This is a genomic window from Baekduia sp. Peel2402 (assembly GCF_052567285.1).
Map to the genome: position 1 here is coordinate 5,092,303 of NZ_CP199582.1, position 57,436 is coordinate 5,149,738.

Annotated in this window: 52 protein-coding genes (2 of these 52 running past the window's edge); 41 read left to right on the top strand and 11 right to left on the bottom strand. The window is 70.9% G+C overall.

Annotation, left to right across the window (positions count from 1 at the left end):
- Window positions 1–469 carry the 5' end (the start) of an HD-GYP domain-containing protein gene (locus ACT01A_RS24830; protein ID WP_445149795.1) on the bottom strand. 503 nt of this gene lie to the left of the window's left edge, so only the first 469 of its 972 coding nucleotides appear in the window; it begins with the start codon at window positions 467–469; the stop codon falls past the left edge of the window.
- Between the two features lie 164 nt (window positions 470–633).
- Here ACT01A_RS24830 and ACT01A_RS24835 point away from each other — a divergent pair, with 164 nt between their 5' ends.
- The 6 genes from ACT01A_RS24835 (at window position 634) to ACT01A_RS24860 (ending at window position 8,442) form a co-directional block, all read left to right on the top strand.
- A complete protein-coding gene (locus tag ACT01A_RS24835; protein WP_445152865.1) occupies window positions 634–1,593 on the top strand; it encodes a ribose-phosphate diphosphokinase in 960 nt (319 codons plus the stop codon).
- A gap of 34 nt (window positions 1,594–1,627) precedes the next feature.
- Window positions 1,628–2,455: an aldo/keto reductase gene (locus ACT01A_RS24840; RefSeq protein WP_445149796.1), complete on the top strand. Its 828-nt coding sequence runs from the start codon at window positions 1,628–1,630 to the stop codon at window positions 2,453–2,455.
- Between the two features lie 34 nt (window positions 2,456–2,489).
- The gene (locus ACT01A_RS24845) at window positions 2,490–4,037 is read left to right on the top strand and encodes a PucR family transcriptional regulator (RefSeq protein WP_445149797.1); all 1,548 of its coding nucleotides are present in this window, start codon (window positions 2,490–2,492) and stop codon (window positions 4,035–4,037) included.
- 82 nt (window positions 4,038–4,119) lie between these two features.
- The gene (gene mmsA, locus ACT01A_RS24850) at window positions 4,120–5,604 is read left to right on the top strand and encodes a CoA-acylating methylmalonate-semialdehyde dehydrogenase (protein WP_445149798.1); all 1,485 of its coding nucleotides are present in this window, start codon (window positions 4,120–4,122) and stop codon (window positions 5,602–5,604) included.
- Window positions 5,601–6,992: an aminotransferase class III-fold pyridoxal phosphate-dependent enzyme gene (locus tag ACT01A_RS24855; protein ID WP_445149799.1), complete on the top strand. Its 1,392-nt coding sequence runs from the start codon at window positions 5,601–5,603 to the stop codon at window positions 6,990–6,992. Before mmsA ends, ACT01A_RS24855 begins: the two co-directional genes overlap by 4 nt.
- A 4-nt stretch (window positions 6,993–6,996) precedes the next feature.
- Window positions 6,997–8,442, top strand: a complete 1,446-nt coding sequence (locus ACT01A_RS24860; protein WP_445149800.1) for an aminobutyraldehyde dehydrogenase — start codon at window positions 6,997–6,999, stop codon at window positions 8,440–8,442.
- A 3-nt stretch (window positions 8,443–8,445) separates the two neighbouring features.
- Here ACT01A_RS24860 and ACT01A_RS24865 read toward each other — a convergent pair whose 3' ends face one another.
- Window positions 8,446–9,198, bottom strand: a complete 753-nt coding sequence (locus ACT01A_RS24865) for a hypothetical protein (protein ID WP_445149801.1) — start codon at window positions 9,196–9,198, stop codon at window positions 8,446–8,448.
- Window positions 9,199–9,216: 18 nt separating this feature from the next.
- Window positions 9,217–9,729, bottom strand: coding sequence for a GNAT family N-acetyltransferase (locus tag ACT01A_RS24870; RefSeq protein ID WP_445149802.1), 513 nt, complete (start codon window positions 9,727–9,729; stop codon window positions 9,217–9,219).
- Window positions 9,730–9,754: 25 nt separating this feature from the next.
- Here ACT01A_RS24870 and ACT01A_RS24875 point away from each other — a divergent pair, with 25 nt between their 5' ends.
- Window positions 9,755–12,043, top strand: coding sequence for a sensor domain-containing protein (locus tag ACT01A_RS24875; RefSeq protein WP_445149803.1), 2,289 nt, complete (start codon window positions 9,755–9,757; stop codon window positions 12,041–12,043).
- On the opposite strand, the gene ACT01A_RS24880 is transcribed toward ACT01A_RS24875, so the two are convergent.
- A complete protein-coding gene (locus ACT01A_RS24880) occupies window positions 12,040–13,068 on the bottom strand; it encodes a dipeptidase (protein WP_445149804.1) in 1,029 nt (342 codons plus the stop codon). The two genes, ACT01A_RS24875 and ACT01A_RS24880, sit on opposite strands and share 4 nt — an antisense overlap.
- Window positions 13,069–13,115: 47 nt before the next feature.
- Between ACT01A_RS24880 and ACT01A_RS24885 the strand changes: the two genes are divergently transcribed.
- The 14 genes from ACT01A_RS24885 to ACT01A_RS24950 all read left to right on the top strand — a co-directional run bounded on the left by ACT01A_RS24885 (window position 13,116) and on the right by ACT01A_RS24950 (window position 27,266).
- Window positions 13,116–13,403 (top strand): metal-sensitive transcriptional regulator, encoded by a 288-nt coding sequence (locus ACT01A_RS24885; protein WP_445149805.1) that lies wholly within the window; start codon window positions 13,116–13,118, stop codon window positions 13,401–13,403.
- Between the two features lie 858 nt (window positions 13,404–14,261).
- Window positions 14,262–14,993 (top strand): helix-turn-helix domain-containing protein, encoded by a 732-nt coding sequence (locus ACT01A_RS24890; RefSeq protein WP_445149806.1) that lies wholly within the window; start codon window positions 14,262–14,264, stop codon window positions 14,991–14,993.
- An 11-nt stretch (window positions 14,994–15,004) separates the two neighbouring features.
- On the top strand, window positions 15,005–16,345 hold the full coding sequence (locus ACT01A_RS24895) for an alpha/beta fold hydrolase (protein WP_445149807.1): 1,341 nt from the start codon (window positions 15,005–15,007) through the stop codon (window positions 16,343–16,345).
- A gap of 117 nt (window positions 16,346–16,462) precedes the next feature.
- On the top strand, window positions 16,463–17,254 hold the full coding sequence (locus ACT01A_RS24900; RefSeq protein WP_445149808.1) for a hypothetical protein: 792 nt from the start codon (window positions 16,463–16,465) through the stop codon (window positions 17,252–17,254).
- Window positions 17,255–17,479: 225 nt separating this feature from the next.
- Window positions 17,480–18,829: a trigger factor gene (gene tig, locus ACT01A_RS24905; RefSeq protein WP_445149809.1), complete on the top strand. Its 1,350-nt coding sequence runs from the start codon at window positions 17,480–17,482 to the stop codon at window positions 18,827–18,829.
- Between the two features lie 118 nt (window positions 18,830–18,947).
- On the top strand, window positions 18,948–19,754 hold the full coding sequence (locus ACT01A_RS24910; RefSeq protein ID WP_445149810.1) for a carboxypeptidase-like regulatory domain-containing protein: 807 nt from the start codon (window positions 18,948–18,950) through the stop codon (window positions 19,752–19,754).
- A gap of 13 nt (window positions 19,755–19,767) precedes the next feature.
- Complete coding sequence (locus ACT01A_RS24915) at window positions 19,768–21,069, top strand: hypothetical protein (RefSeq protein ID WP_445149811.1); 1,302 nt, start codon at window positions 19,768–19,770, stop codon at window positions 21,067–21,069.
- A complete protein-coding gene (locus ACT01A_RS24920; protein ID WP_445149812.1) occupies window positions 21,066–22,466 on the top strand; it encodes a hypothetical protein in 1,401 nt (466 codons plus the stop codon). Before ACT01A_RS24915 ends, ACT01A_RS24920 begins: the two co-directional genes overlap by 4 nt.
- Before the next feature lie 162 nt (window positions 22,467–22,628).
- Entirely contained in the window at window positions 22,629–23,213 is a 585-nt protein-coding gene (gene clpP / locus ACT01A_RS24925) for an ATP-dependent Clp endopeptidase proteolytic subunit ClpP (RefSeq protein ID WP_445149813.1), read from the top strand.
- Between the two features lie 44 nt (window positions 23,214–23,257).
- Window positions 23,258–24,529: an ATP-dependent Clp protease ATP-binding subunit ClpX gene (gene clpX, locus ACT01A_RS24930; RefSeq protein WP_445149814.1), complete on the top strand. Its 1,272-nt coding sequence runs from the start codon at window positions 23,258–23,260 to the stop codon at window positions 24,527–24,529.
- Window positions 24,530–24,615: 86 nt separating this feature from the next.
- A complete protein-coding gene (gene nudC / locus ACT01A_RS24935) occupies window positions 24,616–25,404 on the top strand; it encodes an NAD(+) diphosphatase (RefSeq protein ID WP_445149815.1) in 789 nt (262 codons plus the stop codon).
- Window positions 25,405–25,423: 19 nt separating this feature from the next.
- Entirely contained in the window at window positions 25,424–25,879 is a 456-nt protein-coding gene (locus ACT01A_RS24940) for a hypothetical protein (RefSeq protein ID WP_445149816.1), read from the top strand.
- A gap of 11 nt (window positions 25,880–25,890) precedes the next feature.
- On the top strand, window positions 25,891–26,151 hold the full coding sequence (locus ACT01A_RS24945) for a hypothetical protein (RefSeq protein WP_445149817.1): 261 nt from the start codon (window positions 25,891–25,893) through the stop codon (window positions 26,149–26,151).
- Window positions 26,152–26,183: 32 nt separating this feature from the next.
- Complete coding sequence (locus tag ACT01A_RS24950) at window positions 26,184–27,266, top strand: hypothetical protein (RefSeq protein ID WP_445149818.1); 1,083 nt, start codon at window positions 26,184–26,186, stop codon at window positions 27,264–27,266.
- Between the two features lie 3 nt (window positions 27,267–27,269).
- On the opposite strand, the gene ACT01A_RS24955 is transcribed toward ACT01A_RS24950, so the two are convergent.
- Window positions 27,270–28,097: a class I SAM-dependent methyltransferase gene (locus tag ACT01A_RS24955; protein ID WP_445149819.1), complete on the bottom strand. Its 828-nt coding sequence runs from the start codon at window positions 28,095–28,097 to the stop codon at window positions 27,270–27,272.
- A 27-nt stretch (window positions 28,098–28,124) separates the two neighbouring features.
- A complete protein-coding gene (locus ACT01A_RS24960) occupies window positions 28,125–28,901 on the bottom strand; it encodes a class I SAM-dependent methyltransferase (protein ID WP_445149820.1) in 777 nt (258 codons plus the stop codon).
- Between the two features lie 16 nt (window positions 28,902–28,917).
- Here ACT01A_RS24960 and ACT01A_RS24965 point away from each other — a divergent pair, with 16 nt between their 5' ends.
- From ACT01A_RS24965 to ACT01A_RS24995, 7 genes are all read left to right on the top strand, one after another.
- Window positions 28,918–31,449 (top strand): valine--tRNA ligase, encoded by a 2,532-nt coding sequence (locus ACT01A_RS24965; RefSeq protein ID WP_445149821.1) that lies wholly within the window; start codon window positions 28,918–28,920, stop codon window positions 31,447–31,449.
- Complete coding sequence (locus tag ACT01A_RS24970; RefSeq protein WP_445149822.1) at window positions 31,450–32,700, top strand: bifunctional folylpolyglutamate synthase/dihydrofolate synthase; 1,251 nt, start codon at window positions 31,450–31,452, stop codon at window positions 32,698–32,700.
- Between the two features lie 132 nt (window positions 32,701–32,832).
- Window positions 32,833–33,372, top strand: coding sequence for a zinc ribbon domain-containing protein (locus tag ACT01A_RS24975; protein WP_445149823.1), 540 nt, complete (start codon window positions 32,833–32,835; stop codon window positions 33,370–33,372).
- 59 nt (window positions 33,373–33,431) lie between these two features.
- Complete coding sequence (gene ndk, locus ACT01A_RS24980) at window positions 33,432–33,836, top strand: nucleoside-diphosphate kinase (protein WP_445149824.1); 405 nt, start codon at window positions 33,432–33,434, stop codon at window positions 33,834–33,836.
- A 4-nt stretch (window positions 33,837–33,840) separates the two neighbouring features.
- Window positions 33,841–34,458 carry a Maf family protein gene (locus ACT01A_RS24985; protein ID WP_445149825.1) on the top strand — a complete coding sequence of 206 codons (618 nt, stop codon included), beginning with the start codon at window positions 33,841–33,843 and terminating at the stop codon, window positions 34,456–34,458.
- Between the two features lie 8 nt (window positions 34,459–34,466).
- Window positions 34,467–35,717 carry a hypothetical protein gene (locus tag ACT01A_RS24990; RefSeq protein ID WP_445149826.1) on the top strand — a complete coding sequence of 417 codons (1,251 nt, stop codon included), beginning with the start codon at window positions 34,467–34,469 and terminating at the stop codon, window positions 35,715–35,717.
- 53 nt (window positions 35,718–35,770) lie between these two features.
- Entirely contained in the window at window positions 35,771–36,907 is a 1,137-nt protein-coding gene (locus ACT01A_RS24995; protein ID WP_445149827.1) for a hypothetical protein, read from the top strand.
- 11 nt (window positions 36,908–36,918) lie between these two features.
- Here the strand turns inward: ACT01A_RS24995 and ACT01A_RS25000 are convergent, their stop codons facing one another.
- Window positions 36,919–37,638 (bottom strand): hypothetical protein, encoded by a 720-nt coding sequence (locus tag ACT01A_RS25000; RefSeq protein ID WP_445149828.1) that lies wholly within the window; start codon window positions 37,636–37,638, stop codon window positions 36,919–36,921.
- Window positions 37,639–37,846: 208 nt separating this feature from the next.
- Here ACT01A_RS25000 and ACT01A_RS25005 point away from each other — a divergent pair, with 208 nt between their 5' ends.
- From ACT01A_RS25005 to rpmA, 10 genes are all read left to right on the top strand, one after another.
- Complete coding sequence (locus ACT01A_RS25005; protein WP_445149829.1) at window positions 37,847–41,056, top strand: M14 family zinc carboxypeptidase; 3,210 nt, start codon at window positions 37,847–37,849, stop codon at window positions 41,054–41,056.
- Between the two features lie 61 nt (window positions 41,057–41,117).
- On the top strand, window positions 41,118–43,085 hold the full coding sequence (locus ACT01A_RS25010) for an FG-GAP-like repeat-containing protein (RefSeq protein ID WP_445149830.1): 1,968 nt from the start codon (window positions 41,118–41,120) through the stop codon (window positions 43,083–43,085).
- 187 nt (window positions 43,086–43,272) lie between these two features.
- Window positions 43,273–44,322, top strand: a complete 1,050-nt coding sequence (locus ACT01A_RS25015) for a rod shape-determining protein (RefSeq protein WP_324909653.1) — start codon at window positions 43,273–43,275, stop codon at window positions 44,320–44,322.
- 49 nt (window positions 44,323–44,371) lie between these two features.
- Window positions 44,372–45,262, top strand: a complete 891-nt coding sequence (gene mreC / locus ACT01A_RS25020) for a rod shape-determining protein MreC (protein ID WP_445149831.1) — start codon at window positions 44,372–44,374, stop codon at window positions 45,260–45,262.
- A complete protein-coding gene (mreD, locus tag ACT01A_RS25025) occupies window positions 45,262–45,828 on the top strand; it encodes a rod shape-determining protein MreD (protein WP_445149832.1) in 567 nt (188 codons plus the stop codon). The genes mreC and mreD overlap by 1 nt, the downstream gene beginning before the upstream one ends.
- Complete coding sequence (locus ACT01A_RS25030) at window positions 45,828–47,876, top strand: penicillin-binding transpeptidase domain-containing protein (protein ID WP_445149833.1); 2,049 nt, start codon at window positions 45,828–45,830, stop codon at window positions 47,874–47,876. Before mreD ends, ACT01A_RS25030 begins: the two co-directional genes overlap by 1 nt.
- Window positions 47,873–49,078 (top strand): rod shape-determining protein RodA, encoded by a 1,206-nt coding sequence (gene rodA / locus ACT01A_RS25035; protein ID WP_445149834.1) that lies wholly within the window; start codon window positions 47,873–47,875, stop codon window positions 49,076–49,078. The genes ACT01A_RS25030 and rodA overlap by 4 nt, the downstream gene beginning before the upstream one ends.
- A 21-nt stretch (window positions 49,079–49,099) precedes the next feature.
- Window positions 49,100–51,046, top strand: a complete 1,947-nt coding sequence (locus tag ACT01A_RS25040; protein WP_445149835.1) for an Rne/Rng family ribonuclease — start codon at window positions 49,100–49,102, stop codon at window positions 51,044–51,046.
- A 2-nt stretch (window positions 51,047–51,048) separates the two neighbouring features.
- Window positions 51,049–51,354 carry a 50S ribosomal protein L21 gene (gene rplU, locus ACT01A_RS25045; protein ID WP_445149836.1) on the top strand — a complete coding sequence of 102 codons (306 nt, stop codon included), beginning with the start codon at window positions 51,049–51,051 and terminating at the stop codon, window positions 51,352–51,354.
- A 10-nt stretch (window positions 51,355–51,364) separates the two neighbouring features.
- A complete protein-coding gene (rpmA, locus tag ACT01A_RS25050; RefSeq protein WP_445149837.1) occupies window positions 51,365–51,631 on the top strand; it encodes a 50S ribosomal protein L27 in 267 nt (88 codons plus the stop codon).
- Between the two features lie 152 nt (window positions 51,632–51,783).
- Here rpmA and ACT01A_RS25055 read toward each other — a convergent pair whose 3' ends face one another.
- Window positions 51,784–52,209, bottom strand: coding sequence for a hypothetical protein (locus ACT01A_RS25055; RefSeq protein ID WP_445149838.1), 426 nt, complete (start codon window positions 52,207–52,209; stop codon window positions 51,784–51,786).
- A gap of 430 nt (window positions 52,210–52,639) precedes the next feature.
- Here ACT01A_RS25055 and ACT01A_RS25060 point away from each other — a divergent pair, with 430 nt between their 5' ends.
- The 3 genes from ACT01A_RS25060 (at window position 52,640) to ACT01A_RS25070 (ending at window position 54,686) form a co-directional block, all read left to right on the top strand.
- Window positions 52,640–53,032 (top strand): hypothetical protein, encoded by a 393-nt coding sequence (locus ACT01A_RS25060; protein WP_445149839.1) that lies wholly within the window; start codon window positions 52,640–52,642, stop codon window positions 53,030–53,032.
- Between the two features lie 4 nt (window positions 53,033–53,036).
- Complete coding sequence (locus tag ACT01A_RS25065) at window positions 53,037–53,693, top strand: hypothetical protein (protein ID WP_445149840.1); 657 nt, start codon at window positions 53,037–53,039, stop codon at window positions 53,691–53,693.
- Between the two features lie 243 nt (window positions 53,694–53,936).
- Window positions 53,937–54,686: a hypothetical protein gene (locus ACT01A_RS25070; RefSeq protein ID WP_445149841.1), complete on the top strand. Its 750-nt coding sequence runs from the start codon at window positions 53,937–53,939 to the stop codon at window positions 54,684–54,686.
- A 4-nt stretch (window positions 54,687–54,690) separates the two neighbouring features.
- On the opposite strand, the gene ACT01A_RS25075 is transcribed toward ACT01A_RS25070, so the two are convergent.
- The 3 genes from ACT01A_RS25075 to ACT01A_RS25085 form a co-directional block, all read right to left on the bottom strand.
- Window positions 54,691–55,254, bottom strand: coding sequence for a hypothetical protein (locus ACT01A_RS25075; protein ID WP_445149842.1), 564 nt, complete (start codon window positions 55,252–55,254; stop codon window positions 54,691–54,693).
- Window positions 55,255–55,285: 31 nt separating this feature from the next.
- Entirely contained in the window at window positions 55,286–57,334 is a 2,049-nt protein-coding gene (locus ACT01A_RS25080; RefSeq protein WP_445149843.1) for a hypothetical protein, read from the bottom strand.
- A gap of 99 nt (window positions 57,335–57,433) precedes the next feature.
- On the bottom strand, window positions 57,434–57,436 hold the final stretch of the coding sequence (locus ACT01A_RS25085; RefSeq protein WP_445149844.1) for an STAS domain-containing protein. It continues 351 nt past the right edge of the window; only the last 3 of its 354 coding nucleotides appear in the window; its start codon lies off the right edge, out of view; its stop codon occupies window positions 57,434–57,436.

The following is a 57,436-nucleotide window of genomic DNA, read 5'->3' on the forward strand; positions in this document are numbered from 1 at the left end:
GGCCGGTGTAGCCGTCGCGCAGGCCGAGCAGCGTGGCCAGCGAACCGACCGAGGCCTCCAGCGTCTCGGCCAGGCGGCGTTCGGCCTCGGCGGCGCGCAGCGCCTCGGTCGCGAGCGTGGCGAGGTCGTCGAGCGTCTCGTGCAGGACGCGGCCGCGGCGCATCCCCGGCCGCAGCAGGGTCAGCGTGCCCCAGGCGATGGCGCCCTCGCCGAGCAGGAGCAGGGCGGAGGCGCTGTCGCGCGCGACGACGAGGCCGCCGCGGTCGAGCAGCGCGCGGTCGGGGACCGACAGCTCGCCGAGCATGTCGACGTCGCCGGCTGCGGCCAGCAGCTCGTGATCTTCGGCGGCCGCTGCGGAGCGCGTGATCGCGACGGCCGCCGAAGTGGTCGTCCGGCAAGCCTGGTGGGCCACGTGCGTCAGCAGCGGATGCGTCGTCGGCTGCGTCGCGGGAAGCTGAAGGCGGGCCATGTGACGGTTCAGCGTTGCCCGTCTCATTGGATCGAAAACGGCACATGGACGACCTGACCAGCCTTTGCGCAGAAAAACTGCACGAAGTTGCACCGAAAGGGCGCTGAGTGGTCCGCAGGCCGCCCCTGGAACAATCGCCGGTACCCGTGACGACCCACCTTCCCCTGGACTACGACAAGCGCCTCATGCTCTTCGCGGGGCGCAGCTCAACCGCGCTGGCCGGCTCGATCGCCGACCTGCTGGGGGTGGAGGCCGGGCCGGTCGACCTCCAGACCTACGCCAGCGGCGAGATGTACTGCCGCTACGAGGAATCGGTGCGCGGCGCCGACGTGTTCCTGATCCAGTCGCTGGCGTCTACGCGCGACGGGACGCTGTCGCTCAACGACGCGCTGATGGAGCTGGTGCTCCTGGTCGACGCGGCCGTCGGCGCGTCGGCGCACCGCGTGATCGCGGTGATCCCGTGGTTCGGCTACTCGCGCCAGGACATGAAGTCGCGGCTGCGCGAGCCGATCAGCGCACGGGCGGTCGCGCGGATGCTGGAGTCGGTCGGCGTCGACCGCGTCCTGACCGTCGACCTGCACACCGGCCAGGCACAGGGCTTCTTCCGCGTGCCGGTCGACCACATGACCGCCATGCACGCGCTGGCTGACGCGGCGCGCGAGGGGCTGCCGTCCGACGCGGTCGTGGTCGCGCCCGACGCCGGTCGCGTGAAGCTGGCCAAGAAGTTCTCCACCTTGTTGGGCGCCGAGCTGGCGATCCTCGATCCGGAAGCCGACAACCCGAAGCACCGCGTGATCGGCGAGGTTTCGGGGCGCTGCGCGATCGTCGTGGACGACATCCTCGACACGGGCCGGACGCTGGGCGCCGCGGTGCGGGCGCTGCGGGATGGGGAGGCGCGGGCGATCCGCGCGGTCGCGATGCACCCGGTGTTGAGCCCGGGGACGCTGGACGCGGTGGCCGAGCTGGGGCTCGACGAGCTGTTGGTGACCGACACGGTGCCCTTGCCAGCCGGCGCGCCGCCGATCGTGCGGGTGGTCTCGTGCGCGGACCTGCTGGCCGACACGATCCACCGGATCTTCACCGACGACTCGGTCGCCGAGGCGTTTGGCGGGGACAACATCTAGGGGTTGCTCAGCCGACGTCCTAGGGTGGCGTGTCATGAGCGCGATCCCTTCCGTCGACCTCGGCGGCGACGTCACCATCCCGCAGCTCGGTTTCGGCGTCTTCCAGATCCCGGACGATGACACCGAGCGGGCGGTCACCCAGGCGCTGGAGCTCGGCTACCGCCACATCGACACCGCCGCGATCTACCGCAACGAGAAGGGCGTGGGGCGGGCGCTGGCGGCGTCGGGGTTGGCGCGCGACGAGGTGTTCGTGACCACCAAGCTGTGGAACGACGCCCAGGGGCGCGAGAGCGCGCCGGGCGCTCTGGCCGACAGCCTGTCGCGTCTGGGGCTGGAGTACGTCGACCTGTACCTGATCCACTGGCCGTCGGCCAAGCAGGGGTTGTACGTCGAGACGTGGGAGGCGCTGCTGGAGCTCCAGCAGGAGGGGCTCTCTCGCGCGGTCGGGGTCTCGAACTTCCAGATCCCGCACCTGGAGGCGATCATCGAGGCGACCGGCGTGTCGCCGTCGATCAACCAGGTCGAGCTGCACCCGTGGCTGGCGCAGGGCGAGCTGCGCGCGTTCCACGCGCAGGCGCAGATCGCCACGGAGGCCTGGTCGCCGCTGGCGCAGGGCGGGTCGTTCCTGAGCGACACGACGCTCGCCGGGATCGCGGGCGCACACGGCAAGTCGGTCGCGCAGGTGATCCTGCGCTGGCACGTGCAGCTCGGCAACGTGGCGATCCCGAAGTCGGCGACGCCGTCGCGGATCGCCGAGAACGCGCAGGTCTTCGACTTCGAGCTGAGCGCGGGCGAGATGGACGCGATCGCGGGGCTGGACCGCGGCGAGCGCGTCGGGCCGGACCCGGATCGGTTCGGCTGACCCTTTGGGTGGAGCGGCTGCCAGACTGGACGTTGTGTCGGGTCCGGCCGCTCCACCGCGCATCACCGTCGCCGCCGCGCTGGAGCTGCCGGCGCTGCGCCGCGGGCTGCCGGAGGTCGTCGCGGGCGCGAGCGGGCTGGACCGGCCGATCCGCTGGGTGCACGCGGGCGAGGTCCCGAACATGGCGTCGCTGCTGCGCGGCGGCGAGCTGCTGCTGACGACCGGGATGGGGATCGGCCCGCGCGCGGCCGACCAGCGCCGGTTCGTGGCCGAGCTGGCGGCGCGGGAGGTCGCGGCGTTGGTCATCGAGTTGGGCCATACGTATGCGCAGAAGCTGCCGGGGGCTTTGGTGGCCGCGGCCGAGCGGGCGGCGCTGCCGCTGGTCGAGCTGCACGCTGCGGTCCCGTTCGTGGCGGTAACCGAGGCGATCCACACCGAGATCGTCAACCACCACTACGACTTGCTCCGCCGCGCCGAGGAGCTGCAGTCGGCGTTCACGGAGCTGATGCTCGGTGGTGGCGGGATCCCGGGCGTGCTCGCACTACTGGCCGAGGCGGTGGGCAACCCGGTGGTCTTGGAAGCGGGGGACGGGCGGCTGTTGTTCCATGCGACCGGGCCGTCGGGCGTCGATCCCGTCGCGGCGTGGTCGCAGGCTGGTGGAGATGTTGGGGTTGTTGCCTCGGTGGCGGGCGGCGGGCGCGTGGTCATCCTGCCGGTGGATGGTCCCTTGGATGCTTCTTTTGCCGTGTTGGCCGCGGAGCGCTGCGCCGGGATCGTCGCGCTGGCGCTGCTGCGGACGCGGCAGGAGGAGGAGCTGCTGGCGCGCGGGCGCGGGGACCTGCTCGGCGAGCTGGCGGCGGGGCGGATCTCGGCGGCCGAGGCGGCGGCGCGGGCGCGGGCGATGGGCTTCGTCGATCGCGACGCGGTGGCGCTGCTGCCGGTCGTGGCGCGGCGGGGTGGCGACGGCCGTAGCGGCGGGGCGTGGACCGAGGTCCTGCGCGAGGTCGAGCAGGGCGTGGCGGGTCTGGGCCGTCCGGCGTTGATCGGCGTCGACGCGGGCGGCGAGGTGTTGTTGGTGGTCCTCGGGCTGCGGGCGGGCGACGTGCGCGGTGGGGTGGCCGATCGGGTGGCGGAGGTGCTGGGTACCGGCACGGTCGTCGCGGTGGGCGCCGCGGCTCAGGGTTGGGACGCGGTCGCCGCCGGGCTGCGCGACGCGGCCGACAGCGGCGCGGCGGCGGCGCGGGTCGCACCGCGGCTGTGGCACGACGCGACCGCGATGGGACTCGATCGCCTGCTGTGGCGCTGGCGCGACCGCGCCGAGCTGGCCGAGTACGTCGCGGCGACGCTCGGGCCGGTGATCGCCCATGACGCTCGGCGCAAGCACGCGCTGCTGCCGACGCTGGAGGCGCTGTGCGCTAACGGCGGGCGCAAGGCCGAGACGGCGCGGGCGCTGCACCTCAACCGCCAGGCGCTCTACGACCGGCTCAAGCGCCTGGAGGACGTGCTCGGCCGGAAGTTGTCTGATCCGCGGGTGTTGCTGGACTTCCAGGTCGCGATCGAGGCCCGGCGGCAGGTCGAGTAGACGTTCTGTCTGTTCGCGGGGCGCAGCTTGGGACGGGGCGCCTATTGCGCGATCCCGGGGGTGACCGGGAGCCTGTGGGTCGATGACCTCGACCGCTGTCCCCACCTCCACCGACGTCCGCACGCTGGCCAACTACATCGGCGGCGCGTGGGCGCCCGCTGCGGGCTCCGATGTGCTCGAGGACCGCGACCCGGCGACGGGCGAGCTGCTCGCCGTCGTGCCGCTGTCGACGGCCGCCGACGTTGATGCCGCGGTGCAGGCCGCGCGTGCCGCCCTGCCGGGCTGGCGTCGCACGTCGCCGCTGGTCCGCGCCCGCGCCGTGATGGCGCTGCGCGACGTCCTGAACGAGCACCGCGCCGAGCTGGCCGAGCTGGTCGCGCGCGACATGGGCAAGACGCTGGACGACGCGTCGGCCGAGGTGGGGCGCGGGATCGAGTCCTGCGAGGCGGCGATCGGGATGCCGCACCTCTTGAAGGGCGAGAACCTGGAGGGCGTGGCGACCGGCGTCGACGTCGAGCTCGTCCGCCAGCCGGTCGGCGTCGTGGCGGCGATCACCCCCTTCAACTTCCCGGCGATGATCCCGCTGTGGTTCCTGCCCTACGCGGTGGCGGCGGGCAATGCCTTCATCTTGAAGCCGTCCGAGCAGGATCCGCTGGCGGGCGAGCGGATCGTCGAGTTGGCCAATGGGTTGGGCGTGTTCCCGAAGGGGTTGATCAACCTGGTGCACGGCGCGCACGACGTCGTCAACGGGCTGCTCGACCACCCGGGCGTGGCCGCGATCTCGTTCGTGGGGTCGGCGAAGACGGCGCGCTACGTGGCGACGCGCGGTGCCGAGAACGGCAAGCGCGTCCAGGCGCTGGGCGGCGCGAAGAACTCCATGGTGGTCATGCCCGACGCCGACCCCAAGTTGATGGTCGACGGCGTGATGGGCTCGGCCTTCGGCGCCGCGGGGCAGCGCTGCCTGGCGGGGTCCCTGGCGGTCCTCGTGGGCACGGCCGCCGAGCAGGACGCGTCGCGCGACCGGATCGTGGCGGCGGCGAGCGCGCTGCGGGTCGGCGCGGGCCTTGATCCCGAGACCGACGTCTGCCCGGTCGTCTCGCCGGCGCAGCGCGAGCGGCTGGTGGCGGACATCGGAGCGGCCGAGGCCGACGGCGCGCGGGTCGTCCTGGACGGCCGCGGCGACGCGGGGCCGGGCGGCTGCTCGCTGGGGCCGACGATCCTCGACGACGCGCCCGAGGGGCACAAGGTCATCACCGACGAGCTGTTCGGGCCGGTGCTGACGCTGGTGCGCGCGTCGGATCTTGACGAGGCCATTGCCTTCGTCAACTCCTCGCGGTACGGCAACGCGTCCGTGATCTTCACCGAGTCCGGCGGCGCGGCGCGCGCCTATCGGTACGGCGTCGAGGCCGGCATGGTGGGCGTCAACGTCGGTGTGGCGGCGCCGGTCGCCTGGTTCCCGTTCTCCGGCTGGAAGGACTCCATCGACGGAGACCTCCACGCCAACGGCCGCGACGCGGTCGAGTTCTACACCCGCAAGAAGGTGGTCACCTCACGATGGGCGGCATGACGCACGACGAGCTCCAGCAGGCGGCTTCTGAGCACCTGCTGCTGCACTTCTCCAAGCAGAGCGTGGAGGACCTATTGGTGTTGGAGCGTGGCGAAGGGCCGTACGTCTTCGACACCAAGGGCAACAAGTACGTCGACGCGTTGTCGTCCTTGTTCTGCGCGCAGCTCGGCTACTCGTTCGGCGAGGAGATGGCGGCCGCCGCAGCGGCGCAGCTGACCACGCTGGCGTTCAACACCAACTGGGGCACGGCGCACCCGGCGTCGATCGAGCTGGCGGCGCGGCTGGCGTCCGTCGCGCCGGGCGACCTCAATCGCGTGTTCTTCACGAGCGGCGGGTCGGAGTCGGTCGAGGCCGCGTGGAAGATCGTGCGCGAGCACTACATCGCGATCGGGCAGCCGCAGCGCCGCAAGGCGATCGCGCGTGACATTGCCTACCACGGGGTGACCCTGGGGGCGTTGTCGTTCACCGGCGTGGCGCGGTTTAAAGAGCCGTTCGCGCCGGCGCCGATCGACGTCACGCACGTGTCCAACACCAACTTGTTCCGCGGCGGGCCGGACGGCGGACCGGTCGTCGACGAGGACGCGTTCACGGCGTCGTTGTTGAAGGAGATGGAGGACGCGATCGTGGCCGCGGGGCCCGACGAGGTCGCGCTGATCATCGCCGAGCCGATCCAGAACGCGGGCGGCGCGCTGAAGGCACCGCGCGGCTACTGGCAGGGCCTGCGGGCGTTGGCGGACAAGTACGGGATCTTGTTGATGGCCGACGAGGTCATCGCCGGGTGCGGGCGCATGGGCGAGTGGGTGGCGTCCGGCCGCGAGGGCATCACGGTCGACCTGGTGTCCTTGGCCAAGGGCCTGACCAGCGCGTACGGGTCGATGGGTGCGGTGCTCGCGCGTGACGCGGTGATCGACCCGATCGTCGAGGCCGGCGCGGTACTGCGGCACGGCATCACGTTCGGCGGGCATCCGCTGGCGGCGGCCATGGCGCTCAAGAACATGGACATCTTCGAGCGAGAGGGCGTGCTGGAGAACGTGCGCGCCTTGACGCCGGTTCTGGCCGACAAGCTGGCCGTCTTGAAGGACCTGCCGATCGTCGGCGACGTCCGCGGCGACGGGTTCTTCTGGGCGATGGAGCTGGTCAAGGACGATGAGAACACGCGCTTTGACCAGGGCGAGCGCGACAAGCTGCTGCGGGGCTTCTTGCCCGGGCGGCTGCGTGAGGCGGGGCTGATCGCGCGCGCCGACGACCGCGGCGACGCCGTCCTGCAGATCGCGCCGCCGCTGATCAGCGACGTCGAGGTGCTGGACGACATCGTGGCGCGGTTGAACGACGTGTTGAGCGACGCGGGCGTCCACATGGGCGTCGGCACGACGGCTGGAGTGGCCTGATCCAATGAGCACCGTGTCGATTCCCGAGTTCAAGAACCTGGTCGGCGGCGAGCTGGTCGAGGGCGTTGAAGGCGCGACGCGCGAGGTCCTGAACCCCGCGACGGGCGAGGTCATCGCGCGCGTGCCGGAGGGCGGCGCGGCTGACGTCGAGCGGGCGGTCGCGGCGGCGCGCGAGGCGCGGATCGGCTTTCGCGACACGATTCCGGCGAAGCGCCAAGAGCTCTTGTTGGCGATGGCGGATGTCTTGGACGCGCACGCCGAGGAGTTGGCGGCGCTGGAGATCGCCAACGTCGGCAAGCCCAACTCGCTGGCGGCTGAGGAGATGCCGATCTGCTCTGACGAGCTGCGCTTCTTCGCGGGCGCGGCGCGGACGATGCAGGGCCAGGCGACCGGAGAGTACGGCGAGGGCTACACGTCGTTCGTGCGCCGGGAGCCGCTCGGGATCGTCGGGCAGATCGCGCCGTGGAACTACCCGTTGATGATGGCGATCTGGAAGATCGCGCCGGCGCTGGCGGCAGGCAATGTCGTTGTGTTGAAGCCGTCGGAGCTGACGCCGATCTCGACGCTGCGCTACGCCGAGCTGGTCGCGGAGGTGCTGCCGCCGGGCGTCTTGAACGTGGTGACGGGCGACGGGCCGGGAGTGGGGCAGCACATCGTCGAGCACCCGGAGATCTCGCTCGTCTCGCTGACCGGCTCCGTCGGCACCGGCAAGAACATCGCGCGCACCGCGGCGGACACGCTCAAGCGCGTGCACTTGGAGCTCGGCGGCAAGGCGCCGGTCGTCGTCTTCGCCGACGCGGACGTCAAGGCCGTCGCGGAGTCGCTGCGGGTGGCGTCGTTCTTGAACAGCGGCCAGGACTGCACCGCGGCGTCACGCGTCCTCGCCGTGCCGGAGATCTACGACGCGCTCGTCGAGGAACTGGCCGCCGCCGCCTCGTCTTTGGTCGTCGGCGACCCCGCCGAGGGCGAACAGGTCGAGATGGGCCCCGTGATCAGCGCGCGCCAGCAGGAGCGCATCTTGGGGTTCTTGGACCGCGCGACGTCGTCCGGCGCTGAGCTGGTCACCGGCGGCTCTGCCGGGCGCGACGCCGGCTTCTTCGTCGACCCCACCATCATCACCAACGTGGGGCAGAAGTCCGAGGTCGTCCAGTCCGAGATATTCGGCCCCGTCGTCACCGTCCAGCGCCTCGACTCCGCCGACCAGGCGATCGAGTACGCCAACGACGTCCCCTACGGCCTCGCCGCCTCCGTCTGGACCCGCGACGTCGCCCAGGCCATGAACGCCATCCGCCAGCTCGACTTCGGCTGCGTCTGGGTCAACGACCACCTTCCCTTCCTCTCCGAGATGCCCCACGGAGGCTTCAAGGAGTCCGGCTACGGCAAGGACCTCTCCATCTATGCGCTCGAGGACTACACCCGCATCAAGCACGGGATGATCAAGCTGAGCTAGGCATCAGCCCTCCGGCCAGTCCCAGCTGTCGTCATCAAACAGGATGACTGGCTGCGTTTGCATCTCCGGAAGCAATGTGAGCGCTTGTTGGGCGATATCGGGATCGTCTGTGACGACCACGGCAATCACCTCGGTTCCGTCAGCCATAGGACGTCTGATCTCGACGCGTGTCATTCCCTTCGGAGCGCGCGCTCGCACTAATAGCTTGATCGCGTCGTAGGCCGCGTTGCCGAGCACACCCGTTGCGATGTCAGTGAGGACGAGTGCGATTGTCGCGATCTCGACGGCCGCGCTGAACTGGAACAGAAGCGCCGAATCGGTTGGGACGACGGCGTCGAGAAGAACCCGCGCATCTTCGAGTTGGTCCTGTGTCCACGCCGCGGGATCTGCCGCGAGTGTCACGGAGGCTTCCCGGGCTGGGTCCGACCGCACCAGGCTGCTGCTCATGCTGAATGAGAACCCGCCCGGACCGCCTTCTGCCGCCACGGCGTCTTGGACTTCTTGCCAGTCGCCGAGTTCGATCTCGACAGTCACGTCGATTGCCGTCTCCCCGTTGGGGAGTGAGACGACCTCTGCATCGATTACGCGACCGTCGAGACGATGGGTAGGATCGTGGTTGAACTGCACTGGCATGCGCCCGGACTTAAAGTGTTCAGCCAGCTGGTGTAGGACCTGAGGCGCAAACATGTAGTCCGAGTAGCGAGACGACGGACGCGTCAGCTCGAAGCGCGTTGTGATCGTCGTGTAAGGGGGCACGTCGTCAGTGTGGAGGCGTTACCGGATGCTCAAAAAATCGGTCGTGACCTCCACGGTCCCGGCGCCCGCCGGGTGGTGCGTGGTCGGTCCGAGGCGCTCGAAGAGCTTGAGCATGGCGACGTTGTCGGCCAGGACGAGGCCGGTGAAGGTCGTGATCCCGACGGCGCGGGCGCGCGCCGCGAGGGCGTCGAGGAGTAGGGAGCCGAGGCCGCGGTGCTGCCAGGCGTCGGCGATGGCGAGGGCGATCTCGGCGTGGGTTGGGTCGTCCGTGGAGCGGACGAAGCGGGCGATGGCGATGCCGTGGCCGGTCTTCGGATCCGCGGCGCCGAGGGCTTCGTGGTTGATGTGGTCGACGTCGGTGAGGTACTTCAGCGTCGTGCCGTTCAGCGTCGGCGGTGTGCCGAGGAAGCGGCGGTAAGCGCTGGCCGGTGAGAGGTGCTCGAGGCCGCGTTTGAGCTCGTCGCCGTCGTCGGTTGTCAGCGGGCGGATGACCACGGGAGTGCCGTCGGGGAGGTGGGCTTCAGAACGCAAGGGGTACGACCGACTACCAGATCTGGTGGATCCTGTCCGCGCACCGGAGCACGACTCCGGCCAGTTGCACGCCGCCCAGACGCGCTTTCGCATCGCCTTCGAGGAGGCGGGCGTCGGCATGGCGATCATCGGGCTCGACGGCAAGCTGCACAAGGTCAACCGCGAGTTGGCGGCTCTGCTGCGGACGTCGGAGGACGCCCTGCTGGCGGGCCGTGGCATGGTCGACGTCTCGCACCCGGACGACGTCGCCGCACGCAGCGACGACTTCGCGCGCCTGAGCGCCGGGGAGACCGACCGCTACAAGCGGGACCGCCGCTACCTGCGCGGCGACGGCACCACGCTGTGGGGCGCGACCACGATCTCGCTCGTCCGTGACGCCGACGGCACGCCGCTGTACGCGATCGGCCAGCTCGAGGACATCACCGCGCGCCGCGCCGCCGAGGAGGCCGTACGCCGCCGCGCCGCCCAGCAGACCGCGCTCGCCCGTCTTTCCCAGCGCGCGATCACCGAGCAGGACTTCGACGCGCTCGCCCGCGCGACCGTCACGACGATCACCGAGGAGCTCGGCGTCTCGCTCGTCGGCCTCGCGGCGCTCGAATCAGACGGCAGCGGCCTCGTGCTGGTCTCCGGCACCGGCGCCGGGCTCGCAGGTCCGGGCGACGTCATCACCGCACCGCTCGACGGCCGGCACGCGATGCACACCGTCGCGCAACTCGGCCCGGTCGTCGTGGACGACACCGCCTCCGAGACCCGCTTCGACGTCCGCGATCTCGTCGCCGCCGGGATCGCCTCGTCGGTCACGGTGCCGGTCGCGGGCGAAGGCGACGCGCTCTACGGCGTCCTCGGCATCCACTCCACCGAGCAGCGCGCGTTTGACTCCGATGACCTCGCGTTCCTGCAGTCGGTCGCCAACGTCCTGACCGGCGCGCTGCGCCGCCTCGCCGCTGAGCGCTCGGTCCGCCATCAGGCGCTGCACGACCCGCTCACCCAGCTGCCCAACCGCGCGCTGCTGCTCGACCGCCTGCGCCTCGCGCTCGCCCGCCACCGCCGGCGCGCCGAGGGCTGGGTCGCGATGCTCTACGTCGACCTCGACGACTTCAAGGGCGTCAACGACTCGCTCGGTCACGGCGCTGGCGACACGCTGCTGCGCTCGCTCGCGCCGCGGCTGTCCGAGGCGCTGCGCCCGTCCGACACGCTCGCGCGGCTCGGCGGCGACGAGTTCGCCGTCCTCTGCGAAGGCCTCGACGAGGTCACCGAGTCGGTTGCGATCGCCGAGCGCCTGCTCGAGGTCGTCTCGATGCCGGTCGACGTCGCAGGCGTGGAGCTGCGCCCGACCGCGTCGATCGGGATCGCGCTCGCCGGCCCGGGCGTGCTGCTGGACGGGGAGGACCTCGTCCGCGACGGCGGCGTCGCGATGTACCGCGCCAAGCGCAGCGGTCGCGGCCACTACGAGATCTTCGACGACCACATGCGCGCCGAGACCGTCGAGCGCGTCGCGCTCACCAACGACCTGCGGCGCGCGATCGACGAGGGCGGCCTGCGCCTTGTCTACCAGCCGATGGTGCGCTTCGAGGAGCGTCGCGCGACGTCGTTCGAGGCGCTTGTGCGCTGGACGCATCCCGAACGCGGCGAGATCCCGCCCGGTCGGTTCATCCCGCTCGCCGAGCAGCACGGGCTGATCGAGCCGTTGGGCCGCTGGGTGTTGAACGAGGCGTTGGATCAGCTGCGGCGCTGGCGTGACGCCGGCCTCGCGCTGGGCGACATGTCCATGTCGGTCAACGTGTCGCGCGTGCAGCTGTCGCGGCCGGGTCTGGCCGAGCAGGTCTTCGCTGCGCTGGACGAGCGCGACCTGGCCGCCGAGCAGCTCGTGCTCGAGGTCACCGAGTCGGCGGTGATGGACGATCCGGACGTCGCCAACGCGACGCTCGACGCGCTCACCGCTGGCGGCGTGCGGATCGCGCTGGACGACTTCGGCGTCGGCCAGTCGTCGCTGGCGTGTCTGCGCGACCTGCCGTTAGACGTGCTCAAGCTCGACCGCGGGTTCATCACGTCCTTGGCGTCGTCGCGCCAGGCGGCGGCGATCGTCCGCGCGGTCTGCGACATGGCGCGGACGCTGGGCTTCACGATCGTCGCCGAGGGCGTCGAGACCGAGATGCAGGCCCAGGTCGTGGAGTCGCTGGGCTGCGACGTCGGCCAGGGCTTCCTGTACTCGCACGGCGTGCGGCCCGAAGAGGTCCCGGACGCGGTCGAGACGTTGGACTTCCGCTTGACGACGGCCTCGACGGCGCGTCTGACGGCTGAAGTGCCGTACTAGGCCCAGGCGGCCGCGAGCACGCGGCGCCAGTTGGACCAGGCGATCTTGTTGATGTCCTCGGGTGTGAAGCCGTCGTCGGCCAGCGCTTCGAGGAGGCCGGGCAGGCCCGCGGCGTCGCCGATCGGGTCGGGGATGACGCCGCCGTCGAAGTCGCTGCCGAAGCCGACGTGGTCGACGCCGATGCGGTCGGCGACATGTCGCACATGGGCGACGACGGTGCTCAGGGGCGTGTTGGGGTCCATGGTCCCGTCGGCGCGCAGGAAGTCCACGATGTAGGGGATGCCGACGATGCCGCCGCTCGACCCAATGGCATCGAGTTGGTCGTCCGTGAGGTTGCGCGAGGCGGGCGCGACGGCGTGGGCACCGCAGTGGGTGGCGATCACCGGGCGGCCGGTCAGCTCCGCCACGTCCCAGAAGCCGCGGGCGTTGAGGTGCGACACGTCGACGGCGATCTTCAAGGCCTCGCACTTGGTCACCAGCGCGCGGCCCGCGGGCGTGAGGCCCTCGCCGGTGTCGGGGGTCGACGGGAAGCGGAACGGGACGCCGTGGCCGAAGCGGTTGGGGCGCGACCAGACCGGGCCGATCGAGCGCAGGCCCATCGCGTGCCAGGTGTCGAGGGCTTCGAGGGTCGTGTCGATCGGCTCGGCACCTTCGAGGTGCATGACCGCTGCGGGCGGCCCGGAGCCGTCGGCGGCGGCGTCGAGGTCGTCGATCGAGCGTGCGATCCGGATGTCGCCCGCGTGCTCGAGGGCGATGAGGCGGCCGGCGTAGGTCGTCGCCTCGGCCGCGGCGGCGGGGTGGGGGACTTCAGGGTCCAGCGGCACGTCATAACCGCCGCCAGGGTTGGGCGCGAAGTCCAAGTTGGTGTCCTCGCCATGGCAGAAGATCGCCCACATCGAGGCGACCAGCCCGCCGGCCGCAGCGCGCGGCAGGTCGAAGTGCCCGCCCTCGCGACCGGTGACGATCCCGGCGTGGTCGCGGTGCGTGAGCGCATCGTGGTGGCCGTCGAAGATCGGCTGAGGCACGGGCGGGACCCTATCGGTGGGGTACCCCCGGGCGGTATCGTGATCGTATGGCCGACACCCGCGGATACACCGCCTCCAAGGATCAGCTGTTGAAGCGCCTGCGGCGCGTGGAGGGCCAGGTGCGCGGCATCGAGGGCATGGTCGAGGAGGACCGCTACTGCATCGACGTGCTCACGCAGATCAGCGCCGTGCAGGCGGCGCTGGACAAAGTGGCGCTGGGGCTGCTGGACCAGCACGCGGCGCATTGCGTGATGGGGGCGGAGGATGGTGCGCAGCGCCAGGAGCGGACGGATGAGCTGATGGCGGCGGTGGGGCGGTTGATGCGGCGGGGGTGAGGGCTTTGCTGCGGGCGTTGGTGGCGCCCAGTGCGGGGCGTTGAGGGCGGTGCGGGGCGTGGTTTGTCGGCACCGAAGGGCGTGAGGCCGTTGAGGCGTGGCCGCCGCTAGCGGTGTGGATGGTCGCCTCGGGCGAATCCGGCGGCGGGGATTTACAGCGCATCAAGACATGAATGCGGGCCTCATGGGGCGTTCGTCGGCCCTGGGGTTTGAGGGTTCGGGCCCGAAGGGCGTGCGTTTGGGGGTTCGGGTCGTTTTAGCGTCGTATATCGACGCTCAATCGACCCGGATCCCGGTTTCGGGGTGCGGGTCGCTCCGAGCTGGCATATGCAGCTTTCAGCGACCCGGATCCCGGATTTCGAGGTGCGGGTCGCTTGAGCCGGACATATTCCGGTTGCAGCGACCCGGATCTCCGAAACCCTGGTCCCTCGAACCCCGGCGGTCGAGGGACCGCCGTGGGAGGCCGAGTCTGATGTCTTGATGCGCTTTTCCGCCCCGGCGGTGGCGGCACCACACGCGACGATCCACACCCCAAGCGGTCGCCACGCCACAACGGCCTCACGCCCTTCGGTGCCGACAGACCCCGCCCCGCAACACCGACCAGCGCCCCGCACTGGACGCCAGCCAGCCAGCCAGCCACCACCAACCAACCCTCAGATCTGCGGCGGATCACTCGGCGGTGGCCCCGGAGGCCCCGGCTCCGGATCCGGCGCCCCCGGAGGCGGCGTAGGCGCAGGCGGGGCCGGCGTGGGCGGTGCAGGTGGCATCTCGACCATCGCTTCTGGCTACCCGCTCAGCGCCCATCCGCACGCCAGTTGCGTTTAGTCCGAACCCCGCCAGGGCAGCCAGCGGCGGGCAGTGGCCGCCCGCGATCTCGTACGCCTGCTCGATGCCGATCCCGAATTGGGAGACGGTCTCGCGGTCGACGAGCGCGACCGGGCGCGTCATCAGCTCGTCGCGGAGGTGTTGCGGGTTGGTCCGGGACGCTGGGACGCGGCAGGGGCCGTCGACCCCGGGACGTCGCCGCTGGGGCTGCTGATCCTCGACGGCCTCCTGTTGCGTGATCTCGACCTCGGCCGGCGCGCGTCGACCGAGGTGCTCGGCACCGGCGACATCCTGCGCCCGTGGGACGCCGACGCCGCCACCGGCGAGCTGCCGTTCGCGGCCCGCTGGATGGTCCTGGAGCCGCTGCGCCTGGCGATCCTCGACCAGCGCTTCCTGGCCACCTCGCTGCGCTACCCGTCGATCGTCGACGCGCTCTTCGCCCGTGCAACGCGCCGCAACCGTGGTCTCGCGACGCGCCTGGTCATCAACCAGCTCGTCCGCCTCGAGGATCGCCTGCTGCTCGCGCTCTGGACATTGGCCGACCGCTGGGGCCGCGTCACCCCCGACGGCGTCCTCATCCCCATGGGGTTGACCCACTCCGCGCTGGCCCGCCTCGTCGGCGCCCGGCGCCCGTCCGTGACCTCCGCGCTGGGCGACCTCGGTCGCGAGCGTCTGCTGGAACGCACCGAGGACGGCTGGCTGCTGCGCGGCGACCCCGCGCACCTGGTCGACCCGGTCACGGAGCGCCTGCTCTCACCGGCGTAAGCTCCTCCGCCATGGAGGAGGGCGACGTCCAGTGGGCGCAGAACGGCGACGTCAGCCTGGCGTTCCGGGTGCTCGGCGACGGGCCGGTGGACCTCGTCTTCCTCGGCGGGATCGCGTCGCACATCGAGGTGATGCTGGAGGAGCCCGGGCTGCGGCGGTGGTGGGAGCGGCTCGGGTCGATCGCGCGCGTGATCCTGATGGACCGCCGCGGGCTCGGGCTCAGCGACCGGCTCGAGCACGGGCGACAGCTCACGCTCGAGGAGGAGGTCGCCGACCTCGACGCGGTGCTCGACGCCGCCGGTGCGGACCGCGTCGTCGTCCAGGCCTACGCCGCGGGCGGGCCGCTGGCCGTGCAGTACGCAGCGCGCCGGCCCGACCGGACGCTCGCGCTCGTCCTCTACGCCTCGATCATGGTCACCGAGCGCGACGCGCAGGCCGACTGGGCCGACACGCCCGAGGAGCGCGTCGAGCGGATCGCGCGGCTCGGCGAGCGCTGGGGCAGCGGGACCAACATCGAGAACTTGGCCCCGTCGGTCGCCGACGACGCCCGCATGCGCACGTGGATGGGCCGTCTGGAGCGCCAGTCCGCCACGCCCTCGGGCTTCCTGCGAGTCGCGGCCAACCTCCAGGGCGTCGACGTCCGGCCGCTGCTGCCCGGGCTGCGCGTCCCCACGCTGATCCTGCACCGTACCGGCGACCGGCTGATCGACATCGGCCACTCGCGCCTGGCCGCGGCCGGGATCCCGGGCGCTCGGCTGGTCGAGCTGCCCGGCGTCGACTCGCTGCCGATGGTCGGCGACCACGAGGCGCTGCTCGGCGAGATCGAGGAGTTCCTGACCGGCTCGCGCACCGCCACGTCCGGCCTGCAACGGCGGTTGATGACGATCCTCTTCACCGACATCGTCGACGCGACCGGCCACGCCGCGCGGATGGGCGACGCCCGCTTTCGCGACCTCCTCAGCGCCCATGACAACGCGATCCGCCGGGAGGTGGAGCGCTATGGCGGGCGCGAGGTGAAGACGCTCGGCGACGGCTACATCGCCGCCTTCGAAGGTCCGCCGTCCGACGCGCTGCGCTGCGCGCGCACGGCCGTCGGCGCCGTCCGCGCGCTCGGGATCCAGATCCGCGCCGGGCTGCACACGGGCGAGTGCGAGCTGATCGGCGGCGACGTCGGCGGCATGGCCGTGCACATCGCCGCGCGCGTCTGCGACATGGCCGGACCGGACGAGATCCTCACCTCTGGCACCGTCTACGGCACGGTCGTCGGGTCCGGCCTGGACTTCGAGATGCGCGGCGCGCACGAGCTGCGCGGCATCCCGGGGCCGTGGCCGATCTTCGCGCTACTTCGCTAATCGCTGAACGACACGAGTCGTTGCAAGGTGAGCAATCGCGGACACCGCACCGCAACCTTGGGCTGTCGGCCCAGTTGGTTCCTCAGACAGGAAACCAGACAGGGAGGGTTCCACCCCATGTTCCGCAAGCTCCGTTCCCGGACCGGCCTCGTGCTGTCGTCCGCGGTGATCATCGGCCTGCTCGCCTCGTCCTTCGCGATGGCGTCCGGTGAAGGCAAGACGCTGCTCCTCGGCAAGCGCAACCCCGGCGCCAACGGCTCGCAGGCGCTGTCCTCCGAGACGCAGATCATCGCCAACACCGGCGGCTACGGCACCCGCCAGTCCAACAAGTCCGACAACGGCGGCGGCGCCATCTACGGCTGCCGCTCCAAGCTCGGCGGCACCGAGAAGGGCAACGAGCCCTGCGTCCGCGGCTCCAACCTGGCCGACGGCCGCGCGTTCGAGTTCTCGTCCAACGGCGGCACCGAGGTCGGCCGCATCGAGTCGGGCAACACCAAGGCCGCGCCGTTCACCACGAACGCGACCGGCGTCGCCACGGGCCTGAACGCCGACCAGGTCGACGGCAAGTCCGCCGATGAGATCCAGAAAGCCGCGACCGACGCCGCCCACACCGACGCCGTCGCGACGGCGCAGGGCCTGACCTCGTTCGCGGCGGTCGCCGCTGACGGCACGCTCGGCGGCAAGCGCGGGGCGACGGCTGCGGCCGACGCCACGGGCGACGGCCGCTACACGGTCACGTTCGCCAACGACATCTCGGCGTGCGCGATCCAGGGGACCGAGCAGGTCATCGACAACTCCGGCGCCGTGGCGACGGAGCTGGGCGCCGACAAGAAGACGGTCTCGGTCGTCACCCGCGCCGCGGACGGCACGGTGGCCGACCGCCCGTTCCACCTCACCGTCAGCTGCTAGCGGCGACGGACGAGTAATGCGACCAGGTCCGCGAGGCCGCCGTAGAGGTGGCCGAGCGGGCCTGTGTACGCCCACGCGCGTGCGCGCGTAGGCAGCGGGAGGCGGCGGGCGGGCATGACCGACGACGGTACCCGCCGGGGGCGCGCGAGGGAGCCGCCAGGCGAGCTCGCGCACGGGAAGGCGAGCCTCCTGGGCGAGCCTTCCCCCGCTACTCTCCGAAGCCACATGGCCGCAGCAACCAACGTCAAGACCACCCTCGAAGAGCTTCCGGAGTCGCGCGTCCGCGTCTCGGCGGAGGTTTCGGCCGAGGAGGTCAAGCGGCGCGTCAACGAGGCGGCCGGCAAGCTCGGGCGCGACCTGCGCATGCCGGGCTTCCGCAAGGGCAAGGTCCCCGCGCCGGTCGTCATCCAGCGCATCGGCCGCGACGCGGTCCTGGACGACGCGATCCGCGCGGCGCTGCCGCAGTGGTACGTCGAGGCGATCGACGAGTCCGGGATCAAGCCGGTCGGCGATCCCGACCTCGAGCTGGGCGAGCCGCCCGCCGAGGGTCAGCCGCTGACGTTCACGGTCGAGATCGGCGTGCGCCCGATCGCGACGATCGGCGACATCTCCAAGCTCGACGTCGAGAAGCGCGAGCCTGAGGTCGACGACGCGGCGGTCGACGAGCAGATCGAGCAGCTGCGCGAGCGCAGCGCCCGCCTCGACACGGTCGAGAAGCAGTCTGAGAACGGCGACTTCGTCGTCATCGACTTCAAGGGCTCGATCGAGGGCGAAGACGGCGAGCGCGACTACTTCGCTGGCGGCGAGGGCCGCGACCAGCTGCTGGAGATCGGCTCGGGTCAGTTCATCCCGGGCTTCGAGGAGCAGCTCGTCGGGCTCAACGCCGGCGACGAGAAGGTCGTCGAGGTCACGTTCCCCGAGGACTACGGCTCCGCGCCGCACCTGGCCGGCAAGCCCGCGCAGTTCGAGGTGAAGGTCAACGAGATCAAGGCCAAGCAGCTCCCCGAGCTGGACGACGACTTCGCCACCGAGGCCGGCGGCTTCGACACGATCGACGAGCTGCGCGAGGACATCGCGTCGCGGATGCGCGAGGCCGACGAGCAGAAGCTCGAGGCGGAGTTCCGCGAGGCCGCGCTCGACAAGGTCGTCGAGGGCGCGACGCTGGAGATCCCGCCGTCGCTGATCGACGCCCGCGCCAAGGAGCTGTGGGACCAGATGCTGCACTCGCTCTCGCACCGCGGGATCAACAAGGAGGCCTACCTCCGGATCGCGCAGAAGACCGAGGACGAGCTGCTCGAGGAGGCCAAGCCCGACGCCGAGCAGGCGCTGCGGCGCGAGGCCGTCCTGGCCGCCGTCATCGAGGCCGAAGACCTCAAGCCGTCTGACGGCGACATCCTGGACGCGCTCCAGGACGCCGCGATTCAGCAGGGCACGACGCCCGAGAAGCTGCGCAAGCGCCTGGAGTCGCAGGGTCGCCTGGACGAGCTGGTCGAAGACCTGGCTCAGCGCCAGGCCGTGGACCTGCTGGCCGAGCGCGCGGGCGGCACGCCTGCGGCGACGGCCGACGCCGAGTAGGCGCCGTCCGCAGGAAACACCAGCGTTTGGTGTGCCGCCGTCGGTGGACCCGGCCTTTGGGCTAGGGTTCACCGAACGGTGAAGAGCGTCGCGGCGGTGGCTGGTACGGTCCCGCGCGATGTCCCGCTTCAAAACGCTCATCGCTGTCGCAGTCACGTTGCTCCTGCTCGCTCTTCTGGCGGGCATGGCGCTCGCCGCGGGAGAGGCGCCGGCGCCGGCGCCCTACGGGTACGCGCCGGGCGATCCGTGCTCGTTCTCGGTCTGCCGGTTCGTCGCCTCCGGGCGCGTGACCGACGCGGCGTCTGGCGCGCCGTTGGCGGACGCCAAGGTCACGCTCCAGCAGCGGACCGGCGACGGCGCATGGGGCCCGGCGGGCGACGTGCGGCCGACCGGCAACCCGCTGACCACGGAGGCGACGGGCCGCTTCACGTGGCTCGTGCGCGGTGGGACCGCCGATCAGGTTCGCGTGGTCGTTGTGCGCGACGGCTACGTCTCCGCCACGAGCGCGGCTCGGGCACTGCGGGCCGACGGTGCGCTGGACGTCGCGCTAAGCCCGGTGCCGGTCCCAGCGCCCGTGGTCGTGGAGGACCCCGCGCCGGCGCCGCCGCCCCTGCCGGGGACGCCCGCTCCTCCGGTCGGCGGGGCCGGGACGCCGGTGGCGCCCGCCACGCCCGCGGCCGTAAAGGGCTGCGCGTCCAAGAAGGGCACCGCCAAGGCCGCGTGCCTGCGGGCCGAGAAGCTCGCCAAGGCGCTGAAGGCGTGCCGGACCCAGAAGGGCTCCAAGCGCACGACCTGTGAGAAGCGCGCCCGCGCGCTCTCGGCCTGCGATGCCAAGACCGGCGAGAAGCGGTCCGCGTGCCGCAAGAAGGCCCTGGCGATCGGTCAGAAGCCCATCAAGGCCACCAAGAAGTCCCACCGCCGCTGAGCGGGGATCGCGGATGCGGCGACGGCTCGCGCTCGGCTTGCTGGTGGCGCTCGTCGCGGCGGCCGCGCCCGCCGCTGCGCGCGCCGAGCTGGGCATCAGCGACGCCGGGCCGGGGATCTTCACCGACTGGCGCTTCACGGACCTCGGCGTCCGGCACGTCCGGCTCGTCGTCCCGTGGGACGTCGCGCTCAATGGTTCGGAGCGCACCGACCGCTACCTGCGCGCGGCGCAGGCGGCAGGCGTCGACGTCCACGTCGCCTTCGAGCACAGCGCCGTCGACCGCTGCCCGAGCGCGCCGTGCGCGCTGCCGACCGCCGCCGCCTACCGCGAAGCGTTCGCGGCGTTCCGCGCGCGATGGCCGTTGGTGCGCGGGTTCACCACGTGGAACGAGGCGTCGCACCCGACGCAGCCGACGGCCCGTGCGCCCGCGCGCGTTGCCGAGTACCTGCGGGTGCTCATCGACGGCTGCCCGGGCTGCGAGCTGGTCGGGCCTGACGTCCTGGACGCCGACCCCGGCGTCACGGCGTGGCTGGCGGCGTTCCGCGCGGCCGCAGGCGCGCAAACCGGCATCTGGGGCCTGCACGACTACGGCGACCCCAACGGCACCGCGACGATCGGGATCGACGCCTTCGTCGCTGCGGCGGCCGGCGCGCCGGTGTGGCTGACCGAGATCGGCGGGATCGTGCGGTTTCGGACCGACGACGGCGTCGAGACGATGGGCTACGACGAGGCGCGCGCGGCGCGGGCGATCGGCTTCGCGCTGGCGCTGGTCGACGCGTACACCGGACCGGTCACGCGCGCGTACCTGCACAGCTTCACCGGCGGTGGCCGGATGGACACCGGCCTGGTCGGCCCCGACGGCGCGACGCGCCCCGGCTACGACGTCGTCCTGAACTGGCTGCGCGCGCACGAGGTCCCGCCGCTGCCGCGCCCGCCGGGCCAGGAGAAGGCGAAGGCGCCGATCTGGGACCTGCGCGGCGGCGTCGACCCGAAGACGGGGCAGACGACCGGCGACGGCGCCGCGCTGATCGGCGCCTCCCGCGCGCCGAAGCGGCTCGTGCTGCGCTCGCCGCGGGCCCGGAGGGTTGGCCGGCGCGGCGCGCGGTTGCTGCTGTCGTGCGCCGCGGGCGCGCCGCGCTGCCGCGGGCACGTCCTCGCGCGCGGCTGCCGGCCCGCCGCGTTCTCGATCGCGCCCGGCCGCCGCGCCACGCTGCTGCTGCACTGCGCACGGCCGGTGCGCCGCGGGGAGAAGTTGGCGTTGACGGTCACGCAGGCGGGCGTGAAGACGTGGCACGCGAAGGTGGCGGTGCGATGAGCGTGGCGGCGCCGGCGCGGAGCGAGGCCGCTCGGCGGGCGGCGGCGCGCTGGCGAGGCTTGGCGCCCGAGCGAGTGGAAGCGGTGCTCGCGCGCGTGCCGCTCGCGGCGTGGACGGTCGTCCTCGCCGGGGTGCTGCGCCTCGTCTACGGCGCGCCAGTCGCGGGCTATGACGCATGGTGGTCGCTGGCCTGGGGCCGCGAGCTGGCGCACGGCGTGTTGCCGAACCTCGAAGGAGCATGGGCGCCGACGCCGCATCCGCTGGCGATCGCCGTCGCCGCGCCGGTCTCAGCGCTCGGTGACGCCGCGCCCGACGCGCTCGGGTGGATCAGCCTGCTCGCGCTGGCGGCGGTCGCGACCACCGCGGCGCTGCTCGGCGGGCGGCTCTTCGGACCGCTGGCGGGCGCGCTCGCGGCGGCGATCCTCGTCACGCGGCCGCTGCTGGTGGGCGCGGCGCTGGAGGGCTCGGCGGACGTGCCGTTCCTGGCGCTCGTGCTCGGCGCGGGCGCGGCGTTGGCGGCGGGCCGCGACCGGCGCGCGCTCGTCCTGCTCCTTGCCGCCGGGCTCCTGCGGCCGGAGGCGTGGGCGCTGGCGCTCGCCCTCGCCGCGTGGCGACGCACGCCGCTCACGTTCGTGTTCGCCCTCGCCGCGCCGGTCGCCTGGCTGCTCTTCGACCTCGCCTGCACCGGCGACCCGCTGCACTCGCTGCACGGCACCCGGGAGCTCGCCGATGGCCTCGGCCGCCCGCAGTCGCTGGCCACCGCGCTGCGCGTCGCGCCCGACTACCTCACGGTCGTGCTCGGCGACGGCGTCGCGCTGCTGGGCGGCGCCGCCGCGATCGGCGCGGTCTGGCTGGCGCCGCGCCGTGCCGCCCTGCCGCTCGCGACCCTCGGCGCGGGCCTCGCCGGCTTCTTGGTCCTTGGCATCACGGGCCTGCCGCTGCTGTACCGCTACACGCTGCTGCCGGCCGCGGCGCTCGCGCTGCTCGCCGCCTACGGCACCCAGCAGGCGCTGCGCACGCGACGCACGCTCCCGCTCGCGCTGATCGGCCTCACCGTGATCGCCGCCGCGCTCGTCACCGCCCGTGCGCCGATCGAGCGCCACGCGTCGCACGCCCGGCAAGCACGCGCCGAGCAGCGCGACCTGATCACGCTCCTGCACGCGACCGACGACGCCATCGCCCGCTGCGGTGTCCACGTCACCCGCCAGCGCGCGGCGCCCCAGGTCGCCTTCACGACCGGCCACGCCCCGCGCGGCGCCGGCGGCGTCCTGCTCGTCCCGAACCCCGGCTCGGCCGCCTTCGCGGACCGCCTTGCGCCCACGGACGACGCCGGCCTCCCACCAGCCGCACGCCCCCTGGACGCTCGCGGCGCCTGGACCGCCCTGTCCACCTGTTGAGCATGCACCCCGGACGCCCCTCGGACACGTGTCTGCATGCCTCAAGAGCGGGCGTCCAGAGCCGACCCGGAAGGCCAGGGAGTGCTCCAGCGTGGGTGCTAGCCTCCACGGACCTGCGTGGCAGGATTTTCCCCCGCTGAGAGAGAACGAGCACGAGGTCACATGAGTCCACTGGTTCCGATGGTCGTCGAGCAGACGTCGCGTGGCGAGCGCGCGTTCGACATCTACTCCCGTCTGCTTAACGAGCGCATCGTGTTCCTCGGCACGCCCGTCGACGATCAGATCGCCAATCTGATCGTGGCTCAGCTCCTGCACTTGGAGTCCGAGGATCCCGACAAGGACATCTCGCTGTACATCAACTCCCCGGGCGGGAGCGTGTACGCGGGTCTGGCGATCTACGACACGATGCAGTTCATCAAGCCCGACGTGCAGACGATCTGCGTCGGCATCGCGATGTCCATGGGCGCGCTGCTGCTGTGCGGTGGCGCCAAGGGCAAGCGGATGGCGCTCCCGAACGCCAAGATCCTGATCCACCAGGTGAGCTCTGGCTTCCAGGGCCAGGCGACGGACATCGAGATCCACGCCAAGGAGATCATCGACATCCGGCAGCGCTTGGACCACATCATCGCCAAGCACACGGAGCAGACGTACGACAAGGTGCGTACCGACACCGAGCGCGACTACTTCATGTCCAGCGACGAGGCCGTGACCTACGGCATCATCGACAGGGTCATCTCCGAGCACTAGGCTCGGCAGGTCCCTCACCAGATAGAGCGAAGAGGCGGATGTAGATGGCGCGCCCCACGGATTCGAACGAACAGCTTCTCTGCAGCTTCTGCGGCAAGTCGCAGCGGCAGGTCAAGAAGCTGATCGCCGGGCCCGGCGTCTACATCTGCGACGAGTGCATCGATCTCTGCAACGAGATCATCGACGAGGAGCTCACCGCTCCGCCGTCGTTTGATCTGGAGAACCTGCCCAAGCCGCGCGAGATCTACTCCGTGCTCGACGAGTACGTCGTCGGGCAGGAGGAGGCCAAGCGCACGCTGTCCGTAGCGGTCTACAACCACTACAAGCGCGTGCAGATGATGCAGTCGGCCGACAGCGACATCGAGCTGCAGAAGTCCAACATCCTGCTGCTCGGTCCGACGGGCTGCGGCAAGACGCTGCTGGCCCAGACGCTGGCGCGCATCCTCAACGTCCCGTTCGCGATCGCCGACGCCACGGCGCTGACCGAGGCCGGCTACGTCGGCGAGGACGTCGAGAACATCCTCCTGAAGCTGATCCAGGCCGCGGATTACGACGTCAAGAAGGCCGAGACCGGGATCATCTACATCGACGAGGTCGACAAGATCGCCCGCAAGGCCGACAACCCGTCGATCACGCGCGACGTGTCCGGCGAGGGCGTCCAGCAGGCGCTGCTGAAGATCCTCGAGGGGACGACGGCGTCGGTGCCGCCGCAGGGTGGCCGCAAGCACCCCCACCAGGAGTTCCTGTCGATCGACACGACGAACATCCTGTTCATCTGCGGTGGCGCGTTCGCGAACCTCGACCAGGTCATCGAGCGCCGCATCGGCCGCCAGGGCATCGGCTTCGGCGCCGAGATCCACCAGAAGGCCGACATCGACAAGGGCGAGGTCTTCCAGGAGTGCCTGCCCGAGGACCTCGTCAACTACGGGCTGATCCCGGAGTTCATCGGCCGCCTGCCGGTCATGAGCGCCGTGCACCAGCTCTCGCGCGAGGACCTCATCACGATCTTGACCGAGCCGCGCAACGCGCTCGTCAAGCAGTTCCAGCGCTTCTTCCAGTTCGACGGCATCGAGTTGGTGTTCTCGGATGACGCGCTGACCAGCGTCGCCGCCCTTGCGCTGGAGCGCGAGACCGGTGCCCGCGGCCTGCGGTCGATCATCGAGGAGACGCTGCTCGACGTGCAGTTCGAGCTGCCGTCGCGCCGCGACGTCAAGAAGTGCGTCGTGACCAAGGAGACGATCGAGAAGGGCATCACGCCGACGCTCGTCACCGAGGCCGTCGAGGACGACGCCGCGCCCGCGGCCGAGTCGGCGTAGTTCCCGCCTCCTCGTCACCGGATCCCATCGCCTTCGGCGGCGGTGCGCTCGATCGCGCCGGCGCCCGTCGCACGGACGCGGAGTGGTTGAGCGCCGCCCGCGCCGATCCCGCCGCGCGCGCGATCGTCGTCGGCCGCGCGGGCGCGCTGGCTGAGCCGGTCGCTTTGGAGGACGGCGAGCACGACGACGCGATCTTCCTCGGCGTGCAGGAGGGCGGCGCGCCGCTGTTCGCCGTCGAGCGCGAGGGCGTCGAGCTGAAGGGGCTGCGCGACCTGGCGGTCTCCCTGCCCGCCGCGCAGCTCGGCGCGGTCGCCTACGCCAGCGGGGTGGCCAACTGGGCGCGGGCGACGCGCTTCTGCGGCATCTGCGGGACCGCGACGCGCGCGGGGGAGGGCGGCCACGTGCGGATCTGCGAGAACGGTCACCACCACCATCCGCGCACCGACCCCGTGGTCATCATGTTGGTCGGCGACGGCGATCGCGTGCTGATGGGCCGCCAGGCGTCCTGGCCGGCCGGGCGCTACAGCGCGCTGGCGGGCTTCGTCGAGCCGGGCGAGCCACTGGAGGCCGCCGTCGCCCGCGAGATCGCGGAGGAGTCCGGGATCCGCGTGCGCGACGTCCGCTACGTGGCCTCCCAGCCGTGGCCGTTCCCGGTCTCGCTGATGCTCGGCTTTCACGCGACCTACGAGTCCGGCGAGCCGCACGCGCTCGACGGCGAGCTCGAAGACGTCCGCTGGTTCACCCGCGACGAGGTCACCACCGCCGCCTCCGGCGACGACACCTGGATCGACGGCCCCGACGTCGACGGCCTCCTGCTGCCGCCAGCGACCGCGATCGCGCGCCTCCTGATCGACCGCTGGCTGGCCGAGGGCTGAGCCGGGTACGACGCGCGCCGTGCGCCACGGCCGCCGCGTCCCGCTCCTCACGCTGAGCCTCCTGATCGCCGTTGCCGTTCTGGCTGGCTGCGGCGGCAGCACCGACGACGCGCCGGTCCGCTATCCGCCCGTGCAGACCGTCTCGGCGCAGGCGGACCCGATGCCGGCCTGGGTCCCGGCCCGCTATGTCGCCGACGTCGAGCCGACGCCGGACCTGCCGGGCGCCTGCCACGTCCTGGTGCGCGGGGCCGAGCTCACCGAGGTCCCGCCCGGCCGCTGCGCCACCGCCGTGGCCGTCGCCGCGACCTTCAGCCGCCGCTTCGGCACCACCGCGATCTGCGACCAGGACTCCTGCCCGCCGAAAACCCACGTGGTCCTGGGCTGGCGCTGTCGGCTGACCGACTTCTTCGACGACGCCTACACGATCACGTGCCGCCGCCACGGCGCGAGGATCGCCTTCGGCGGCGGCGGGTAGCCTCGGGGAAGATGCCCCGACTGCCCGGCCGCAAGGCCGTTCCCTGGATGCTCCTGCTCGAGTCCGCGATGGTGCTGCGCGCGCACTGGGGCCGGCTCGACGACCACGATCGCCGCGCGCTGAACCAGATCGTGCGCAAGTCGCACGGCAACCCGACCAACCTAACCAAGAACGATCGCAGCGAGCTGCTGCGGATCATGGGGCGGCTGGACCTGCTCACCGCGGGCCGCAAGATGCTGCCGTTCCGCGGGTTCGTGCGCCCGGGGCGCTAGAAGGCGGTCGCGGCGCGGCCTAAGATCCGCGCGTGTCAGACTGCCTCTTCGTGATCATCGGCGCCGGCGCGTCTTACGACAGCACGTCGCCGGAGAACGTAGCGTCCGGCGGAGCAGGGTACGCCCAGGGCGTCGATCCGTTGGTGTCCTCACGAAACCTGCGGCCGCCGCTCGTCAAGGACCTGTTCGACCCGTGCTTCGCCGGGATCCTGAACAAGTACCCGATCGCCCAGATGGCGGCTAGCGACATTCGCCGGCGGACCGAGTCGGCCGTCGCGATCGAGGACTTCCTCCGCGAGCGCTATCGCGACTCCACACATGATCTGGACCGTCGCAAGTTTCACGCGGTGCATTGGTACCTGCAGGACCTGCTCTGGTGCGTGAGCAACTTCTACACCTCGCACCCGGACAACTACGACCGGCTGATCACCGGCTGCCTACGACTGCCGCGCGTCGTGTTCATCACCCTCAACTACGACACGCTTCTTGACGACCGGCTGCGCAAGGTTGAGCCGATCGAGTACCTGAAGGACTACATGGCGACCCATCGGACATGGGGGCTGATCAAGCTTCATGGCTCGGTTGACTGGGGCATTGAACTCGCGAGAGAGCACCAGCGTGCATCCGCCATCGCCAACCCACCGGCCGACCTCAGAACGGTAGGCGGGATCGTCCTGCGTCACGGCGTGGCAACGATCCAGGACGTGCGAAAGATGCCGGATTCGCTCAATGAGAACGGGTCCTACCTCTATCCAGCGCTGTCCGTGCCGGTTGGCACACGCGATTCGTTCTCCTGTCCGGATGAGCACGTGGCTGCGCTTCAGGTCGCGCTAGCGGAGCAGTCTGGCCTGGACGTGCTGATGCTCGGCTACAGCGCGCTCGACGAGGAGGTCCTCGATCTCCTGAGGGCAAGCGGGAAACGTCTGCGCTCCCTGTGCGTCGTCAACAAGGATCGCGCCACGGCGCACGCGGCGTCCGACCGCGTCACGGACCTGCTCGGCGGGCCGATCGCGGAGTGGATCTACGAGCGTTCCTTTGCCGACTTCGTCAGCACCGACGATCTGGACACGTACCTTTACAGGAGCCTGCCGAGCTGGCGCGCCCGCTACCCCTAGCGCTCAGCGCGCGGCGGTCAGCGTCGTGCGGTCGTGGCGCGCCACGACGAGCAGGTAGGCCGCGGGCAGCCTCACCGTGCCATCGGTCGCGCGGTTCCACTCGGCCATCAGGCCGATGAAGCGGTCGCGCAGCTCGGTATAGCGGGCGGCGGGAAGGGCGGCGCGGGCGGCGATCAGCGCGCCGAAGCTGGACTCCTGCCAGGCCACGGCGCGCTCGAGGGACTCGAACTGCCAGGTGATTGAGCCGCGAGTGACGGAGAGCCCTTTGGAGTGCGGCGCGAGGCGGTGGCGAACGGTCGTCTCGATGCCCCAGTCGATCGGGCGGTCGGTGCCCATCGGGACCGGCAGGTACTCGCCCATCAGCGCGGTGATCTGGCCGGTGAAGCCATCAGGCGTCCACGCCGTCAACCCGACGACGCCGCCCGGGCGGGTCACGCGAAAGGCCTCGGCGATCGCGATCTCCGGCCGCGGCGCGAACATCAGGCCGAACGCGGAGGTCGTCGCGTCGAACGTCGCGTCGGGATAGGGGAGCGCCTCGGCGTCGGCCTCCTCCCAGCGGATGTCCAGCCCCAAGGACGCGGTGCGCTCGCGACCGAGCGCCAGCAGCTTGGGCGCGAAGTCGGTCGCGGTGACGCGCGCGCCGGTGCCCGCCGCGACGATCGCCACGTTGCCGTTGCCGGCCGCGACGTCCAGCACGTGGTCGCCGACGCCGATGTCGCAGGCGGCGACCAGCTTCTCGGCGACCGGCACGAAGCGCTTAGCGACCTCCGGGTAGTCGCCGAGCGCCCAGAACTCCTTCATGCGGTCCTTGAGCTGTGCGACGTCGTCCATCCCTGCTCAATCCTGACCGATTTCGCCTCAGCGAGCGATGGCGATGATGTTCAGGCGCACGTAGTCGTGGACCGGATCTGGCTCCATCGCGGTGGCGACATCGTCCACAAAGGCGTCGCGCAGCGCCTCGGGCAGATGCTCGACGTGCGACCCGAGCGACACGGTGCGCAGGTACCCGCGCAGGTCCTCGACGTGCTGCGGCGAGTCGCTCAGCCACACGCGCTCGACCTCGAACCCGGCGCTTTGCAGGCGGTCCGTGGTCTCCTCGGGCCCGGCGTAGTTCCATGGCGACGGCCAGCCGGCGAAGGCCTCCGCGTACGGCCCGCGGGCCGTGACCTCCTCGACCGCACGCACGACCGTCGCGATGTTCCCGCGCCCGCCGCACTGGGCGACGAAGCGCCCGCCCTCGCGCAGCGCGCCGCGTACGCGCGCGAACAACGCGTCGTGGTCCTTGATCCAATGGAAGGTGGCAGACGAGATCGCGGCGTCGGCCGGAGGGGAGACGCTCAACGCGAGCAGGTCCTGCTGGATGAACGACGCGCGCGGGTCGTCTCCGAGCCGTCGCGCCGCCTCTTCGACCATCCGCGCGGAACCGTCGATCCCCACCACCGCGCCGGACGGTCCCAGCCGCTCCAGCAGCTGCGCCGTCACGCGGCCCGTGCCGCAGCCGAGGTCCAGGACGCGCTCGTCGCCGCGCAAAGGTAGCCGGTCGAGGATCACCGCGCCCCAGGCCTGATGTGGCGCCGCGAGGTCGTGATAAGCGCCCGCGTCCCACTCGCGGGGCTGTGCGGAAGCTTCGTCCATACACTCCGATCCTCTCATGTCGAGCCTGAAGGACCGCAAGCGCTTCGAGCCCGCCGAGGTCGAGCCGCGCATCATCGAGCGCTGGCTGACCTCCGGGCTGTTCCACCCCGATCCGGAAGGGACGCCGGACGAGAACTTCTCGATCGCGATCCCGCCGCCGAACGTCACCGGCGCGCTGCATATGGGGCACGCGCTCAACGGCTCGATCCAGGACGCGCTGATCCGCAACGCGCGCCAGCAGGGGCGCCGCGCGAAGTGGATCCTCGGCACCGACCACGCCGGCATCGCCACGCAGACCCAGGTCGAGAAGCGCCTGAAGTCCCAAGGCTCCTCGCGCGAGGAGATCGGGCGCGACGCGTTCATCGAGAAGACGTGGGAGTGGCGCGAGGAGTTCGGCGGCACGATCATCGAGCAGTTCAAGCGCCTGGGCGCGTCGCTGGACTACGAGACCGAGCGCTTCACGCTGGACGAGGGCTACGCCGAGGCCGTGTTAAAGGTCTTCGTCGACCTCTACAACAAGGGCTGGATCTACCGCGACAACTACATGGTCAACTGGGATCCGGGCTCCGGCTCAGCGATCAGCGACCTGGAGGTCGAGGACCGCGAGGTCACCGACACGCTGTACTCGATCGCCTACCCGCTGGCCGACGGCTCGGGTGAGGTCGTCGTCGCGACCGTGCGCCCGGAGACGATGCTGGCCGACGTCGCGGTCGCCGTACATCCGGATGACGAGCGCTACAAGGACCTGGTGGGCAAGACGGTGGTCTTGCCCCTGGTCGGGCGCGAGCTGCCGATCATCGCCGACGAGTACGTCAAGACCGACTTCGGCACCGGCTGCCTGAAGATCACGCCCGGCCACGATCCCAATGACTTTGAGATCGGCCGCAAGCACGGCCTGGACGAGCTGAGCGCGATCGGCGAGGACGGGCGCATGACCGACCTCGTCCCCGAGTACGCGGGGCTGACGGTCGAGGAGGCTCAGGCCAAGGTCGTCGCCGACCTCGACGCCGCCGGCGCGATGCGCAAGAAGGACCCCTACTTGCACACCGTGCCGTTCAGCCACCGCTCCGGCCGCCGGATCGAGCCGCTGATCTCGCTGCAGTGGTTCATGAAGATGGACGAGCTGGCGGCGCCGGCGATCCAGGTGGTCAAGGACGGCAAGGTCAAGATCCACCCGCCGTCGCAGTCGCGCCGCTACATCGACTGGCTGGAGAACATCCGCCCGTGGTGCATCAGCCGCCAGCTCTGGTGGGGCCACCAGATCCCGGTCTGGTATCGGACCCACCCAACCCCCGAGACCTACGTCGGGATGACCGCGCCCGAAGGCGACGGCTGGACCCGCGACCCCGACGTGCTCGACACGTGGTTCAGCAGCGCCCTGTGGCCGTTCGCCACGCTCGGCTGGCCGGACGACACGCCCGAGCTGAAGGCCTTCTATCCGACCGACGTCCTCTCGACGGCGCGCGACATCCTGTTCCTGTGGGTCGCCCGCATGGTGATGATGGGGTTGGAGTTCGCCGATGACATCCCCTTCGAGCACGTCTACGTGCACTCGGTCATCCAGGCACCGGACGGCCGCCGGATGTCGAAGTCATTGGGAACGGGCATCGACCCGGTGGAGTTGATCGAGGCTCACGGCGCCGACGGCGTCCGCTTCGGCCTGCTGGCGATGTCCTCCACCCAGGACGTGCGCTTCAGCGAGGAGAAGGTCGCCCAGGGCCAGGCGCTGGCCAACAAGCTCTTCAACGCCACGCGGTTCGTGCTGGGCAACGTCGCTGAAGGCACCACGCCGGAGCCGCGCGCGCAGACCGTCGAGGACCGCTGGATCCTCAGCCGCCTCGTCGCCGCCCGCGAGGACTTCGACGCGCGGATCGCGGAGTTCGACTTCTCCAAGGCCGCGCTCGGGTTGTACGACTTCGTCTACGGCGAGCTGTGCGACTGGTACCTGGAGCTGATCAAGGGCCGCGAGTTCGACGCGGACCTGAGCGCGACGTTGTCCTACGTGTTGCGTGAGACGTTGGTCCTAGCGCACCCGATCATCCCGTTCGTCACCGAGGAGCTGTGGGAGCACGTGCCGGGGACCTCCGGCCTGCTCGCCGCCCACGTCCGCGAGCCGATCGCCGCGCCGCGCGATCCCGAGGCCGAGCGCGACGTCGAGCGCGTCATCGGCACCGTGCAGGCCGTGCGCTCCTGGCGCGACGCCGGCGGCGTGAAGCCCGGCGCGTTCCTGGCTGCACGCCTGCAAGGCCTCGATGGCCTCGTCCCGCTGGTCTCCCGCCTCGCGCGCCTGACGCCGAGCGACGACGCCTCGGCCGAGCCCGTCGCCGTCATCCCCGTGATGGGCTGCCAGGTCGAGCTGCTCGAAGGTGTTGATCCGGCTGAGGCCGCGGCCAAGTTGGAGGCCTCGCGTAAGACGCTGGCGGCGGAGATCAAGCGCGCCGAGGGCAAGTTGAACAACCAGGGCTTCATCGCCAAGGCGCCGCCGGAGGTCGTGGCGACCGAGCGCGAGAAGCTCGAGCGGTTGAAGGCCGAGCTGGAGGCGCTCTAAGTGGAGCTGCGGGACGCGGAGCGGCTGCTGCTGTCGCTGGAGCTGTTCGGCATGCGGTTCGGCCTGGACCGCATGCGCCGCCTGCTGACCGCGCTCGGCTCGCCGCAGGAGCAGTTCGGCGCGGTTCACGTCGTCGGCACCAACGGCAAGTCCTCGACGGTCCGCATGACCGCCGCGATCCTCCACCGCCACGGCCTGCGCACCGGCGCCTACCTGTCGCCGCACCTCGTGACCTTCGCCGAGCGCGTGCGCGTGGACGACGAGGACGTGACCGGCGCGGAGTTCGCCGCCGCGATCCAGCGCGCCGCCACGGCCGCCGACAAGGTCAACCGCACCGCCGCGCCCGACGACCACGTCACGCAGTTCGAGCTGCTGACCGCCGCAGCGTTTGACCACTTCGCGCGCGCCGGCTGCGACGTCGCGGTCGTCGAGGCCGGTCTTGGCGGGCGCTACGACGCGACCAACGTCTTGCAGTCGCAGGTCGCGGTGCTGACGAACGTCGGCCTGGAGCACACGCGCTGGCTGGGTCCGACGATCTCCGCGATCGCCACCGAGAAGCTCGACGTGGTCGAGCCCGACTCGACGCTGGTGATCGGCCGCGAGCTGCACCCCGACGCGCGGGCGCTGGCCGAGGCCACCGCGCGCGAGCGCGGCGCCACGCTGGTCGAGGCGACCGACGACCCCGGCGTGGAGATCCTCGCCCGCGGCGCCTTCCAGCGCCTGAACTTCGCCGAGGCCACCGCGGCCGCGCGCGCCTACCTGGCGACGCTCGGACGCGACCTGGACGACGCCGCCGTCCGCGCCGCCGCGGCGTCCACGCTCGTGCCCGGTCGCTTCGAGGTCGTGGCGCAGCGTCCGGACACGGTCCTGGACGGCGCGCACAACCCCGGCGGTCTGGAAGCCCTCGCCGAGGCGCTGCCGGAGTTCGTCGGCGGACGTCGCCTGGTCGCCGTCCTGGCCGTCCTGGACGACAAGGACACCGCCGGGATGCTGCGCACGATCCTGCCGCACTGCGACGCGGTCGTCACGACCCGCGCCCAGACGCCGCGCGCGCTGCCGCCGGCCACGCTCGCCTCGCTCTGCGACCAGCTCGGCTTCGCCGGCGAGGTCGAGATCGTGGGGGAGGGCCGCGCTGCTCTGGCGCGCGCACGCGATCTTGCGGGCCCCGACGGCGTCGCGCTGGCGACCGGTTCGATCTACCTCATCGCCGATCTGCTCCGCCCTGCCGGCGCGGCCCGGAGCACCCTCTGATGGACGAAGACGACGGCCCGCGCGTGGGCGTCATGATCGCCATCGTCGCCGTCTCGGTGGCGCTGGTGATCCTGATCTTCTTCGGCATCGGCTACGGGTTCGGCCGCATGTTCCTCTAGCCTTTTGAGCCACATGACGCACCTCGTGGACATTTTCGGCGTCTTCGGGATCAAGAGCGACGCGCTCGACACCGCGATCAAGCTGCTCGTCTTGTTCCTGGCCGTCATCTACGTCGCGCTGATCTACTACACGTTCGCCGACGCCCGGCGGCGCATCGACGACCCGATGCTCATCGGGTGCGCGACGGTCGCGGCGCTGTTCCCCTTCGTGGGGACGATCGTGTACATGATCGTGCGCCCGCCGGAGTTCCTGGACGACGTGCGCGAGCGCGAGCTGGAGATGCAGGCCGCCGAGGCGCGGCTGCACGGCGCCGGCTTCCTGTTGTGCCCGCACTGCGACCACGAGGTCAAGGACGAGTTCCTGCGCTGCCCGCACTGCCTGCGCAAGCTGAAGGACCCGTGCGGCACGTGCGCCAAGCCGCTGGACCCGTCCTGGAAGATCTGCCCGTACTGCGAGTCGGAGATCCCGGGCGTCACGCCGCAGCCGCGGCGCCGGCGTCGTCGTCAGCCCGGCGACCTCGAGCAGGCGGCGGCGAGCGAGTCGGGCTCGTAGAGTCCGGCCTCGCAGCACCCTCTTAGAACCGCAAATCCCCCTCTGAAGGAGCATCGTCCGTGTCCCGGACCCTCATCCTCGTCAAGCCCGACGCGTTCGGTCGCGGCCTCACCGGCGAGATCCTGGCCCGCTTTGAGCGCAAGGGCCTGAAGATCGCCGCCCTGAAGCTCGTGCAGACGCCGCGCGAGACGGCCGAGACCCACTACGCCGAGCACTCCGAGCGCCCGTTCTTTGGCGAGCTCGTCGACTTCATCACGTCGGCCCCGCTGGTCGCCGCCGTGCTCGAGGGCGACGACGTCGTCAAGGCGTCGCGCCAGCTGATCGGCGCCACCAACCCGCTCGAGGCCGCGACCGGCTCGATCCGCGGCGACTTCGCGATCGAGGTCGGCCAGAACCTCGTGCACGGCTCGGACTCCGACGAGTCGGCCGAGCGCGAGATCGGGATCTGGTTCCCCGAGCTGTAGGACTTTGACCAAACTCGTCCTTGCGAGCGGCTCGCCGCAGCGCCGCGCGATCCTCGGCGACCTGGGGGTGGACTTCGACGTCCGCGTCTCGGACGTCGCCGAGGAGGACGAGGGCGCGCCGCGCGTCGTCGCGTCCGAGAACGCGCTGCGCAAGGCGCTCGCGGTGGCGGGTGCGGCGGGCGAGGGTGCCGATGAGCTGGTGATCGGCTGCGACACGCTCGTCGCGACCGAGCTCGACATCGCAGATCGCTCTTCCGGCTTCGCCGGGTGGGAGATCTGGGGCAAGCCCGCCGATGAGGACGCGGCGCGCGCCACGCTCCGCCACCTCTCCGGCCGCACCCACGACGTCGTCAGCGGCCTGGCGCTCGTCCAGCGCGGCGACGTGCGGGCGGCGACCGAGATCACCCAGGTCACGTTCCGCGAGCTCGACGACCGCACGATCGACTGGTACGTGTCGACCGGCGAGTGGAACGGCCGCGCGGGCGGTTACGCGATCCAAGGTCGCGGCGCCGTCCTGATCAAGCGGATCGAGGGCGACTACCTCAACGTGGTCGGTCTGCCCGTCGCAGCGCTGCTGGAGCTGTGCCCGGCGCTGGTCGCCGACCACGCGTCGGCGACGTAAAGGACGCGATGAGGTGGGCCGGGGCGGTCGCCGCCGCGTTGACGCTCGTTGCGGGCGCCCTCGTCGCGCCGCGCCCGGCCGTTGCGGCTGCCGCGCCCGTCTCGATCATCGAGGACGACGCCGCGCTGTTGCGCGAAGGGCCTGCGATGCGCGAGCGGACGCTGGACGACATGGCGGCGCTGGGCGCTGATGCCGTCCGGATCATCGTGCTGTGGCGCGACGTGCCGGGCGTGTGGCCGCAGCTCGACGCGGCGGTGGCCGGCGCGCAGCAGCGCGGGCTGGACGTGCTGCTGACGCTGACGGGTCCCGCGCCGGGCGGCGGCGCGCCGGATCCCGCGGCGTACGGGCGGCTCGTCGCGGCGGCGGGCGCGCGGTACCCCTCGGTGACGCGCTGGTCGCTGTGGAACGAGCCCAACATCCCCAACTGGCTGCCGCAGTCCGGCGTCGTCGCCCGCTATCGCGCGCTCGTCAAGGCGGGTACGACGGCGCTCGCCGCCACCGGCCATGGCAAGGACATCATCTTGATCGGGGAGACCGCGCCGACGACGACCGGGACGACCGGACCGCGCGCGCGGCGCCCGACATCGCCGCTGGCGTTCGTGCGCGCCGTTCTCGCCGCGGGCCCGCTGCCGGCCGCCGTCACCGGCTGGGCGCACCACGCCTACACGGGCGGCGGCTACCTCAGCCCGCACCACCTCGGCCCGCGGGCGGCGCTCGGCCCGGCGCGGCTCGGTGTCCTGGAGACCGCGCTGAAGCGCGCGCGCCTGCCGATCTGGCTGACCGAGGGCGGCTTTCAGACCAACCCGCCCGACCCGTTCTTCGGCGTCCCGCCTGCGACCCAGGCCGCGTGGATCAACGAGCTGGACTGGATCGCGTCGCGACGGCCCACGGTGCGCAGCGTCGCCCAGTACCTCGTGCGCGACGAGCGGGCGCGGTCGTCGTTTCAGTCCGGCGTCCGCTACGCCGACGGGCAGCGCAAGCCGTCGTGGGACGCCTACCGCGCGCCGCTCTGGGTCGCCCGTCGCTCGGCGACGCGCGTCGCGGTGTGGGGACGGGTCCGCCCGCGCGGGGCGAAGCTCACCGCCCTCCAGCGCCGCGCGCCCGGCGCGGACCGCTGGACCAAGGTCGCCGTGCTGCATGGCCGCACGGTCCAGCGCCGCGTCGCCGCCGGGCCGCGCGGCTCGCGCTTGCGCTTGCGCTTGGTCTGGACCGACGCCGCGGGCGCGACCCACGTCAGCCGCACCGCAGCCGCCACATGACATCGCCCGCCAATCGCGTAACTCATCGGGGATCCGCCCGTTGGCTCTCGGTGATGCTTCGCACCCGGGCCGTCGCCGTTCTCATCCTGATTGCCTCGCTGGCCGTCGTCCCCGCCGCCGCGTCCGCGAAGGCGCCGCGCCTGGACCGCTCCTTCGGCAACCACCACGGCCACTGGGAGCGCGGCGGCGCGGCGTGGGGGACGGTCAGCCGCGTCCTGCCCGGCCGCGGCGGGACCGCGCTGATCCTCGGCGACGACGGCCGCGTCGCGCGGATCGGCGTCAACGGCAAGCCGGACGTCGGCTGGGGACGGCGTGGCGTGCTGCGCGTGACCGACGGCTACTGGCCGCAGTACTCGATGCCGGCGGCGCGCTGGGGCGATCGGTTCACGTTCCTCAGCGGCTACGCGCAGACGCTGGTCGTCGACGGCCGCGGTCGACGCCTGCCGGTCAGCGACACGGTCGACGCCGCGGTGCCGCCGGTCTCCGACCCGGCCACCAGCGACTGGCTGGCGCCTGACCCCGACGGCTCGCTCTGGCATCTGCGCACGATCTCGAACAGGAGCGGGTCGCTCCAGCACATCGGCCCCGACGGGCAGCCGCGCGGCGCGCGCGTCCCGTTGCCGGGCAACGGCGCGCTGGGCGACGGCGACATCCTCGACCCGGTCGCCACGCGCGCCGGCATCGTCGTCGCGCCGTACTCGACCCCGGCCCGGCGAGTCACCCTGCGGCGCCTGCGCGCGGACGGCACGTTGGACCCGGCCTTCCGGGCGGTCGCGCTGGGCGCGCAGATCACCGCGATGCTGCCGTGGCGCGACGGCGTCGTCGTGGTCGGGGAGACGCGCGTGCTGTGGGTCGACGGGCGTGGGCGCATCGTGCGCCGCAGCCCGCTGTCCGGCGCGGTGGCGGTGTCGTTCGACTCTGCCGGGCGCCTGCTGGTCGTCGGCCGCACGCGCGACACCCTCTACGTGACGGTCCGCCGCCTGCGCGCCAACGGCACCCGCGACCGCGCGTTCGGCACCGTGAAGCTCGCCGTCCCCGGCGACGGCGCCTATCCGCTGGCGGTCATCCCGGCGCCGGGCGGCCGCATCCTGGTCGTCGGGCAAGCGCTCCTGGAGACCGAGGGGGAGGGCCGCGAGGACTTCGGGACCGAGACCTACCGGACGGTGGTCTGGCGGCTGCGCACGCGCTGACCGACCGACCACTAGTGCGGGCGGCAGATGAACGCGATCTGCTGCTCGGGCGTGCGGAACGCGCGGGTCGTGTAGACGGCGAGCTGGTCGCGCTGCTCGTCGAGCAGGTGCCGCGCCTGAGTCCGGCTCATCGCCCCGGCCGCCACGCCGCGGTTGGCGCGCGCCACCAGCAGCGACCACAGCGCGCCGCGGACGTGCGCCGCGGACTTCCCGCCGCGCGTGCCGATGCGCAGCGGCGACAGCCCCGAGTCGCGCAGCGCGCGGAAGCGCGACGGCGTCAGCCCGAAGATCGCCTTCGCGTGGCGCGGGATCGCCGGCGTGTGGAAGACGTGGAAGACGACGTGGCGGCTGAGGTGCGCTTGGGTGAGCATGTCCCGCGCGCGCTGCTCGAGCACCGGGCGCATCCGCCGCGACACGTGCGCCAGGCGCGGCGCGACCAACCGGTGAGCGATGCTCGCCGCGCTGCCCTTGACGCCGTGGCGGTGGGCGAGCGCCAGCAGCGTGCGGCGGTCGTTCAGCCAGGTGACGAGCTCGTCGTGGTCGGTCTTGACCACGACGTCCAGCCGCGCCTCGTCGAACGGCATCCAGGCCGACATCACCCACTCGCTCGTGGGCAGCCAGTCGAGGCGCGCGCCGCGCGGCGCGTGGGAGTCGGCCGCGCCCGCGGCGGGAGCGAGGGAGGCGAGCGCGGCGACGAGGAGGACGAACGTGAGGGTGATCCGGAGGCGCATGTCCTCCAGAACGGCGTTCGGGTTTCAGGAGCACGCCACCCCAGGGGTCGATCTTCCACACCTCGGTGGGACGTTTGGCACCGTTTGGATGCCAGAACGGACAACGTTGCTCCCTGGACCTTGCCTGGTCCGGTCCCATGACCATAGAGTCGCGGCTATTCAACCGCGCGCGGCCGGCAGGGACGCGCGCGCTCCTTGGGGGAGACACATGCACACCAGCAGATGGATCCGCGGCGCTGTCGCGGGCCTCGCGGCGGCCGCGACCGCCGCCGCCGCAACGAGCCCCGCGCACGCCGCGGGTCGGATCGTCGAGCCGCTCAACCAGTACGCCGTCAGCGGCAAGATCACGACCGACCAGCTCGCGCGCCAGGGCTTCGACCTTCACGAGGTCGTCTCGAAGAACGGCAAGCTGACGATCGTCGCCACGCCCGCGCAGGCCGCCTCGCTGGCCGCCAAGGGCGCGACGGTCGAGCCGCTCTCCTCGGCGCGAGGCCAAGCCGCGCCGTCCACGCCGCTGACGCAGCCGACGCACGGCTACGACGTCTTCCGGCCGTGGTCGCTCACGCCGGCCGCGTGCCCGGGCACGTGCTCCACGCCTCTGGTCCCGCTCAAGAAGTGGTACTCCGACCTGGCACGCCGCTATCCGGACCTGGTCAAGGAGGAGACGATCGGGACGTCGGTCCTCGGCCAGCCGATCAAGGCCTACAAGGTGACCGCCGGTGCGCGCTGGACGCGCGACGGCTCCAAGCCGGTCACGCTCTTCGAGTCCACCCAGCACGCGCGTGAGTGGATCTCGGCCGAGGTCAACCGCCGCCTGTTCTCCTACTTCCTGACGCACCACCGCGACCGCGAGGTTCGTAAGCTGCTGGCGCGCAACGAGATCTGGTTCATCCCGATCATGAACCCGGACGGGTACGACTACACCTTCACGTCGAAGGGCACGCGCCTGTGGCGCAAGAACCTGCGCGACGTCGACAACAACGGCGTGATCGACCCTGCGCACGACGGCGTCGACATGAACCGCAACTGGCCCGAGAAGTGGAACTACGACCTCGAGGGCTCCTCGGCCGACCCGTCGACCGAGACCTACCACGGCTCCGCGCCGGCGTCCGAGCCTGAAGTGGCCGCCGCGCGCAAGCTGCACCAGCGCCTCAAGCCGCGCTTCCTCATCGACTACCACTCCTTCGCCCAGCTGATCCTGTGGCCGGAGGGCTGGCAGGTGGAGACCAACGCCACCGACTCGCCGCTGATGGAGGCGCTGGCCGGTGACGACGACCACCCGGCCGTCGCGGGCTTTGACCCCGACGTGTCGGCCGAGCTGTACACCACCAACGGCGACGTCACGGGCGACGCCTACAACGCCTGGGGCACGCAGGCCTTCACGGTCGAGCTGTCCGGCGGCACCGGCGACGGCGTCGGTGGCACGGTCGACGGTCCCGACTCGCTGCCGCCCGGCGGCTTCGTCTTCCAGGACGACGAGGCGGCCGTCCAGGCCGAGTTCGACAAGAACCTGGCCTTCGCGCTGGACCTGGTGAAGTCGGCCAAGCGGCCCGACGAGCCGGTCTCGCACCTGGGCAACACCGCGCCGGACCTCGTCCCGACGCCGTTCTCGATCTCCACCGGCGACCCGCAGGTCGTCGAGGTCAACGCCAAGCGCTCGCTCGGCGACGTGAAGGTCTACTGGCAGGTCGGCAACGGCCGCGTCCAGAAGGGTGACCTGCGCGAGTACCGCGGCGGCGAGAAGTACGGCAAGCCGGGCAAGTACTACCACAAGCTCCGCGGCATCGTTCGCGGCGCGCGGACGGGCGATCAGGTCAAGGTCTGGTTCGCGAGCGGGCGGGGCTGGGGTCAGAGGGCCTCGTCGTCACAGCCGTTCACCTACACCCTGAAGTCCAACACGGGGAACAAGGTCCTGTTGATGCCCGCCGAGGACTACTCGGGCAACAGCTCCGACATCAGCGGCACGCCGTACCCCGGCCCGCTGTACCAGGACGACTACGAGGCGGCGCTCACGGCCGCGGGTGCCAAGTACGACATCTACGACGTGGACGCCAACGGCCGCACCGCGGCTAGCGCCCTCGGCGTGTTGTCGCACTACAAGGCCGTGATCTGGGAGACCGGCGAGGACCTCTACGTGCGTGAGCCGGGCCAGCCCGGCGGCACCGGCACGTCGAAGCTCGCCGACGACGAGGTCCTCAGCGTCCGCGACTTCCTCAACGACGGCGGCAAGGCGCTGATCGCCGGGAAGTTCGCGTTGCAGGGCGGCTGGGACCAGCTCCTGTTCAACCCGCTCGGCGCACCGCCGGCGCCGTTCTGCAAGTCCAACCAGACCGACCCCAGCGGCAACGACGACCCGCCGGGCCAGAACTTCAACTGCGTCGCGTTGTCCAACGACTTCCAGCAGTACTGGCTCGGGGCCTACCTGCCGATCGGCGCGGCCGCCGACACCGACCAGGCCGCGGCGCTGCCGTTCGAGGAGGCCGGGGCGCCGTTCGGCTCCGCGACCTTCACGGTCAACGGCGAGGACTCGGCGCAGAACCAGGACAACGTCTACTCGTTCCTGACGACGTCCTCGATCCTGCCCAAGGACCAGTACCCGCAGTTCGCGTCCGACCAGGCGATCAAGTTCGACCGCCCGCCCGCGTTCGACCCGCCGACGGGCACGCACTACGCGTTCTCCCAGGCGGCCGACGACAGCTACAAGCGGCTGTCGCGCACGGTCGACCTGACCGGGAAGACCGCGGCGAACCTGACGTTCACCGCGTCCTACGACGTCGAGCCCGGCTGGGACTACCTCGTCGTCGAGGCGCACACGGTCGGCCAGGACGACTGGACGACGTTGGTGGACGCCAACGGCAACACGAGCGACGACCTGTCGGGCAACTCGAGCTGCCCGCAGAGCCCGATCCTCGACGTGCATCCGTTCATGGCGCACTACGTCACGTTCCATCCGGAGACCTCTCCGGGCGCCGGTGACGCGAGCTGCACCAACGGCGGGACCACGGGCACGTTCAACGCGGCCAACGGGAACTCCGGCGGCTTCGTGGACTTCGACTTCGACCTCTCGGCGTACGCCGGCAAGCAGGTCGAGCTGTCGATCTCCTACATCAGCGATGAGGCGTTCCAGGGCCTCGGCGTGTTCCTGGACGACGCGAAGATCACGGCCGACGGCGCCACGCTGACCGAGACGTCTTTTGAGGACGGCCTCGGCGGCTGGGAGACCCCGGGTGCGCCCGAGGGCTCCGACGGCAACGGCAACGACTGGATCTCCACGACCTCCGTCGGCTACGTCGACGGCCCCGGCGTGGCGACCGCGGACACGCTCTACTGGGGCTTCGGCCTCGAGGGCGTGACCGGCGCCGACACCCGGGCGACGCTCGTAAAGGACGCGCTGGCCTACCTGGGCGCGTCCGGCTGACGAACCATGGCACCGGGGCGCCGCTGAAGGCGGCGCCCCGGTGGCCGATCACCCGGGACGGATGTTCGTCCGTCGCCGCTTGATCCTGCTCGCGTGCGCGCTCCCCGCGTGCGCGATCGTCCCGGCCACCGCCGCCCAGGCCGCCACTGGCGGCGCGCCGTCGCTCGGTGCGCGGCAGGTGCTGAGCCTCGGCTCCGGCGTCACCGACCCGCGGTCGCTGGCGAGCACCGACTTCGACGGCGACGGCCGCGCCGACCTGGTCGCCGGCTCGGCCAACGGCGGCACCGGCATGGTCTCGGTGCTGCGCGGCACCGGCGGCGGCGCGTTCGCCGCGCCGCTGGGCAACCCCTACGGCCTCGGCGGCGCGAGCGGCGGCGTCGGTGCGATTGCCGCGGGCGACATCAACGGCGACGGCCGCCCGGACGTCTTGGCCACGATCGGCTCGGGCACCGTCAGCAACAACGAGGTCATCCCGCTGAGCGGCGACGGCACCGGCGTGCTCAGCGCCGGGGCCGGGCTGAGCGTCCCCGGCGAGCAGCTCGCCGGCATCGCGCTCGGCGACCTGGACGGCGACGGCGACCTCGACGCGCTCACCGCCTCGACCACCGCGGTCGAGGCCGAGCAGCTCGGGATCGTTGAGCAGACCCCGACCGGCCTCTCGTCCCACGGCTCCGCCGGCGCGACCGGCACGTCTCTCGCCCAGGCCGTCGCGGTCGGCGACCTCACCGGCGACGGTCGTCCCGACGCGCTCGTCGCCTCGGCCAACGCGGGCGCCGGCAGCGCCTGGGTCGCCACGAGCTCCGGCCTCAACCTGACGCCGTCCACGCCCGTCGCCGTCGGCACCGATCCCGTCGCGGCCGCGCTGGCCGACGTCGACGAGGACGGCGACCTCGACGCGCTCGTCCTCGACGGCGCCACCAACGTCCTGAGCGTCCTGCGCAACGACGGCGCGGGCGCGCTGACCGCGACGAGCGTCCTGATCGACGGTCTGGCCGCCGGCACCGGCATCGCCGCGGGCGACGTCAACGGCGACGGCCACGTCGACGCGGTCGTCACCGACGGCGCCACCGGCCTGGCCGGCGCGCTGAGCGGCGACGGCGCAGGCGGCTTCGGCTCGCCGACCTGGGGCACGGCGGGGGCCGGCGCGCGCTCGCCGGTCGTCGCCGACCTCGACGGCGACGGCCTGCTCGACGTCGCCACCGCCGATGCCTCCGGCGATACCGTCAGCCTCCTGCGCAACACCGGCACGCCCGCGCCCGCCGGGACGCTGAGCGCCGCCTTCGCGCCCGCCGCGGTCGGCTCGACCGGCCCGGCGCGCACGGTCACCGTCACCAACCCGACGGGCTCCACGCGGCTGAAGGTCACCGGCGTGCAGACCGCTGGGGCCGCCTCCGACGACTTCCTGATCACCGGCGACACCTGCACCGGCGCGACCGTCGCCTCCGGCGGCGACGAGAGCTGCACCGTGCGCGTGCGCTTCTCGCCCTCGGCCGTGGGCACGCGCACCGCCACGCTGCGCCTGCGCTACGCGGGCAGCGGCACCTACGACGTCCCGCTCAGCGCGGTCGCCACCGCGGCGGCCACCAGCGACGACGACGACACGGGCACCGCCACGACCACGACGACCACGACGACCACGACGACGTCGACCACCGCCACGACGCCCGTCGCCACCCCCGAGATCGCGGCGCCCAAGGCCGTCACCCAGACCCCTCAAGCGACGGTCTCGACCACCTCAAAGCTCATCTTGACCTTGAGCCTTTCCAAGGTCACGGCCAGGCCCGGCGCGAAGGTCAAGGTCGGTCTCGCCCTCGGTCGCGCCGCCAAGCTCGTCCTCAGGGTCAAGCACGCGGGCAGGACCGTCGACGTCCTGCGCGTCTCGGCCCGTGAGGGCCGCAGCACGGTCACCTGGGACGGCAAGCTCGGCAAGAAGGCCGCGCCGAAGGGCACCTACCGCCTCGACGTCTACGCCGTGGCCGCCGACGGCCGCGCCGCGCGCAAGTCCGTCACGCTCACGCTGAAGCCGTAGTCATAACCGCCTCACACCGCGCGGCGCCGCGGTTTTGCAGCGCTTTCGCGCGCTGCAATGAGGCATTCGTGACAACCGGCAGGCCGGGGTGCTCCGCTACACTGCGGCACGCGGCTCGCCCGTGACGCCCCGCTCCGCAGCGGGGCGCTGTGCATCCGGCCTTCCGGGCGAACGCGCTCCCTCCCGCATGGGCTTCTTCAGCTACCTCACCGGCTTCGGTGGCCGCGACATGGCGGTCGACCTCGGTACGGCCAACACGCTCGTCTACGTGCGTGGCCGCGGCATCGTGCTCTCCGAACCGTCCGTCGTCGCGATCGACTCGCGCACGGGCGAGGTGCACGCGGTCGGCATCGAGGCCAAGCGCATGCTCGGCCGCACGCCCGGCACGATCCAGGCCATCCGGCCCTTGAAGGACGGCGTCATCGCCGACTTCGACGTGACCGAGGAGATGCTGCGCCACTTCATCCAGAAGGTCCACCAGAACCGCTGGGCGCATCCTCGCGTCGTGGTCTGTGTTCCCTCTGGCGTGACCGGCGTCGAGAAGCGAGCCGTCGAGGAGGCGTGCCTGTCCGCAGGCGCGCGCCAGGCGTACCTGATCGAGGAGCCCATGGCCGCCGCGATCGGCGCCGGGCTGCCCGTCGGCGAGCCCACGGGCTCGATGATCGTCGACATCGGCGGCGGAACCTCCGAGGTCGCCGTGATCTCGCTGGGCGGCATCGTCGTCTCGCAGTCGATCCGCGTCGGCGGCGACGAGCTGGACGAGGCGATCATCAACTACGCCAAGCGCGAGTACAAGCTTCTAATCGGCCAGCAGACCGCGGAAGAGGTCAAGCTGGAAATCGGCTCGGCCTACCCGATGGACGAAGAGGTCCAGGCCGAGATCCGCGGGCGCGACATGGTGTCGGGCCTGCCGAAGACCGTTGTACTGACCAGCGAGGAGATCCGCCAGGCGCTCGAAGAGCCCCTGTCGCAGATCATCGACGCGGTCAAGGAGACGCTGGACCGGACCCCTCCGGAGCTCGCATCCGACATCATGGATCGCGGCATCATGTTGGCGGGCGGTGGCTCGCTCCTGCAGGGGCTCGACGAGCGCTTGCGAGAGGAGACCCAGATGCCCTCGCACCTGGCCGAGTCGCCCCTCACGTGCGTCGCGGTCGGTTCGGGCCGCTCGCTGGAGGAGTTCGAAGTGATCCACCGGACGAACAAGAACTCGAGGAGCCGGCGCAGGCCGCGTTAGAAACGCGCCGCCCGGTATCGGCAATGCAAGCTTTGGAAACGCGTACAACATGTACGACAAGACGGTGCGTCAGCGCCGGGCGGTCCTCGGGCTGCTCGTCGCCTGCTCCCTGATCCTCCTAACCCAGTACTTCCGCGAGCCCGGCGGGGGCGCGCTGCACCACGTGCAGCGCGGCATCCTCGAGGTCGTGTCCCCGATCCAGGAGGGCGCCAGCCGCGCGCTCAAGCCGGTCCGGGACCTGTTCGGTTGGGTCGGCGACACCGTCTCGGCCAAGGGCGACCTCGCCCAGGCGCGCAAGGAGCGCGACCAGTGGCGCGCGGCCGCCACGCGCAACGAGGCCGCCTCGCGCCAGAACGCGCATCTGCGCTCGGCCGTCGGCCTGGAGCCCGCGCCGAGCGACATGGCCGCCTACGGCCCGCAGACCGCGCGCGTCATCGGCCAGTCGGGCACGCTCTGGTACGCGAAGATCACGATCGACAAGGGCACCTCGTCCGGGATCAACGCCGGCATGCCGGTGCTGGCCACGGATGGCTCCGGTGGCGATGACACCGGCCTGATCGGCCGCGTCGACCAGGCCGCGCGCGGCACGTCGGTCGTCCGGCTGCTCACCGACTCCAGCGTCGCGGTGTCGGCGCGGACCGTCAACGGGTCGGCGCTGGGGATCGTCAAGCCGTCGCCGGGCAACCCGCGCGACCTGATCCTCGACTACGTCAACAAGGACGACACGCCCGCCGTCGGGCAGACCGTGGTCACCGCGGGCACCGTCTCCAGGACGGACGAGCTCGACTCGGTCTACCCTCCTGACCTACCGATCGGCCGGATCACCCGCGTGGACGACCAGGGCGCCGCCGACCAGACCCCGCACCTGCGCCCGTTCGTGGACCTCCGCCGTGTCCAGTTCGTGCAGGTCCTGACCGAGAAGGTGGATCACAACCGCTGATGGCCGTTTCGCCCCAGCTCATCCTCCGCCTCGTCCTGCTCGGCCTCGCCGTGGTGATCCTCCAGGTCGCCGCCGTGTCGCAGGTCGTGCTGTTCGGCGCGACGGCGGACCTGACGCCGCTGGCCGTCGCCGCGGTCGGGCTTATGTGCGGGTCGATCTCGGGCGCGCTGTTCGGCTTCTTCGTCGGGCTGTTCTTCGACGCGGCGCTGGTGCAGACGATGGGCCTGACGAGCTTCGTGTGCGTGGTCGTGGGCTACGGCGCCGGGCGCCTGCGCGAGCTGCGCGACCCGCAGGCGACGTTCGTCCCGATGATCGTCGGCGCGCTGGCGACCGCGATCACGACCTTCGGCTACGGCCTGATGAACTTCATGCTGGGCATCGACGCGCCGGTCAGCTTCCTGCTGCTGCGCGTGATCCTGGCGACGATCGTCTTCAACGCGATCATCTCGCTGCCGATCTTCGCGCTGATCCGCCGCTGGCTCGGCCCGGCCCTGCCCGACGACCCGCGCCGCCGCCGGCGCCGCGCCTACACGACCGGCGGGCTGTCCCCGCTCTCTCGCGCCTGATGCCGATCGACCCCGTCAACGACCGGCGCCCGCCGATCACCCCGCAGCTCGCGATCCGCGTCGCGGGCGCCGGCGTGGTCGCGTTCGTCCTGTTCGGGATCATCTTCTTCCGGCTCTGGTACCTGCAGGTGCTGGACGGCGACAAGTACCTCGCCCAGGCGCGCGAGAACCGGGTGCGCACCGAGCGCATCCAGGCGCCGCGCGGGCAGATCGTCGACGCCGGCAACGTCACGCTGGTCGACAACCGCAAGGCGACCGTGGTCTCGCTGAACCCGGCGTCGGTCGACGCGACGATGCGCGACGCGATCGCCACCTACGGCCAGGACCTCACGACCCGCTCCAAGCGGCCCGAGGGCCACAAGGGCGAGCGGCCGCCGATGCCGGTCGCGACCGGGGAGCTAAAGGTCCGCTACCAGCGCCTGGCCCGCGTCCTGGGCATCAACTGGAAGACGATCAACTCGCGCGTGGTCACCGGCATCCTGCAGGTGCCCTACGCCAACGTGCGGGTCAAGACCGACGTCCCGGCCTCCCAGCGCAACTACATCCAGGAGCGCTCGGAGCAGTTCCCGGGCGTCAGCGTCGAGCAGGTCTACGTCCGCAAGTACCCGGCCCAGGACTCGGCCGCGCAGCTGCTCGGGTCGATCAACCAGATCACCAAGGACCAGCTCAAGCAGTCGAAGTTCAAGGGCGTGGCCGGTGGCACCGACGTCGGCCAGACCGGCTTGGAGTACGAGTACGACAAGTACCTGCGCGGCACCGATGGCGAGTACCGCATCGAGGTCAACGCCGCGGGCGAGCGCCGCCGTGCGGTGACGGCGAAGGATCCCAAGCAGGGCCGGACGCTGAAGCTGACGCTGCAGTCCAAGATCCAGGAGGCGGGGGAGAAGGCGCTGGCGCAGGCCGGCGGCGGCAAGCCGGGCGCGTTCGTGGCGATGGACCCGACCAACGGCGCGATCATCGCGATGGGCTCGTCGCCGTCCTACAACCCGCGCGACCTCGCCGGGCCGTTCGCCACGAAGGCGGCCTACGACGCGAAGTTCGGCGAGGAGGCCGGCTCGCCGCTGGTCAACCGCGTCGACGAGTCCGCCTATCCGACCGGCTCGATCTTCAAGCCCATCACCTCGCTCGCCGCGCTGGACGCCGGGGCGATCACGGCCAACCAGACCTTCAACGACGAGGGCTGCTTCCAGACCGGCGCGCGCAAGGTCGACAAGGCGTGCAACGCCGGCGGCAAGGCCTACGGCACCGTGAACATGGTCGCCGCGCTGAAGTTCTCGGTCGACACCTACTACTACTCGCTGGGCAAGGCGCTCTGGCAGACGTCGGCGATCCAGGACTGGGCGACCAAGCTGGGCGTCGCGCGCAAGACCGGGATCGACCTGCCCTACGAGGCCGCTGGCACGATCCCGAGCCCCGAGCACATCAGGAAGCTGCAGGCGGCGGAGCGGGCGTGCCGCAAGGAGAAGAAGAAGGCGTCCTGCGGCATCGCGTTCCTCGACTCCTCCTGGAACCCGGGCGACAACGAGAACTTCGCGGTCGGCCAGGGCGACCTACAGGCCACGCCGTTGCAGATGGCCGTCGCCTACGCCACGATCATCAACTCCGGCCGCGTGCCCACACCGCACCTGGCCGCCGAGGTCACCGACACGCGCGGCACCGTCGAGAAGATCGACGCGCCCAGCCGCCGGAAGGTCGCGATCAAGCCCGAGTGGCGCGACACGATCATGAACGGCCTGCACGAGGCCGCCAACGCCGACGGCGGCACGTCGACCGGTGTCTGGAGCGACGGCTGGCCGCGCGACAAGTTCCCCATCTTCGGCAAGACGGGCACGGCGGAGCGGATCTACCAGGGCGGCGCTGTCGACCAGTCCTGGTACGTCGGCTACTCCTACGACGGCACGCCGAACCACAAGCCGATCCTCGTGGTCGCCACCGTTGAGCGCGGCGGCTTCGGCGCCGAGGCCGCGGCCCCGGCGGTGCGCCTGATCATGTCCCAGTGGTTCGGCGTCGAGAAGAAGCTCGTGCGCGGGGAGTCCACGGACCGATGAGCGCCGCCTCGACCCCGCTGCGCGACGTCGAAGACGCGCCCCCGCGCGAGCGCGCCCGCCCGCAGGGCATGGCGCTGCCGTTCGACGTCGTGCTCGTCCTGGGCGTCATCGGCCTGGCGATCTGCTCGCTGGTCGCGATCCGCTCGTCGACCGCCGACGACATCGCCGGCGACCCGCGGTACTACTTCAACCGCCAGCTGATCTTCTTCGTCGTCGGCGGCGTCCTGTCGCTGGCGCTGATCAAGGTCGACTACGCGCGGCTGCGGCCGCTGCGCTGGTGGATCTACGGCTTCCTGATGGCGTCGATCTTCGCCGTCAAGCTGATCGGCGCGACCGCCAAGGGCTCGCAGCGCGCGATCCCGATCGGGCCGTTCCAGTACCAGGCCTCAGAGCTCGGCAAGGTGCTGATCGTGCTCGTCCTGGCCGGCTTTGCGGCCGACCGCGCACGACGCTTGCACGAGCGCGACACGACCGCGCGGATCATGTTGTTGGCGTTGGTCCCCGCTGCGTTCGTGATGATCCAGCCCGACCTCGGGTCCTCGCTGGTCTACGGCGCGATCTCGCTGGCCATCCTCTTCTTCGCCGGAACCCCGGTCCGCCACTTCCTGGCGCTCATCGCGCTCGGCGCGGTCGCGATCTCCATTGTGTTGGTCGCCGCCCCCGCCGCTGGAGTGGAGGTCCTCCACGGCTACCAGAAGGACCGACTGACGTCCTTCCTCCACCCGTCCGCCGACACCAACCGGGCGGGGTACCAGCAGAACCAATCCCTCATCGCCATCGGATCAGGTCAGAAGACCGGCCGAGGCGACCACGCGACCCAGACGAAGTTCAACTTCCTGCCTGAGCACCACACCGACTTCATCAACGCGGTCGTGGGCGAGCGGTACGGATTCGTGGGAGCGGCGCTTGTGCTCTCCCTCTACGCGCTGCTCATATGGCGCGGGTTGCGCATCTTGACCATGGCGAAGGACCTGTTCGGCGCGCTGGTCGCCGGCGGCATCGTGGCGATGCTGCTCTTCCAGGTCTTCGTGAACGTCGGCATGACCCTCGGGATCATGCCCATCACCGGAATCCCCCTGCCGCTCATGAGCTACGGCGGATCCTCGGTGGTGTCCACCCTCTTGGCCATTGGCCTTCTTCAGTCGATCTACGTCCAAGGACGTTCGTCGGCCGCGATGAAGGGCCGCATCATGAGCCACTGAATTGGTAAGGACCATAAGACTGTGAGAAAGCAAGTGCTCGTCAGCGTGGACCGCGGGGAAACCCGCGTGGCGCTGATGGAAGCAACTGGAGCGCCGGCCGCCAAGAGCGGTACGAGCAGCTCCGGGCGGGGCCGGTCGTCGTCTGCGAAGGCCGCCTCGTCCAAGCCGACCGACGGCTGGCGTGTGGCGGAGCTCTACCTTGAGCGCCGCGGCAACCGCTCGATCGTCGGCAACATCTACAAGGGCAAGGTCGACAACGTCCTGCCCGGGCTCGAGGCGGCGTTCGTCGACATCGGCCTGGACAAGAACGGCTTCCTGCACGTGGACGAGATCGTGATCCCGGGCGTCGAGGTGGCGCGCCGCGGTCGGGTCGGGTCCAAGGGCAAGTCGATCGGCGAGCTGCTGAAGCCGGGCCAGGAAGTGGTCGTGCAGGTCGTCAAGGACCCGCTGAAGACCAAGGGCGCGCGGCTGTCGATGGACCTGACAATCGCCGGGCGGTACATGGTGTACACGCCCACCGGCGAGGGCGTCGGCGTCTCGAAGCGGCTCGACGACAAGGAGCGCGACCGCCTGCGCCGCGAGGCCAAGGGCCTTGACCTGCACGGTGGCGGCGCGATCGTCCGCACCGCGGCGCACGGCGCCAAGCGCGAGGACTTCGAGCGCGAGCTCCAGTACTTGTTCAAGCTGCACGAGGTCCTGGAGAAGCGCGTCGACGAGGCCGTCGCCCCGTCGATGGTCTTCCAGGAGGCGGACCTGAGCGTCCGCGTCGTGCGCGACATCTTCAGCGCCGACTTCGAGAAGGCGATCGTCGATGACGAGAAGCAGCACCACCGGTTGGTGTCGTTCTTCTCGCGCACGGCGCCGGAGCTAGTCGACCGCGTCGAGCTGTGGCAGGACTCCAAGCCGCTGTTCGAGGCGTGGGACGTCGAGAAGGTCATCGACGGGCTGATGAGCAAGCGGGTGGACCTGCCGAGCGGCGGCTACCTGCTGATCGACTACGCCGAGGCGCTGACGGTCATCGACGTCAACTCGGGGTCGTTCGTCGGTCGCGGCAAGCAGGCCCGGCTGGAGGACACGATCACCCGCACGAACCTGGAGGCGGCCGACGAGGTCGTCCGCCAGCTGCGGTTGCGGGACATCGGCGGCATCATCGTCATCGACTTCATCGACATGGCGCGCGCGAAGAACCGCGAGGCCGTGCTGAAGACGCTGCGCAAGGCGCTGGACGAGGACCGCACCAAGACGTTCACGGCCGAGATCTCGAAGCTGGGCCTGGTCGAGATGACGCGCCAGAACGTGACCGAGGGCGTCCGGGAGATCATGTCCCGGCCGTGCCCAACGTGCCACGGCGACGGCGTCATCAAGAGCGAGGACACGATCGCGATCGAGTTCGAGCGCCAGCTGCGCGAGATCGCCTCGCGGGCCAAGCGCGGCACCGAGGCGTTCCTGGTGCAGGTGAACCCGCGGGTGTCGAGCAAGTTCACCGGCGACGGGGCGCGGGTGCTGCACGCGTTGGAGGACGAGACCGGCAAGGTCTTCCACTTCGAGGGCTCCGAGGGCCTGCCGCTGGATCACTTCGCGATCGTCCAGGAGGGGAGCTCCACGGAGATCGAGGAGCGCGCGATCCCGTTCAAGGAGGGCGACGAGGTGCTGGTCAACATCGTCGAGCCCCACATGTACGAGGTCGACGACGCCGTCGCCAAGATCGACGGCTACATCATCAGCGTCGTCAACGGCGGCCGTTTCGTCGGCACGAAGAAGCTCGTTCGCATCGAAGAGGCCGGCCGCACGGCGGCCGTCGCGACGCTCCTGGACGCCGCCGATCAGCCTCCGGAAGCCGACGTCGGCACGGCGGACGGCGGTTCGGGCGACGAGTCGCTAGAATCCAAGCCCCGGCGCCGTGGCCGCAGAGGCGGACGGCGCCGTTCGGCTGCCAAGGCCGAAGCAACTTCCGAAGCAAGAGACTGAGCATGTACGCGATCGTCAAGACCGGCGGCAAGCAGTACCGAGTCGAAGAGGGCCAGACCCTCCTCGTCGAGCGGCTGCCTGGCGAGACCGGCGCCAAGCTGGACCTCGAGACCCTGCTTTTCGCGGGCGATGAGGCGTTGTTCGGGGACAAGCTCGGCAAGGTCAGCGTGGCCGCCGAGGTCGTCGAGCACATCCGCGGGCCCAAGCTGCGGGTCAACAAGTTCAAGCCGAAGCGCGGTTACCGTCGCAAGATGGGCCACCGCCAGGAGCTCACGCGCATCCGCGTGACGAAGATCTCGAAGGGATAGGGGAGAGCACATGGCACATAAGAAGGGCCTCGGCTCCTCCAAGAACGGCCGCGATTCGAACCCCCAGTTCCTGGGCGTGAAGATCTTCGCCGGCCAGACCGTCTCCGGCGGCGAAATCCTCGTCCGCCAGCGCGGCTCCCGCTTCAAGGCCGGCGAAGGCGTCGGCATGGGCAAGGACGACACCCTTTACGCCCGCGCCGCTGGCACCGTCGATTTCAAGACCGGCCGCCGCGGCCGCGTCATCTCGATTCTGCCTTCCGAGGACGCAGCGGCTTAGCCGCTCCGCCTCACCCGCTTCTTTTCAACGGCCGCTCCCGTCTCGGGGGCGGCCGTTGTCGTTCCCGGGGCGCTTCGGGGCGCGTCGCCGAGGGGTCGGGGTCGCGTTGACCGGAATAATCCCGGTCGACGCGACCCGCATAGCGCGCAAACTCACACGGCTCGCGCGATGAGGCGATCGAGGACGATCGCCGCGTCGCGGTCGGCCGCGATCGTCGCGTCGATCTCTGCTCGCGCCTGCTCGTCAGGCTCGGCATCGCGACCGGCAAAGCGATCGATATTCGCGTGGCCGAGCTCGTACCGCCGCCTGAACAGCTGCTCGGCATGCCCCGGCGTGATCGGCACGTCCACCGTCTCCGGCGGATCGGCCGGCCGCCGCCAACCGACCGCGTCCAGCACCGCGAACGCGTCGCGGTAGATCTGCGCGAGAGCTTGCTGGGCCTCGGGGCCGAACTCGAGGATCTCCTCGAAGAAGTAGTGGTTGGCTTCGAGGGTGACGAGCGTCTGCCGTCGGAGGACGTCGGCCTCGGAGGGGCCGACGCTGACGAGGCAGGCGTCATTACGCTGCTTGGTGCTCATGGAGTCTTTGTCTCCTTGGGCCATGCCCCCGGTCGTTGGCGCGACGCGGGGGCGATTTAGTTGGGGCTGCTGCTTCAAAGCACGGTAGCGGGCTGGACGACGAACATTCTTCGTCTGCGTGTCGCAAATATCAAGCTATGTGAATCGCGCGATGTCATGGTCGATTTCGCTATTAGACTCAGTAGAGCTGCGCATAACGAACGAGCAGCGAAAATGTGACCAGTGGAGGCACAGGGCAAGCGATCCGGTGTGGAAAGCTGTCCAATAGCTCCACGTGGGCCAACACGGATGCACGGCCCGGCAAGGATCGCGCAGCTCGTCGGTGCGGACCCTCGATCGGAGGGCTGTGGGGCCGGTATGACGCATGCGCTCCGTCCCGCGGACGCTGCACCGTCGAGGTTCTGTCCATCAACATGGAGGTCGAACCTCGATGTTCAAGAAGTTGCGGGTCGCCAGCTTGGCGACCGCGGTGGCGTTTGTCGTCGCCGCCGGCATCGGAGGCGCTGCGGCGCAGCCGGCGTCGGCTCTCACAGGCAACACGTGGTACTGCTGCTCGCTCGGTTACGTCCATCCGACGTTGCCGTGGCAAGTCGCCCCCGCGGCGCACCCTCTCCAGGTCGTCCAGGCGGATCTGAACTGGTACGGCTGCGTGGACTCAATCCGCGTGAACGGCGGCAATCTGCAAGGAGGCTCCTGCCTCTACGGGCAGCAGACCCCGGCGGGCGGCTGGGTGTTCGGCTGGTACGCCGCGCAGTACGCGACATCTGTGGTGCGACCCAATGGGTCGTGGGGCACGCTGACCATCGCACAGGAGTTCTGGTAGAGACATGCGCACCAACAACAACGTGATGCGCGGCGCTGCTGCGCTCATCATCTCCGTCGGGCTTGCCTGCGGTGCGCCCGGCGTCGCCGGTGCGTCGTTCTTCGACGGCGTGGCGCCGACGGCGCTCAACATCCCCGATTCGGCGGTGCCCGCGGTTCCGCAGACGCAGGTCGAGGCGTTCGCCGCGTTCCGGAAGCCAGCGGCCGACTCCGTGCCGGGGCCGATCCAGGCGTTCTTCGCCTCTCCGGCGTCCGGCCGTCTCGCGGAGATGGGCGTCGACATCAGGCAGACACGCCGCCTCGCTGTCGGTGACCACGCGTTCTACGTCACGCCCGGAACCGAGGCGATCTGCATCTTCGGTCCGACCGGCGGTGGATGCAGCAAGGATCCCGACGCGGTGGCCAAGGACGGATTCGCCGTGTCCCTGACAGCTCCTCAGCCCGGGAATTGGTGGGAGGTGGCTCGCACCGGAGTTGGCGAGCAGCCGCAGGCCTCGATGGTGACCTATGGACTCGTGCCGGATGGGGTCACGGAGGTCTCCGCGGAAACGCGCTCAGGAACGACGATCAAGGCGGCCGTGCGCGGTAACGCCTACGTCCTCGTCAGCGGCGAGCCGCTGGCGCCCATCGCACCGACGCTGAGTCGCACGGCGGTTCGGTAGCGCCCCGTAGGCGCCCAGGCCGGCCGCGAGCCGATGGGCTCGCGGCCGGCCTCGACGCGAAAAGTTGTGCACAGTGGTCAGTGGCGGTCACAGGGATCGCTTTCGTGGATCATAGTATTTGCCCGCCCTGTCTCGGTGGGTAATTCGGCATCGAGCAGGACTAGGGAGTGGGACGTGCGCGGTTGGGTCTTGGTAGGGCGCCTACAAGGCGTCTTCGTCGTAGCGACAATCGTCAGTCTGTCTGTGGCGACGAGTAACGCCGCGGCGTCCGGCGGTGAACGACATGCCTTGCTCTGGCATGAAGCTCAGGCTCAGAAGCCTCGTTCTGAGAAGGCGAAGTCGAAGACCAGAGCGAAAGCGAAGGCGAGGGCCACACCGGTCAAACTCACCGGTCTAGGGCCTCTGGGCGGCGTTGTGCCCGACTGGGCGATTGCCGCGTTCGCGACGTTCGAGCAGCCGCGCGCCGCTTCGATCCCTCGAGACCTCGCCCACCTGTTCACGGGGCCGAAGCCTTTGCCCATCCTGCGCGAGCAGGGAATCGACTACCACGAGGCCCGGCAGCTCGACGTCGCCGGCCGGCGGTTCTATCTGGTTCCCGGCCGGGGAGCCATCTGCTTGTTCTACCCGCGTGGCGACGGCAGCGGCGCCGCCGTCTGCTTGCGCAACGGGCCGCTTGCATATCTCAACGGCATCAACGTCGATCTTCTCCCGCCCCCGAGCGAGGAGCAGGTCAACGAGTGGCTTCGCGACCGCACCAAGCCCTATCCGGTCACGGGCAGCCCGGTCGTCACGATCGGTGTCGCCCCACGCGGCGTGACGCAGGTCCTGCTCCACGCGCAGCCGCGCGAGGAACGCGTCGCCGTCCAGGTAGGCGAGGGCTACGTCGGAACGACGAAGGACATCATCTACTCTCGAACCTTCTCGGGGCCGGGCGTGCTTCCTTACAACAGCGCGCCATATACGCCTCTGGTCACGGGTACTCCGTCGGGTTGAGGCGCTAGTCGTCGAGGGAGTCCAGGCCCGGGAGCGGCGCGAAGGCGGCGAAGTTGCTCGTCGCCGCGGCGCGGACGACCATGTCCGCGAAGTTCATCGTGATGACCGCGCCGTGGATGTCGTCGCTGGTGAGCTGGAGGCTCGCCATCCCGGGATTGTCGGCCTTGTCGATCCACGCGGAGCTCATCTGCAGCACGGCGCGGCGCGAGATCCGCGGGCTGTGGCGAGGGCGGAGCGTTCCCTTGACCTCGACGCCGACGACCCGCTCGCCGGGCGTTAGGACGACGAGGTCGACGCCGTGGCGGCCCGGTCCGCTGAACTGCCACAGCAGTTCGCAGCCGGCGTCGACCAGCAGGATGGAGGCGACCGACTCGGCGACGTGGCCGGTCACGCCCGCCAGCGCTCCGCCGCGCTCGTGGCGCGGCAGTGCGGCCAGCGACCCCGTCCACGCGCGGTGAAAGCGTGCATCGACCGGATCGGAGAGGTCGAGGCAGCCGGCGACCACCGCACGATCGAGCGGGTGGGCGGTCGCGTGTCGCAGCGCGTCGTTGATCAGCAAGGGCTCCACCCGTCGGCGACGTCCACCGGCGCCGGGAAGCCTACGTTCCCTTCACCTCCACCGCCACGATCGAGTACTGCTGCCCGCTCGGCGCCGACAGCCCCACCGTCTTGCTCCCCGCCGCGCCCGCGCTCGCGTGGTAGCCGCCGTAGAACGTCCCGTGCGCCGGGTCGGTGGAGTAGGTGGTCTCCGTCAGCGCGCCCGCGCCCGTGCGCCAGGTGCGGGAGGAGCCGCTGACCGCGTTCCAGTCGACAGAGGCGACGACGATCGCCGAATTGGCCTGGGTCGTGGTGAGCGCCAGCGAGGGTGCGCCGGTGGTGTTGGTCTTCGACGACGCGCCGATGCCGCCGCTGCCGCGGAAGACCAGGACATCGCCGCCGTACTGCCCGGAGCCCGACCGCGTGAAGGTGACGGTGATGGACGTCGTCGACGAAGCGGTCGCGGTCCAGACGTAGGCGCGTCCGTAGGACGAGGTGTTGACCAGCTGCTGCTGGGTCCAGGTCAGCGAGCCGCCCGAGATGGAGAGGCCATTGGGGGAGTCCTCGGTCATGCCGTAGGCGACCAGGACGTCGCCGGCCTGGACGGCGAACGAGGCGGTGGACTTGGACGCGCCGGTGGTGGTCCAGGACGACACCTCGTTCTCGGAGATGAACGTCGGCGCGGTGATCGACCCGGCGTTGATCGTCCACGTGTAGATCGACGGCGTCGGGTCGACGTGGCTCGCGGCGTCGGTCGCGCGCACCATGAACGTGTGCGATCCGGTCGACAGCGACGTGTAGGACTTGGCCGACGTGCATGAGCTGTAAGCCCCGCCATCCAACTTGCACTCGAACGTCGAGCCCGCGTCGCTGGAGCTGAACGAGAAGGATGCGCTCGTCGACGTCGTCGGATCGGTGGGCGTCGAGCTGATCGACGTCTCCGGCGCCAGCGTGTCGACGATCCGGATCCCGCGGTCGAGGCCGTCGGACGCCGTGCCCTTGCCCGGCGAGCCCGCAGTCAGCGCGAACCCGGCTGCGGTGCTGGGGTTGGCGCCGCCGACGAACGTCGGGGTGCCGACCGCAGTAGTGCTGCCTGATGCGTTGACCGCAGTGTCGAACAAGTTGTAGGAGACGCTGCAGCTCGTGCAGGACGGGGCCGCGACGTTGAACCAGGCGTTGACCATGACGTTGTCGCGCACGATCCCGTTAGTGCTGTTGGGCGCGCCGCCGCCCTTGGTGTCCATGTTGACCGCCGTCCCGCGCACCGTGTTGTGGGCGAAGGTCGAGTTGACCACAGAGCCGAACTGGATGGCGTTGGTCGAGCCTGCGGTCGAGTCGAAGACGTTGTCGGTGACGATCTCGGTGTCGCCGCCGTCGGGCGACATGATGGCCGTGTCGAAGTTCGTGAACAGGTTGCCGGTGACGCTCGTGTGCGACTGCCCGTAGAGCTGCAGCGAGTCGATGTGCCCGGAGCACACGCCCTGGTGGATGTTCTCGAAGACGTTGTCGGCGACCGCGACGCCGTAGGCGCCGACCTGAAGGCCGTCCGAGCAGCCGCCGCCCCCGAAGTGGTTGCGGGAGACCGTCACGCCCGATGCAGTCGTGCCGGGTCCGCCCGCCCAGTACACGTTCAGGCGCCCCTCCTTGCAAGTCGCGCACGCGTCGATGCCGTCGAAAGTGTTGGAGTCGATGAGGACCCCGGTGTTCGCGTCGTTCTCGACGTCGACCGCCGACTGCGCGGTGAAGCGGTTGCCGACGATCTCGATGTGGCTGGGGTCGGTGCCGTAGATGCTGAAGCCGCCGATCGACGACGTGCCCGTGAAGCCCTCGAAGCGCAGGTAGGCGGCCGAGTCGAGCTCGGGATCGATCGTCACGGTCGCGCCCGACGCGGGCTTGACCGTCACGATCCCGGTCTTGCGGTCGGTCAGGTGCACGGTGCCGTACGTCCCGCTCGCCAGCTGAACCACGTCGCCGGGCGCCGCACCGCCGACAGTCGCGACCACGTTCGCGGTCGTCGCGCTCCACGTCGTCGCCTGCGCACCGCCCGCTCCGACCCACGGAGCCAAAAGGCCCATCGCCGTCACCAGCAGCCACTTCACGTCGCGGCGCATCGATCTACCTCTCAGCAATAAGTTGTGTCCGTGCTATGACGCGATCGTCTCATCGTGGCGCGTGCGGACGCAACGGCGGGAGCTTGCCAGTGGGGCAGGCTA

What these genes read in the sequence shown, in the direction of transcription:
- ACT01A_RS24840 (WP_445149796.1), top strand. Translation starts at nt 1,628, where the DNA reads ATGAGCGCGATCCCTTCCGTCGACCTCGGCGGCGACGTCACCATCCCG.
- mmsA (WP_445149798.1), top strand. Translation starts at nt 4,120, where the DNA reads ATGACCTCGACCGCTGTCCCCACCTCCACCGACGTCCGCACGCTGGCC.
- ACT01A_RS24855 (WP_445149799.1), top strand. Translation starts at nt 5,601, where the DNA reads ATGACGCACGACGAGCTCCAGCAGGCGGCTTCTGAGCACCTGCTGCTG.
- ACT01A_RS24860 (WP_445149800.1), top strand. Translation starts at nt 6,997, where the DNA reads ATGAGCACCGTGTCGATTCCCGAGTTCAAGAACCTGGTCGGCGGCGAG.
- ACT01A_RS24885 (WP_445149805.1), top strand. Translation starts at nt 13,116, where the DNA reads ATGGCCGACACCCGCGGATACACCGCCTCCAAGGATCAGCTGTTGAAG.
- ACT01A_RS24895 (WP_445149807.1), top strand. Translation starts at nt 15,005, where the DNA reads ATGGAGGAGGGCGACGTCCAGTGGGCGCAGAACGGCGACGTCAGCCTG.
- ACT01A_RS24900 (WP_445149808.1), top strand. Translation starts at nt 16,463, where the DNA reads ATGTTCCGCAAGCTCCGTTCCCGGACCGGCCTCGTGCTGTCGTCCGCG.
- tig (WP_445149809.1), top strand. Translation starts at nt 17,480, where the DNA reads ATGGCCGCAGCAACCAACGTCAAGACCACCCTCGAAGAGCTTCCGGAG.
- ACT01A_RS24910 (WP_445149810.1), top strand. Translation starts at nt 18,948, where the DNA reads ATGTCCCGCTTCAAAACGCTCATCGCTGTCGCAGTCACGTTGCTCCTG.
- ACT01A_RS24915 (WP_445149811.1), top strand. Translation starts at nt 19,768, where the DNA reads ATGCGGCGACGGCTCGCGCTCGGCTTGCTGGTGGCGCTCGTCGCGGCG.
- ACT01A_RS24920 (WP_445149812.1), top strand. Translation starts at nt 21,066, where the DNA reads ATGAGCGTGGCGGCGCCGGCGCGGAGCGAGGCCGCTCGGCGGGCGGCG.
- clpP (WP_445149813.1), top strand. Translation starts at nt 22,629, where the DNA reads ATGAGTCCACTGGTTCCGATGGTCGTCGAGCAGACGTCGCGTGGCGAG.
- clpX (WP_445149814.1), top strand. Translation starts at nt 23,258, where the DNA reads ATGGCGCGCCCCACGGATTCGAACGAACAGCTTCTCTGCAGCTTCTGC.
- ACT01A_RS24945 (WP_445149817.1), top strand. Translation starts at nt 25,891, where the DNA reads ATGCCCCGACTGCCCGGCCGCAAGGCCGTTCCCTGGATGCTCCTGCTC.
- ACT01A_RS24955 (WP_445149819.1), bottom strand. Translation starts at nt 28,097, where the DNA reads ATGGACGACGTCGCACAGCTCAAGGACCGCATGAAGGAGTTCTGGGCG.
- ACT01A_RS24960 (WP_445149820.1), bottom strand. Translation starts at nt 28,901, where the DNA reads ATGGACGAAGCTTCCGCACAGCCCCGCGAGTGGGACGCGGGCGCTTAT.
- ACT01A_RS24965 (WP_445149821.1), top strand. Translation starts at nt 28,918, where the DNA reads ATGTCGAGCCTGAAGGACCGCAAGCGCTTCGAGCCCGCCGAGGTCGAG.
- ACT01A_RS24975 (WP_445149823.1), top strand. Translation starts at nt 32,833, where the DNA reads ATGACGCACCTCGTGGACATTTTCGGCGTCTTCGGGATCAAGAGCGAC.
- ACT01A_RS24990 (WP_445149826.1), top strand. Translation starts at nt 34,467, where the DNA reads ATGAGGTGGGCCGGGGCGGTCGCCGCCGCGTTGACGCTCGTTGCGGGC.
- ACT01A_RS24995 (WP_445149827.1), top strand. Translation starts at nt 35,771, where the DNA reads ATGCTTCGCACCCGGGCCGTCGCCGTTCTCATCCTGATTGCCTCGCTG.
- ACT01A_RS25000 (WP_445149828.1), bottom strand. Translation starts at nt 37,638, where the DNA reads ATGCGCCTCCGGATCACCCTCACGTTCGTCCTCCTCGTCGCCGCGCTC.
- ACT01A_RS25005 (WP_445149829.1), top strand. Translation starts at nt 37,847, where the DNA reads ATGCACACCAGCAGATGGATCCGCGGCGCTGTCGCGGGCCTCGCGGCG.
- ACT01A_RS25010 (WP_445149830.1), top strand. Translation starts at nt 41,118, where the DNA reads ATGTTCGTCCGTCGCCGCTTGATCCTGCTCGCGTGCGCGCTCCCCGCG.
- ACT01A_RS25015 (WP_324909653.1), top strand. Translation starts at nt 43,273, where the DNA reads ATGGGCTTCTTCAGCTACCTCACCGGCTTCGGTGGCCGCGACATGGCG.
- mreC (WP_445149831.1), top strand. Translation starts at nt 44,372, where the DNA reads ATGTACGACAAGACGGTGCGTCAGCGCCGGGCGGTCCTCGGGCTGCTC.
- mreD (WP_445149832.1), top strand. Translation starts at nt 45,262, where the DNA reads ATGGCCGTTTCGCCCCAGCTCATCCTCCGCCTCGTCCTGCTCGGCCTC.
- ACT01A_RS25030 (WP_445149833.1), top strand. Translation starts at nt 45,828, where the DNA reads ATGCCGATCGACCCCGTCAACGACCGGCGCCCGCCGATCACCCCGCAG.
- rodA (WP_445149834.1), top strand. Translation starts at nt 47,873, where the DNA reads ATGAGCGCCGCCTCGACCCCGCTGCGCGACGTCGAAGACGCGCCCCCG.
- rplU (WP_445149836.1), top strand. Translation starts at nt 51,049, where the DNA reads ATGTACGCGATCGTCAAGACCGGCGGCAAGCAGTACCGAGTCGAAGAG.
- rpmA (WP_445149837.1), top strand. Translation starts at nt 51,365, where the DNA reads ATGGCACATAAGAAGGGCCTCGGCTCCTCCAAGAACGGCCGCGATTCG.
- ACT01A_RS25055 (WP_445149838.1), bottom strand. Translation starts at nt 52,209, where the DNA reads ATGAGCACCAAGCAGCGTAATGACGCCTGCCTCGTCAGCGTCGGCCCC.
- ACT01A_RS25060 (WP_445149839.1), top strand. Translation starts at nt 52,640, where the DNA reads ATGTTCAAGAAGTTGCGGGTCGCCAGCTTGGCGACCGCGGTGGCGTTT.
- ACT01A_RS25065 (WP_445149840.1), top strand. Translation starts at nt 53,037, where the DNA reads ATGCGCACCAACAACAACGTGATGCGCGGCGCTGCTGCGCTCATCATC.
- ACT01A_RS25080 (WP_445149843.1), bottom strand. Translation starts at nt 57,334, where the DNA reads ATGCGCCGCGACGTGAAGTGGCTGCTGGTGACGGCGATGGGCCTTTTG.